The organism is Microbulbifer guangxiensis (genome assembly GCF_021729075.1).
In the GTDB taxonomy this organism is placed as follows: domain Bacteria; phylum Pseudomonadota; class Gammaproteobacteria; order Pseudomonadales; family Cellvibrionaceae; genus Microbulbifer; species Microbulbifer guangxiensis.
In genome coordinates this window covers 288,358-345,439 of the sequence record NZ_JAJSAQ010000003.1, presented here as the reverse complement: position 1 = coordinate 345,439, position 57,082 = coordinate 288,358, and the positions used below count along the sequence as shown (strand labels likewise).

At 61.8% G+C, this 57,082-nt stretch carries 54 protein-coding genes and 1 tRNA gene (2 of these 55 running past the window's edge); 27 read left to right on the top strand and 28 right to left on the bottom strand.

What is annotated here, in order from left to right; all coding sequences use genetic code 11:
• The 5 genes from miaB to lnt all read left to right on the top strand — a co-directional run.
• Positions 1–943: the 3' portion of a tRNA (N6-isopentenyl adenosine(37)-C2)-methylthiotransferase MiaB gene (gene miaB, locus LVD12_RS08550; protein WP_237067281.1), read on the top strand. Its footprint begins 437 nt before the window's first position; only the last 943 of its 1,380 coding nucleotides appear in the window; its start codon lies beyond the left edge, outside the window; its stop codon occupies positions 941–943.
• A 187-nt stretch (positions 944–1,130) separates the two neighbouring features.
• Positions 1,131–2,156 (top strand): PhoH family protein, encoded by a 1,026-nt coding sequence (locus LVD12_RS08545; protein ID WP_237067280.1) that lies wholly within the window; start codon positions 1,131–1,133, stop codon positions 2,154–2,156.
• A 24-nt stretch (positions 2,157–2,180) separates the two neighbouring features.
• Entirely contained in the window at positions 2,181–2,666 is a 486-nt protein-coding gene (gene ybeY / locus LVD12_RS08540) for an rRNA maturation RNase YbeY (protein WP_237067279.1), read from the top strand.
• A 58-nt stretch (positions 2,667–2,724) separates the two neighbouring features.
• Complete coding sequence (locus LVD12_RS08535; protein ID WP_439651338.1) at positions 2,725–3,609, top strand: CorC family transporter; 885 nt, start codon at positions 2,725–2,727, stop codon at positions 3,607–3,609.
• Between the two features lie 52 nt (positions 3,610–3,661).
• A complete protein-coding gene (gene lnt / locus LVD12_RS08530) occupies positions 3,662–5,239 on the top strand; it encodes an apolipoprotein N-acyltransferase (RefSeq protein ID WP_237067278.1) in 1,578 nt (525 codons plus the stop codon).
• Positions 5,240–5,266: 27 nt separating this feature from the next.
• On the opposite strand, the gene LVD12_RS08525 is transcribed toward lnt, so the two are convergent.
• Positions 5,267–5,698 carry an acyloxyacyl hydrolase gene (locus LVD12_RS08525; RefSeq protein ID WP_237067277.1) on the bottom strand — a complete coding sequence of 144 codons (432 nt, stop codon included), beginning with the start codon at positions 5,696–5,698 and terminating at the stop codon, positions 5,267–5,269.
• A 362-nt stretch (positions 5,699–6,060) separates the two neighbouring features.
• Here LVD12_RS08525 and LVD12_RS08520 point away from each other — a divergent pair, with 362 nt between their 5' ends.
• Positions 6,061–7,002, top strand: coding sequence for a TIGR01777 family oxidoreductase (locus LVD12_RS08520; protein ID WP_369413374.1), 942 nt, complete (start codon positions 6,061–6,063; stop codon positions 7,000–7,002).
• Between the two features lie 66 nt (positions 7,003–7,068).
• On the opposite strand, the gene LVD12_RS08515 is transcribed toward LVD12_RS08520, so the two are convergent.
• The 3 genes from LVD12_RS08515 to LVD12_RS08505 form a co-directional block, all read right to left on the bottom strand.
• Positions 7,069–7,443: a hypothetical protein gene (locus LVD12_RS08515; protein ID WP_237067275.1), complete on the bottom strand. Its 375-nt coding sequence runs from the start codon at positions 7,441–7,443 to the stop codon at positions 7,069–7,071.
• A gap of 225 nt (positions 7,444–7,668) precedes the next feature.
• The gene (locus LVD12_RS08510; RefSeq protein ID WP_237067274.1) at positions 7,669–8,448 is read right to left on the bottom strand and encodes a YdcF family protein; all 780 of its coding nucleotides are present in this window, start codon (positions 8,446–8,448) and stop codon (positions 7,669–7,671) included.
• Positions 8,448–8,897, bottom strand: a complete 450-nt coding sequence (locus LVD12_RS08505) for a zinc ribbon-containing protein (RefSeq protein ID WP_237067273.1) — start codon at positions 8,895–8,897, stop codon at positions 8,448–8,450. Before LVD12_RS08505 ends, LVD12_RS08510 begins: the two co-directional genes overlap by 1 nt.
• A gap of 91 nt (positions 8,898–8,988) precedes the next feature.
• Between LVD12_RS08505 and leuS the strand changes: the two genes are divergently transcribed.
• From leuS to LVD12_RS08475, 6 genes are all read left to right on the top strand, one after another.
• On the top strand, positions 8,989–11,586 hold the full coding sequence (gene leuS / locus LVD12_RS08500; RefSeq protein WP_237067272.1) for a leucine--tRNA ligase: 2,598 nt from the start codon (positions 8,989–8,991) through the stop codon (positions 11,584–11,586).
• A 40-nt stretch (positions 11,587–11,626) separates the two neighbouring features.
• Positions 11,627–12,106, top strand: a complete 480-nt coding sequence (locus LVD12_RS08495) for a hypothetical protein (protein ID WP_237067271.1) — start codon at positions 11,627–11,629, stop codon at positions 12,104–12,106.
• Complete coding sequence (locus LVD12_RS08490) at positions 12,103–12,627, top strand: LPS-assembly lipoprotein LptE (protein ID WP_237067270.1); 525 nt, start codon at positions 12,103–12,105, stop codon at positions 12,625–12,627. The genes LVD12_RS08495 and LVD12_RS08490 overlap by 4 nt, the downstream gene beginning before the upstream one ends.
• A 13-nt stretch (positions 12,628–12,640) precedes the next feature.
• On the top strand, positions 12,641–13,642 hold the full coding sequence (gene holA, locus LVD12_RS08485; RefSeq protein WP_237067269.1) for a DNA polymerase III subunit delta: 1,002 nt from the start codon (positions 12,641–12,643) through the stop codon (positions 13,640–13,642).
• A 188-nt stretch (positions 13,643–13,830) separates the two neighbouring features.
• Positions 13,831–15,489: an acyl-CoA dehydrogenase family protein gene (locus LVD12_RS08480; RefSeq protein ID WP_237067268.1), complete on the top strand. Its 1,659-nt coding sequence runs from the start codon at positions 13,831–13,833 to the stop codon at positions 15,487–15,489.
• Between the two features lie 52 nt (positions 15,490–15,541).
• Positions 15,542–15,985 carry a hypothetical protein gene (locus tag LVD12_RS08475; protein ID WP_237067267.1) on the top strand — a complete coding sequence of 148 codons (444 nt, stop codon included), beginning with the start codon at positions 15,542–15,544 and terminating at the stop codon, positions 15,983–15,985.
• 13 nt (positions 15,986–15,998) lie between these two features.
• Here LVD12_RS08475 and LVD12_RS08470 read toward each other — a convergent pair whose 3' ends face one another.
• From LVD12_RS08470 to LVD12_RS08440, 7 genes are all read right to left on the bottom strand, one after another.
• Entirely contained in the window at positions 15,999–16,733 is a 735-nt protein-coding gene (locus LVD12_RS08470; protein ID WP_237067266.1) for an SDR family NAD(P)-dependent oxidoreductase, read from the bottom strand.
• A gap of 10 nt (positions 16,734–16,743) precedes the next feature.
• Entirely contained in the window at positions 16,744–18,789 is a 2,046-nt protein-coding gene (locus LVD12_RS08465) for an aminotransferase class I/II-fold pyridoxal phosphate-dependent enzyme (protein WP_237067265.1), read from the bottom strand.
• Positions 18,790–18,842: 53 nt separating this feature from the next.
• A complete protein-coding gene (locus tag LVD12_RS08460) occupies positions 18,843–19,247 on the bottom strand; it encodes an NUDIX hydrolase (RefSeq protein ID WP_237067264.1) in 405 nt (134 codons plus the stop codon).
• A 49-nt stretch (positions 19,248–19,296) separates the two neighbouring features.
• A complete protein-coding gene (locus tag LVD12_RS08455; RefSeq protein WP_237067263.1) occupies positions 19,297–20,544 on the bottom strand; it encodes a phospholipase A in 1,248 nt (415 codons plus the stop codon).
• Positions 20,545–20,751: 207 nt separating this feature from the next.
• A complete protein-coding gene (locus LVD12_RS08450; protein WP_237067262.1) occupies positions 20,752–21,474 on the bottom strand; it encodes a hypothetical protein in 723 nt (240 codons plus the stop codon).
• Positions 21,475–21,622: 148 nt separating this feature from the next.
• The gene (locus tag LVD12_RS08445; RefSeq protein WP_237067261.1) at positions 21,623–22,114 is read right to left on the bottom strand and encodes a GNAT family N-acetyltransferase; all 492 of its coding nucleotides are present in this window, start codon (positions 22,112–22,114) and stop codon (positions 21,623–21,625) included.
• Positions 22,115–22,220: 106 nt separating this feature from the next.
• Positions 22,221–22,388: a hypothetical protein gene (locus LVD12_RS08440; protein ID WP_237067260.1), complete on the bottom strand. Its 168-nt coding sequence runs from the start codon at positions 22,386–22,388 to the stop codon at positions 22,221–22,223.
• 206 nt (positions 22,389–22,594) lie between these two features.
• Between LVD12_RS08440 and can the strand changes: the two genes are divergently transcribed.
• From can to LVD12_RS08400, 6 genes are all read left to right on the top strand, one after another.
• The gene (can, locus tag LVD12_RS08435; protein ID WP_237067259.1) at positions 22,595–23,251 is read left to right on the top strand and encodes a carbonate dehydratase; all 657 of its coding nucleotides are present in this window, start codon (positions 22,595–22,597) and stop codon (positions 23,249–23,251) included.
• Between the two features lie 91 nt (positions 23,252–23,342).
• Positions 23,343–25,010, top strand: a complete 1,668-nt coding sequence (locus LVD12_RS08420) for an FAD-dependent oxidoreductase (RefSeq protein WP_305080516.1) — start codon at positions 23,343–23,345, stop codon at positions 25,008–25,010.
• A gap of 137 nt (positions 25,011–25,147) precedes the next feature.
• Entirely contained in the window at positions 25,148–25,663 is a 516-nt protein-coding gene (locus tag LVD12_RS08415; RefSeq protein WP_237067258.1) for a flavin reductase family protein, read from the top strand.
• A 76-nt stretch (positions 25,664–25,739) separates the two neighbouring features.
• Positions 25,740–26,603, top strand: coding sequence for a glycerophosphodiester phosphodiesterase (locus LVD12_RS08410; RefSeq protein ID WP_237067257.1), 864 nt, complete (start codon positions 25,740–25,742; stop codon positions 26,601–26,603).
• A gap of 165 nt (positions 26,604–26,768) precedes the next feature.
• Positions 26,769–27,251 carry a hypothetical protein gene (locus LVD12_RS08405; RefSeq protein WP_237067256.1) on the top strand — a complete coding sequence of 161 codons (483 nt, stop codon included), beginning with the start codon at positions 26,769–26,771 and terminating at the stop codon, positions 27,249–27,251.
• A gap of 101 nt (positions 27,252–27,352) precedes the next feature.
• Positions 27,353–28,099: an endonuclease NucS domain-containing protein gene (locus tag LVD12_RS08400; protein ID WP_237067255.1), complete on the top strand. Its 747-nt coding sequence runs from the start codon at positions 27,353–27,355 to the stop codon at positions 28,097–28,099.
• 377 nt (positions 28,100–28,476) lie between these two features.
• On the opposite strand, the gene LVD12_RS08395 is transcribed toward LVD12_RS08400, so the two are convergent.
• Together LVD12_RS08395 and gltX are read right to left on the bottom strand one after the other, a co-directional pair.
• Positions 28,477–28,552, bottom strand: a tRNA-Ala gene (locus tag LVD12_RS08395).
• Between the two features lie 156 nt (positions 28,553–28,708).
• Complete coding sequence (gene gltX / locus LVD12_RS08390) at positions 28,709–30,184, bottom strand: glutamate--tRNA ligase (protein WP_237067254.1); 1,476 nt, start codon at positions 30,182–30,184, stop codon at positions 28,709–28,711.
• Positions 30,185–30,499: 315 nt separating this feature from the next.
• On the opposite strand from gltX, the gene LVD12_RS08385 reads away from it, so the two are divergent.
• The 3 genes from LVD12_RS08385 to LVD12_RS08375 are packed head-to-tail and all read left to right on the top strand — an operon-like array spanning position 30,500 to position 34,621.
• The gene (locus LVD12_RS08385; protein WP_237067253.1) at positions 30,500–31,042 is read left to right on the top strand and encodes a hypothetical protein; all 543 of its coding nucleotides are present in this window, start codon (positions 30,500–30,502) and stop codon (positions 31,040–31,042) included.
• A 38-nt stretch (positions 31,043–31,080) separates the two neighbouring features.
• Complete coding sequence (locus tag LVD12_RS08380) at positions 31,081–33,582, top strand: TcfC E-set like domain-containing protein (RefSeq protein WP_237067252.1); 2,502 nt, start codon at positions 31,081–31,083, stop codon at positions 33,580–33,582.
• Positions 33,569–34,621 carry a hypothetical protein gene (locus LVD12_RS08375; protein WP_237067251.1) on the top strand — a complete coding sequence of 351 codons (1,053 nt, stop codon included), beginning with the start codon at positions 33,569–33,571 and terminating at the stop codon, positions 34,619–34,621. The genes LVD12_RS08380 and LVD12_RS08375 overlap by 14 nt, the downstream gene beginning before the upstream one ends.
• Before the next feature lie 6 nt (positions 34,622–34,627).
• On the opposite strand, the gene LVD12_RS08370 is transcribed toward LVD12_RS08375, so the two are convergent.
• On the bottom strand, positions 34,628–35,338 hold the full coding sequence (locus LVD12_RS08370; protein ID WP_237067250.1) for a fimbrial biogenesis chaperone: 711 nt from the start codon (positions 35,336–35,338) through the stop codon (positions 34,628–34,630).
• Positions 35,339–35,887: 549 nt separating this feature from the next.
• On the opposite strand from LVD12_RS08370, the gene LVD12_RS08365 reads away from it, so the two are divergent.
• The 5 genes from LVD12_RS08365 (at position 35,888) to LVD12_RS08345 (ending at position 40,592) form a co-directional block, all read left to right on the top strand.
• A complete protein-coding gene (locus tag LVD12_RS08365) occupies positions 35,888–36,742 on the top strand; it encodes a glycerophosphodiester phosphodiesterase family protein (RefSeq protein WP_237067249.1) in 855 nt (284 codons plus the stop codon).
• A complete protein-coding gene (locus LVD12_RS08360; protein WP_237067248.1) occupies positions 36,726–37,931 on the top strand; it encodes a glycerol-3-phosphate dehydrogenase/oxidase in 1,206 nt (401 codons plus the stop codon). The genes LVD12_RS08365 and LVD12_RS08360 overlap by 17 nt, the downstream gene beginning before the upstream one ends.
• A 158-nt stretch (positions 37,932–38,089) precedes the next feature.
• Complete coding sequence (gene dusA, locus LVD12_RS08355) at positions 38,090–39,103, top strand: tRNA dihydrouridine(20/20a) synthase DusA (protein WP_255771693.1); 1,014 nt, start codon at positions 38,090–38,092, stop codon at positions 39,101–39,103.
• Between the two features lie 69 nt (positions 39,104–39,172).
• A complete protein-coding gene (tal, locus tag LVD12_RS08350; protein WP_237067246.1) occupies positions 39,173–40,150 on the top strand; it encodes a transaldolase in 978 nt (325 codons plus the stop codon).
• The gene (locus LVD12_RS08345; protein ID WP_237067245.1) at positions 40,131–40,592 is read left to right on the top strand and encodes a tellurite resistance TerB family protein; all 462 of its coding nucleotides are present in this window, start codon (positions 40,131–40,133) and stop codon (positions 40,590–40,592) included. Before tal ends, LVD12_RS08345 begins: the two co-directional genes overlap by 20 nt.
• Before the next feature lie 38 nt (positions 40,593–40,630).
• Here the strand turns inward: LVD12_RS08345 and LVD12_RS08340 are convergent, their stop codons facing one another.
• From LVD12_RS08340 to hrpA, 7 genes are all read right to left on the bottom strand, one after another.
• A complete protein-coding gene (locus LVD12_RS08340) occupies positions 40,631–41,149 on the bottom strand; it encodes an STAS domain-containing protein (protein WP_237067244.1) in 519 nt (172 codons plus the stop codon).
• A 204-nt stretch (positions 41,150–41,353) separates the two neighbouring features.
• The gene (locus tag LVD12_RS08335) at positions 41,354–42,535 is read right to left on the bottom strand and encodes a PP2C family protein-serine/threonine phosphatase (protein ID WP_237067243.1); all 1,182 of its coding nucleotides are present in this window, start codon (positions 42,533–42,535) and stop codon (positions 41,354–41,356) included.
• 32 nt (positions 42,536–42,567) lie between these two features.
• Entirely contained in the window at positions 42,568–43,575 is a 1,008-nt protein-coding gene (locus LVD12_RS08330) for an MlaA family lipoprotein (protein WP_237067242.1), read from the bottom strand.
• A gap of 134 nt (positions 43,576–43,709) precedes the next feature.
• Positions 43,710–44,486, bottom strand: a complete 777-nt coding sequence (locus tag LVD12_RS08325) for an HvfC family RiPP maturation protein (RefSeq protein ID WP_237067241.1) — start codon at positions 44,484–44,486, stop codon at positions 43,710–43,712.
• Positions 44,473–45,339, bottom strand: a complete 867-nt coding sequence (locus LVD12_RS08320) for an HvfB family MNIO-type RiPP peptide maturase (RefSeq protein WP_237067240.1) — start codon at positions 45,337–45,339, stop codon at positions 44,473–44,475. Before LVD12_RS08320 ends, LVD12_RS08325 begins: the two co-directional genes overlap by 14 nt.
• Before the next feature lie 107 nt (positions 45,340–45,446).
• Positions 45,447–45,770 carry an HvfA family oxazolone/thioamide-modified RiPP metallophore gene (locus tag LVD12_RS08315; RefSeq protein ID WP_237067239.1) on the bottom strand — a complete coding sequence of 108 codons (324 nt, stop codon included), beginning with the start codon at positions 45,768–45,770 and terminating at the stop codon, positions 45,447–45,449.
• Positions 45,771–46,119: 349 nt separating this feature from the next.
• On the bottom strand, positions 46,120–50,070 hold the full coding sequence (hrpA, locus tag LVD12_RS08310) for an ATP-dependent RNA helicase HrpA (protein WP_255771691.1): 3,951 nt from the start codon (positions 50,068–50,070) through the stop codon (positions 46,120–46,122).
• Between the two features lie 178 nt (positions 50,071–50,248).
• Here hrpA and LVD12_RS08305 point away from each other — a divergent pair, with 178 nt between their 5' ends.
• Complete coding sequence (locus LVD12_RS08305; RefSeq protein WP_237067238.1) at positions 50,249–51,730, top strand: peptide MFS transporter; 1,482 nt, start codon at positions 50,249–50,251, stop codon at positions 51,728–51,730.
• Between the two features lie 71 nt (positions 51,731–51,801).
• Here LVD12_RS08305 and LVD12_RS08300 read toward each other — a convergent pair whose 3' ends face one another.
• The 7 genes from LVD12_RS08300 to rnd all read right to left on the bottom strand — a co-directional run.
• Positions 51,802–52,983, bottom strand: coding sequence for a vWA domain-containing protein (locus LVD12_RS08300; protein WP_237067237.1), 1,182 nt, complete (start codon positions 52,981–52,983; stop codon positions 51,802–51,804).
• A 156-nt stretch (positions 52,984–53,139) separates the two neighbouring features.
• Positions 53,140–53,985 (bottom strand): AAA family ATPase, encoded by an 846-nt coding sequence (locus LVD12_RS08295; protein WP_237067485.1) that lies wholly within the window; start codon positions 53,983–53,985, stop codon positions 53,140–53,142.
• A gap of 179 nt (positions 53,986–54,164) precedes the next feature.
• Entirely contained in the window at positions 54,165–54,845 is a 681-nt protein-coding gene (locus LVD12_RS08290) for a YEATS-associated helix-containing protein (protein WP_237067236.1), read from the bottom strand.
• A 192-nt stretch (positions 54,846–55,037) separates the two neighbouring features.
• On the bottom strand, positions 55,038–55,400 hold the full coding sequence (locus LVD12_RS08285) for a hypothetical protein (protein WP_237067235.1): 363 nt from the start codon (positions 55,398–55,400) through the stop codon (positions 55,038–55,040).
• Positions 55,401–55,508: 108 nt separating this feature from the next.
• Complete coding sequence (locus LVD12_RS08280; protein ID WP_237067234.1) at positions 55,509–55,955, bottom strand: YcgN family cysteine cluster protein; 447 nt, start codon at positions 55,953–55,955, stop codon at positions 55,509–55,511.
• A 12-nt stretch (positions 55,956–55,967) separates the two neighbouring features.
• A complete protein-coding gene (locus tag LVD12_RS08275) occupies positions 55,968–56,255 on the bottom strand; it encodes a YcgL domain-containing protein (RefSeq protein WP_237067233.1) in 288 nt (95 codons plus the stop codon).
• Between the two features lies 1 nt (position 56,256).
• Positions 56,257–57,082, bottom strand: partial view of a ribonuclease D gene (rnd, locus tag LVD12_RS08270; RefSeq protein ID WP_237067232.1) — the 3' portion only. The gene runs 308 nt beyond the window's last position; only the last 826 of its 1,134 coding nucleotides appear in the window; its start codon lies off the right edge, out of view; the stop codon is at positions 56,257–56,259.

Below are 57,082 nucleotides of genomic sequence, written 5' to 3'. Positions count from 1 at the left end.
CCGCCTGCCGCAGCCGGAGGCGGATGGCGCCACCGCGTTCGTGTCCATCATGGAGGGCTGCTCCAAGTACTGCACCTTCTGCGTGGTGCCCTACACCCGCGGTGAGGAAGTGAGCCGCCCGGTGGCGGACGTGCTGGAGGAAGTGGCGCACCTGGCAGACCAGGGCGTGCGCGAGGTGAACCTGCTGGGCCAGAACGTGAACGCCTACCGGGCCCCCGGTGACGACGGCCAGATCGTGGATTTCGCCGAGCTGATCACCTATGTGGCCGCCATCGACGGCATCGACCGCATCCGCTACACCACCTCCCACCCGGTGGAGTTCTCCGATGCGCTGATCGACGTGTACGCCGAGGTGCCGGAGCTGGTCAACCACCTGCACCTGCCGGTGCAAAGCGGCTCCGACCGTATCCTGATGGCCATGAAACGCGGCCACACGGCGCTGGAGTACAAGTCCAAGATCCGCCGCCTGCGCAAGATCCGCCCGGATATCTGCCTGTCTTCGGACTTTATCATCGGTTTCCCCGGTGAGACCGAGAAAGACTTCGAAGACACCATGAAGCTGATTCAGGATGTGGGTTTCGATATCTCGTTCAGCTTCATCTATTCCGCGCGCCCGGGCACCCCGGCGGCGGACCTGCCGGACGAGACCCCGGAGGAAGTGAAGAAGCAGCGCCTGCAGTTGCTGCAGCACCGTATCAACCAGCAGGCGGCAGAGATCGCCCGGCGCATGGTGGGCAACACCGAGCGGGTGCTGGTGACCGGTGTCTCCAAGAAAGACCCGGGGCAGCTGCAGGGCCGGACCGAAAACAACCGCGTGGTCAACTTCCGCGCCGACGACATGGCACTGATCGGCAAGTTTGCGGATGTCCTGATCGAGGAGGCCCTGCCCAACTCCCTGCGCGGCACCCTGGTGACTTCGGAGCTGGAAGGCCCGCTGTTCTGAGAATCCTCTGAATAGCCGGCCATTCGGGGCTGGCGGCCTGCCGGTCACAGCCCCGAAACTGTAATACCCCCGTGTTATAAGCGGTTTTGTCAGTTAGAAGGTATTGGTCACACTCCGGCCTTTCCCCCACCGGGAAAATCGGTATACCCTAGCAGTGAAAGTCCCCAATACAGGTGCCGAAACCAATTTGGAAACACATACTCTCGCCCACAGCATCACCCTCGAACCCAACGACGCGCGCCGCCTCGCCAACCTCTGCGGCCAGTTTGACGAACACCTGCGTCAGATAGAACAGCGACTCGATATCGAAATCCGCAACCGCGGCAACCAGTTCGCTTTTTACGGCGAGCCCAGGAGTGCCCGCGCCGCCGGTGAGCTGCTCAGTTTCCTCTACGGGGAGACCGAGTCCCGGGACCACCTGACACCGGACGAGATCCACCTCGCCCTGCAGCAGTCCGGCGTGGAGGAACTGCTGGAGAAAAATGACTCCGACAGCAGTGGTGATGCGGACGAGGTAGTGCTGATCCGCACCAAGAAGTGTTCCGTGCGCCCGCGCGGGCTGAACCAGCGCCGGTATGTGCGCGCGGTGCAGACCAACGATATCAACTTCGGTATCGGCCCGGCCGGTACCGGCAAGACCTATCTCGCGGTCGCCTGCGCGGTCGAGTCACTGCTGAAGGACGAGGTGGAGCGCATCCTGCTGGTGCGCCCGGCGGTGGAAGCCGGTGAGAAACTGGGCTTCCTGCCCGGCGACCTGAGCCAGAAGGTCGACCCCTACCTGCGCCCACTCTACGACGCCCTGTATGAAATGCTCGGCTTCGAGACCGTGGGCAAGCTGATCGAGCGCAACGTGATCGAGGTGGCACCGCTGGCCTACATGCGCGGGCGGACCCTGAACAATGCCTTCGTGATCCTGGACGAGAGCCAGAACACCACCCGCGAGCAGATGAAGATGTTCCTGACCCGGATCGGCTTCGGCTCCACTGCGGTCATCACCGGTGACCCGAGCCAGATCGACCTGCCCCGCGGCCAGGCCTCCGGCCTGCGCCATGCCATCGAGGTACTGGGCAAGGTGAACGGCATCAGCTTTACCCATTTCGGGGCCAAGGATGTGGTGCGCCACCCGCTGGTGCAGCGCATCGTCGAAGCCTACGATGTCTACGAGGCGGCCCGCGAAGCCGCCGCCGGCAACCCGAGTGAAGACGCGGCCTGAGGCCGCGCTCTTCGCTATCCAGTGATGCCGGAGCTCCACCTGGACGTGCAGCGGGCCAGCCGTGCCACCGCACTCCCGACCGATGAACAGATCCGCCAGTGGGTGCTGGCGGCGCTGGAGGGCCACCGCGACGAGGCCGAACTCTCCATCCGCATTGTCGATGAGGCAGAGAGCCAGCAGCTGAACCGTGACTACCGGGGCAAGGACAAACCCACCAATGTATTATCCTTTCCGGCGGAACTGCCGGAGGAAGTCGATCTGCCATTGCTCGGCGATCTCGTGATCTGCGCCCCCGTGGTGGCGCGGGAAGCGGAGGAACAGCACAAGGCGAGCCCGGCGCACTGGGCACACATGGTGGTCCATGGCACACTGCACCTTCTGGGTTACGACCATATTGAGGACGCCGAGGCGGAGATAATGGAAGGCCTGGAAGTGAAGGTACTGGCCGGGCTCGGCATCGCCGATCCCTACCAGCCCGCGGATAGACCAACCGAGGCCCCCGGGGCCTGACCGCCCGCAAGGCGTTTTTGAGACACGAAGAGAGAAATCGGAGCGCATGGCCACATCCATGACCACAGACGAACCCCCAAGTAGCCAGTCTTCCGGCAAACCCCGATCGGGGGAGAAGAACTGGCTGGAAAAACTGTTCGGCGCCTTTTCCGCCGAGCCCAAGTCCCGCGACGAGCTGCTCGACATCATCAAGGATGCGGCAGACAACAAGCTGGTAGACGCCGAGGCCCTGTCCATCATCGAGGGCGCCCTGGACGTCTCGAGCCAGCAGGTGCGGGAGATCATGATTCCCCGCTCGCAGATGGTGGTGGTCAGCCTCCAGGACAAGCCGGAGGAGTTCCTGCCCAAGATCATCGAATCCGGTCACTCCCGCTTCCCGGTGATTGGCGAGAGCATCGATGACATACGCGGCATACTGCTGGCCAAAGACCTGCTGCCGCTGATCCTCAAGGGCGTCGAGGGCTTCGAGCTCGAGAGCATCATCCGCCCCGCCAACATCATTCCCGAGAGCAAGCGCCTCAACATCCTGCTGCGGGAGTTCCGCGAGAACCGCTACCACATGGCCGTGGTGATCGACGAGTACGGCGGTGTCTCCGGGGTGGTGACCATCGAGGACATCCTCGAGGAGATTGTCGGCGATATCGAAGACGAAACCGACGAGGAAGAGGCGGACAGCTTTATCCGCAAAGTCGGCGACAATGACTTCATCGTCAAGGCGCTCACCCCCATCGAGGAGTTCAACGAGTACTTCGAGAGTGAGCTCAGCGACGAGGAGTTCGACACTGTCGGCGGCCTGATCATGCAGTCATTCGGCCACCTTCCGAGCCGCGATGAAGTGACCGACCTGGCGGAATTCCGCTTCCGGGTCCTCTACGCGGACAATCGCCAGATTCACTTGTTGCGAGTCCAACGCGGGCACCGTCAGCCTCGCGAAGAAGAGTAAACAGCTTCGCCCGGCTGCCCTGCAGGCGCAGGGCGCCAGTGAGACCAGATCCATGCGCAAACTGTTTCTGCCCCTCGCCAGTGCCGCCGCCGGCGGCCTGATGACCCTGTCCTTCGCGCCCTTCGACTTCTGGCCTGCGGGCCTGCTGTCGCTGGCGCTGTTCGCCTGGCTGAACCTGCGGGCCGCCGATACCGGTCGCCTCGGCAAGAGAGCCGGTTTCTGGCTGGCGTTCTGCTTCGGTTTCGGCCTCTTTGCCAGTGGCGGTTCCTGGGTCTACGTATCGATCACCGACTTTGGCGGTTCGTCGATGCCACTGGGCCTGCTGCTGACCGGCGGCTTCGTCGCCATCCTCGCGGCAGCGCTGGCACTGCCATTCCTGGCGATCGGCCGCTTCACCGGCAACCCGCTGAGTTTCGCCCTCGCATTCCCCGCTCTGTGGTTCCTGAGCGAGTGGCTGCGCACCTGGCTGTTTACCGGTTTCCCGTGGCTGTTTGCCGGCTATGCCCACAGCTCGACCTGGCTGTCCGGCTGGGCGCCCGTGCTGAGCGTGTACGGTATCGGCCTGCTACTGGCACTGTCCGCGGCTGTCATCGCGCTTCTGGCGGCCCGCAAGCTGCCCCTGCGCCAGCAGAAAGGCAACCTGGCCCTGATTATCGCCGCGGCCATGACCTGGCCCGCCGGCGCCCTGCTGTCGCAGGTCGAGTGGACCGAGGCCGGCGGTGAGATCTCCGTGGGGCTGGTCCAGGCCAACATCCCCCAGGAAAAAAAGTGGCTGCCGGAATTCCGCGGTGAGACCATCAGCCGCTACCAGGAGGGCACCCGCCAGCTGGCCAGCCAGAACGTGGACGTGATTATCTGGCCGGAGGCCGCGCTGCCCCTGTTATACAGCCAGGCCCCCAACCTGATGCAGGCATTGCAGAGAAACGCCGAGCAGACCGGCATCGATCTGATCAGCGGCATTCTCTACGATCGCATCGAAACGCCCGAGAATGGCAACCCCCGCCGGCTGGTGCACAACTCCGCCGCCGTATTCGGCCGCAGCCCCCACGTTTACCACAAGCGCCACCTGGTGCCCTTCGGTGAGTATGTGCCGCTGGAAGACTGGCTGCGCGGCACTATCGAGTTCTTCGATTTGCCCACCTCCTTTATCCGCCCCGGTCCGGACGAGCAGCAACCACTGCTGGCAGCCGGTGCCGGGTGGGCGCCACTGATCTGCTATGAAATCGTCTATCCGGCACTGGTATCGGAGAGTGCCCTGAGCTCGGAAGTTCTCCTGACCATCAGCAACGATGCCTGGTTCGGCGCTTCCATCGGGCCCCTTCAACACATGCAGATGGCGCAGATGCGTGCCCTGGAGACTGGACGCTACCTGGTGCGAGCCACCAATACAGGGGTAACTGCCGTCGTCGACCCGCGCGGCCAGATTGTCGAGCGCCTTCCACAGTTCGAGCAGGCCACCATGACCGGCAAGGTGAGAGCGAAGAGTGGCGCTACGCCGTTTATGCTGCTGGGAATCTGGGGAATGCTGGCTCTGGCAGCGGTGATGCTCGCTGCGGCACTGCTGCTCCAACGGAAGCGCGGCGCGGCCGGGGAGCCAGTGCTTGCCAGCGAGGCGGCCGAGGGCAATTGAACCCTACCCGCCTGGCCGGAAACCTGCTCAGAAGGGAATTCGGAACTGTATAACGTCGATACCGGTATTGAGACGGGTCAGGCTGGCACTGGAGAAATGTTGATATTCCAGGGAAAAAGCCCTGAAGTCGATTCCAAAACCCGTCCTGAAATTGAAGTGGCCGACCAGTGGTGAGCCATCGACGTAGGAAACACCAACACGTCCGTAGAAGCTGCCGCGACACCACTCCCAGCCCGGGCGCAGGACACGGGTAATGGAGGCTGCGTAGCCGAGCCGTTCCTGCTCCCCCTCGGCCGTATCCCCCTGACCGAGAATCACCCCGCCGAACTCCCACCGTCGGTGCCGGTATGACAATTCTGCTGCCGTCATATCGCCGTTAAACAGTGCCTGGCCGAGGCCGACCGAAACAATGCTCTGAGGACTCTCCTCTGCCGAGACATCTGCAGCTGCAAATGACACGGCGGCAACAAGAAACCACTGAACCCCAAAAAACCTCGCTGCTACCGCCAAGGCCCTGCTCAACATCCTGTATACCTCTACTGCGCAGGTGATGGGCCACATCCGTTGGCCACTGGTCAAACGGAGTATAGCAAGGGCCCCGTTTCAGGCGCCCACGCAACATAGCCGCCCACGATCTCACGTATTGCGTTGCAAAACCCCGGCACTTCCAGACCAGCAAGCAGACAAAGCAGCAGAGAGACAAGCGGGCGCCTAAAGCCACCAGCAGATCAGGTGATTGGCTTACACTGCGCATAAATTGCCTGAAGAGTCCCAGAGCAACAGTGAATCACGCTACTGACTGCTATTATGCTGACCAATAAATGACAAAAGGCACGGATGCCAACTCTATGCATTGTTTAATCACCGGCGGAACCGGCTTGATCGGCCGGCACTTTTGCCAGCAGTGGCTTGCTCGCGGCAATACCGTGACAGTGCTGAGCAGACAACCGGATAAAGTCAGGGAACTCTGCGGCGAGACGGCCAAAGGTGTGGCCGAGCTGCATCAGGTAGAGGAACCGGTGGATGTGGTGGTCAATCTGGCCGGTGAACCCATTAACCACCGCTGGACAGAGAAGCGCCGCGAGGAAATCCGCAACTCCCGTATCGACACCACAGAAGTGCTGGTGCGCTGGTGCCTGTCACTGGCGCAACGACCGCGTTTTGTTCTATCCGGTTCCGCCGTGGGCTATTACGGAGACAGAGGTGGCGACCTCCTGAAGGAAAACAATCCGCCGGGGGGTGGCTTTTCCGCCGAGCTCTGCCGTGATTGGGAGGCGGCCACCCTGCCACTGCAACAGGCTGGGATTTGTGTGGGTATCATGCGGACGGGAATCGTCCTCTCGACCCGTGGTGGCGCACTCTCCCAGATGCTGCCTCCGTTTCGGCTCGGAGCCGGCGGACCAATGGGATCCGGCGAACAGTGGATGAGCTGGATTCACGAGGACGATATCGTCGGGCTGATGCTGCACGCCATCGACCGGCACGTGTGCCTGCCATTCAACGCCTGCGCACCCGAGGCGGTAACCAATAACAGCTTCGCCCGGCTGCTGGCCAAGCAGCTGCATCGCCCGTGCCTGGTCCGCACACCGGGATGGGCGCTGAAATTGATGTTCGGGGAAATGGCAGAGGAGCTGCTGCTGGCAAGCCAGCGCATGGAACCGCGCACAGCACTGGATACTGGTTACACCTTCCGCTTTCCCACGCTCGAAGCCGCCCTCGCGGACTTGCTGGACAACCGCCAACCCCGCAAAGCACAGGCCTGAGCCCCGGAAACCCGGAGCTTTCAGTTCTGGGCTCTTCTCTTTGTTTAGAGAGCGGCGAACAGAGGGTCAGGCCGCTTCTTCGCTGGCCTCAAGGGCCTGGGTGAGGTAGCGCCGGCCGGATTCTCCCTCCACCGCCTCTGCAGTGCACTCCATCGGCGCAGAGCCAACCCATTGCGCATGCCAGCGATACCAACGGGGTTCGCCAGCCTCGACGCGCAGCTCAATGAAATCAGCCTCCACGGGATCGATACGGAACTCCCGGACTATCTGGCCGGCAAAGGTCTCAAAGTTCTTGCGGACCAGGCCACCTGCTTCACTGCCCGCAGTGAGAAATACCAGATCACGGCCATCACGGCGCACCCGCCGGAAGCCGACATCCACCAGACGATTCAGGCGATTATGTAACTGGAGGGGAGAAAAAGACGCTGGAATTGCCATCATTTCAGCGGTACCTCTTTTATTTTTATGGTTGCTATCCACAGCCACTGCTCCATTGCTTTTCAACCAACGACCGCCACTGTGGGCTTCACATCTTAGGCCCCCTGATCGGGACCCTACAAGGCATTATCGTGACCGGAACCGCTCGCCAGATCCTGTCTTTTGACGCCAGTTTCGCGGCCTGCCCGAGCCTCTAGCCTTGAGAAGACGGACTGGGGCGTTAGTTCCTCAACATTTATGTTCTGGCGGCAAAGGCCTCCAGTAATACCACCACTGACCAAGCAGTTCGCGCCAGTACACCTGAGTACGCAGCATGGCAGAAGCCGTTGGCAGCCAGGACAGCAACCCGCCCTGTGCGCGCGGTAACAGCTCCCCGGGCGTGCCCACCGCAAGTGGCTGAACCTGCAGGCCCGCGCGGGCAAAAACCCGCGCCGCCCGCGGCATATGCCACCAGTGAGTGACCAGCACGATGCTTTCCACACCGGAGTCATGAAGCATCGCCGCACTATTGACCGCATTCTCGGCTGTGGTACGACTGCAATTCTCCTGCCAAGTCGCCGGTCGCTGCAGGCGATCTTTCATCACGACCGCCATTAATTGCGCCTCGGGATCCCGCTCACCGGCATAAACACGTCCGCCGGTGACCAGGACCGGCAGCTGGGTGGGGCCCTTGTCCACTGCCCACATCAGCCGCTCGAGAGTGGTGGCTGAAAGCCGTTCGTTACCGCTTTTCTCATCCCGGTAACGACCTGCGCCTAACACCACCACAGCCTGGGGCACAGCCTCGGCCTGCGACGGCGCCTGTCCCACCTGCTTACCGAGCCAGTAAGAAAAGACCGGTGTCGCCGAAATCCACAAGGTCGCGACAGAGAGAATAGCCAGCGGCAGTGACAGTTTTGCGAAAACCGACGAAGAGGGCAGCAACCACAACACAAGAGCCAACAACAGCCCCAGCAGCGGCGCCAATGGCGGCATCACCAGGGTGGTCAGGGCAGCATGGGATTCCATCAGCGCTCGAGACCACCGGTAATCTGGCGAAAGACGCCGTAACCACAGCGATGGCATGGGGTGATCTGGGCATTCTCCGGGGGGAGTGCACGGTAACCACACCCCAGGCACTGCAGCTCCTCTCCCGCGCCCACGGTTTCGCCGGCCAGGGCCCAGGGCTCACCGGCTTTGATACATCGCATCAGCTTGGGCCAGGCCGTCTCGGTGGGGTCGGCGGCATTCAAAAACAGCTCTCCGGCGCGCTCTTCAGTGGTTTTCAGCTCACCACCCAGACCGCGCAGGTACTCCGCCGCCCGATGCAGGTCGTCCTTCAGCCAGGCGCGCAGGAACGCCATCTTATTGGCCGTGAGCTCCTCTACGGCCAGCTCACCCTCGACCAGATTCTCCAGATCCTGGCGCAGTTCTTCCGCCAGATCCTCCTCAGGAGGCAACTTCGGTTCCTTCGTCATGGCATCCCTCATATAATTCCGCGCTTTCCAGTGTACGAATTGGACTGGAATTCCCACTACGAATTGAGTCACAGAGTATAGGTTCCCGCCGATGGAAGAGCAGTACAACCCCTCCGCAGTCGAAGCCGCCGCCCAGGAATTCTGGGAGGAACAGAAGAGCTTTGAGGTCACGGAGGACACCAGCAAGGAAAAATTCTACTGCCTGTCCATGTTCCCCTACCCCAGCGGCAAGCTGCACATGGGGCATGTGCGCAACTACACCATTACCGACGTGATCTCCCGCTTTCAGCGCATGCAGGGCAAGAATGTGCTGCATCCCATGGGCTGGGACGCCTTCGGCCTGCCGGCCGAGAACGCCGCGATCCAGAACAAGACCGCCCCGGCCAAGTGGACCTACGCCAACATCGATTACATGAAAGGCCAGCTGAAAGCACTCGGCTTCGGCTTTGACTGGTCCCGCGAGCTGGCCACCTGCCAGCCGTCCTACTACCGCTGGGAGCAGTGGTTCTTCACCCGCCTGTATGAGAAGGGGCTGGTCTACAAGAAGAACTCCGCAGTGAACTGGTGCCCACACGACGCGACCGTACTGGCCAACGAGCAAGTCGAGGACGGTGCCTGCTGGCGCTGCGGTACCACCGTGGAGCGCCGCGAACTGGCCCAGTGGTTCATCAAGATCACCGATTACGCCGAGGAACTGCTCGACGATCTGGACAAGCTGCCCGACTGGCCGGAGCAGGTGCGCACCATGCAGCGCAACTGGATCGGCAAGAGCAAGGGCGTGGAGCTGAGCTTCGCCCTGCCCCACACCATCGCCGGCGTGGACCACTTCGACGTGTACACCACCCGCCCGGACACCCTGATGGGGGTCACCTATGTCTCCATCGCCGCTGAACACCCGATCGCGCTGGAGCTGGCAGAGAACAATACCGAGCTGAAAGCCTTTATCGCCGAGTGCAAGAAGCAGTCCATGTCCGAAGCCGACATGGCCACCATGGAAAAGCGCGGCATGGACACCGGTATCAAGGCAGTACATCCGATCACCGGCGAGGAAGTCCCTGTCTGGGTCGCCAACTATGTGCTGATGGATTACGGCACCGGCTGCGTAATGGCGGTCCCGGCCCACGACCAGCGTGACTGGGAGTTTGCCCGCAAATACGACCTGCCGATCCAGCAGGTGGTGGCGCCGTCCGGTGACGAGCCCATCGATCTGGACACCGAGGCCTTCGTCGACAAGGGCGTGCTGGTGAACTCCGGCGGTTTCGACGGCCTGGATTTCGAGGCCGCCTTCAATGCCATCGCCGACGCACTGTCCGCGGCGGGCAAGGGCCGCGTGACGACCAACTACCGCCTGCGCGACTGGGGCGTGTCCCGCCAGCGCTACTGGGGCGCACCGATCCCCATGTTCAACCTGCCCGACGGCGGCGAGATTCCGGTACCGGCTGAAAAGCTGCCGATCCTGCTGCCGGAGGACGTGGAGCTGGACGGCGTCCAGTCACCGATCAAGGCAGACCCGGAGTGGCGCAAGGACGAGCTGAATGGGGAGCCGGTTGAGCGCGAGACCGATACCTTCGACACCTTCATGGAGTCCAGCTGGTACTACGCCCGCTACACCTGCCCCGACTTCGAGCAGGGCATGCTGGATCCGGACCGGGCCAATTACTGGCTGCCGGTTGACCAGTATGTGGGCGGTATCGAACACGCCATTCTGCACTTGCTGTACGCGCGCTTCTTCCACAAGCTGATGCGCGACGAGGGCCTGGTGGATAGCGACGAGCCGTTCAAGCAGCTGCTGTGCCAGGGCATGGTACTGGCAGAGTCTTTCTACAAGGAAAAGGACGGCCACAAGACCTGGATCAACCCCGCCGATGTGGACGTGGAGCGCGACGAGAAAGGCAAGGCCATTCGCGCCGTCGAACGCGCCACCGGTGAGGAAGTCATTGCCGGCGGCGTGGTCAAGATGTCCAAGTCCAAGAACAACGGTATTGACCCGCACGCCGCGGTCGAGGAGTACGGTGCCGATACCGTGCGTCTGTTCACCATGTTCGCCGCACCGCCCGAACAGACCCTGGAGTGGCACGAAGCCGGTGTGGAGGGCGCCAGCCGCTTCCTGCGCAAGCTGTGGAAGACCGTGCAAGGCCACCTGGAGACCGGCAGCACCTCTGCCGCCATCGACGCTGGCAGCCTGAGTGACAAGCAGCAACAATTGCGCCGCAAGACCCACGAGACCATCCAGAAGGTCAGCGACGACTATGGGCGCCGCCAGACTTTCAACACCGCTGTTGCCGCGGTGATGGAGCTGCTGAATGAAGTGGGCAAGCTGGCAGAGCGCGACAGCGAGCAGGGTCTCGCGGTGGAGCGCGAGGCCCTGGAAGCCGCTGTAAAACTGCTGGCACCGGTCACCCCGCATATCGGCCACCAGCTGTGGCGCGCGCTGGGTAACGAGACCGCACTGGTGGATGCCCCGTGGCCGCAGGTGGATGAAAAAGCCCTGGTGCGCTCCAGCATCACCCTGGTGGTACAGGTCAACGGCAAGGTGCGGGCCAAGCTGGAAGCTCCCGCGGATGCCGACAAGGAAACTCTGGAAAGGATGGCGCTGTCGAACGACAACGTTCAGAAGTTCATTGGCGACGCGACCGTGCGCAAGGTGATTGTGGTCCCGGGCAAGCTGGTCAACATCGTTGCCAAATAAACGGGTTACTAGGTAGCCCAGGTTTTCGGGGGTACTTGCCTTGTACAGATTGACTGCAATTGCGGTGGCCGGCCTGCTGGCCACCGGTACCGCTTACGCAAAGGGCCTGTCGGGTGAATTGGTGGGGCAGTGGCAAAGCCAGTGCAAACAAGCCTCCGGTCGCTACCTGCAAGTCAGCAGCCGCTTCACCGCAGCGGGTGAATACAGGGCCAAAAGCACGTTCTTCATTGACGCCGGCTGCAAGACTCCTATGGGGATGGAGATAGTCTCCACTGGCCGCTACCGGCTTGGCGAGATGCGCACCACCGTCGACGGTGACAGGGCGCAGGACATTGACCTGGAAGTGAATGAACTGCAAAGCGGCGGCATGACATTGCCTGGTGTCGGTGAGCGCGTGACCCAGATCATCGCCATCATTGACGGCAAGCTGGTGTTCGGTGATGCCCCCGGACTGCCGGCGGTCACCGGCGGCCAGCGCCCGACCAAACTCAACAAGAGCTTCTATTCGAATAAACAATGAAAAAAATATTAGCCCGCACACTGGGTGTCTTGATTGTGATATCGCTGACCGCCTGCGGCTGGCACCTGCGCGGTGCGCCGAAGAACTTCCCTCCGGGTAGCCAGCTCTATATCACCGCGGAGGATCCCCGCTCCGGGATTGCCGAAGAGCTCACCCGCCTGCTGCGCAGCGGTGGCATTCCCATGGCAGAGTCGCCCTCTCTTGCAGACTATGTGCTCACCATTCACAAGGAAGATGAGCGCCGCCGCACCGTGGCTGTGGATGCCAAGGGCCGTGCCGCCGAGTATGAACTGATTACCAGCGCCCTCTACAGTGTTGCCGACAGCAGCGGTCGCGTACTGCTCAACAATGCCGAGGCGGACGTCTACCGCACACTGGAGTGGGATGACAACGAAGTGGTGAGCAAGGGCGAGGAAGAGCTCCTGTTGCGCGAGGAAATGCGCCGGGAACTGATCGGCCGCATCATCGACCGCCTGCGCCGCATCGATGTGGGCGCTCCGCTCGAAGAACGCAGTTACTGAGACAAACCGAGCTATGCGCCTCAATCCCCGCCAGTTGCCACAGAGCCTCAACAAGGGTCTTGCCCCCATTTATGTCGTGTCCGGGGACGAGCCGCTGCTGGTGCAGGAATGCTGTGACAGTATCCGTGCCGCGGCAAAAAAACAGGGATTCAACGAGCGCGAGCTGCTCCATGCCGAGAACAATTTCGACTGGGGCCAGCTGATCGCCTCTGCCGGCAGCCTGTCGCTGTTTGCCGAGAAGAAACTGATCGAAGTGCGCCTGCCCAACGGCAAGCCCGGGGACAAGGGCAGCAAGGCCCTGCAGGAATTTGCCCGGATCGGCGGTGACGACCTGGTACTGCTACTGGTGCTGCCCAAGGTGGACCGCGCCCAGGTCAACAGCAAGTGGATGAAAGCCCTGGAACAGCGCGGCGCACTGATCCAGATCTGGCCGGTGGACGCCAATGAAATGCCGCGCTGGATTCACCAGCGGCTGCGTGCTGAGGGCCTCGATGCCGAGCCCGAAGCCATCCAGATCCTCGCCGAGCGGGTCGAGGGCAATCTGCTGGCGGCCAGCCAGGAAATCGAAAAGCTCAAGCTGCTGAGTAACGACAACCTGATTACCGCCGCCACCATGAACGATGCCGTGGCCAGCTCCGCCCGCTACGACGTGTTCGGGCTGATCGATCGCGCCCTGGCCGGGGATGCCGAAGCGGCCGTAAAGACCCTGCATGGCCTGCGCGCCGAGGGGGTAGAGGCACCCATCGTACTCTGGGCCCTGGCGCGGGAAATCCGCAGCCTGCTGGAGATCGGTGAGAAGCTGGACCAGGGCCAGCCGCTGAGCCGGCTGGTGCGTATCCAGAAGCGCCAGCCCCTCGTGCAGGGCGCCATCAACCGCCTGCCGCGCCGGCAACTGGAAGCACTGCTGCTGCGAGCCCGCGCGGTGGACAACGCCATCAAAGGCGGACGCGAACTCAATCCCTGGACCGGGCTGCTGGAACTGACGCTCAACCTCTCCGGCAAGCGCAGTCTCTGACCACGCCCTGAGCTCCTTCATATTTCTTCCCGGCCAGTCGCCCCCCTTCTTGTGCCCCTCTTCCCCTGTTAACAGCGATATCCCGCGCGCCCGGAAATGCCCTGAGATTTGTCAGGAAATGCATTTTGCGGATCGCCTTGTGGCGTTTACATTGAATGAGCCACACCCGGCCCATCGCGAGGAACGCAATGAGCGAGCAGCTGCCACCTTCTGCCCGGCCCGACACACATGAAGTGTTCAACCAGGCGCCATCGCTGGCGGGACACAACCTGTATGCGGGGGACCACGCGCTGCGGGATGCCGTGCGTCACTTCGGCGGGCACTGGGCTGAGGATGACCTGCAGCGCTACGGCGAGGTCTGCGGCCGCCCGGAGATGATCCAGCGCGGTTACGATGCCAACGAGTTCAAACCGATTTTTGAAAGCCACGACCGGGTCGGCAACCGTGTCGACCTGGTCCGCTACCATCCCGCCTACCACCAGTTGATGCAGCTGGCGCTGTCGGAGGGCCTGCATAGCGCACCCTGGACGGACCCGGGCCCCGGCGCCCATGTCGCCCGCGCCGCCAAGTACTACCTGCACTGCCAGCTGGAGGCCGGCCACGGTTGCCCCGTGACCATGACTTTTGCCTCGGTGCCGTCCATCCGCCTGGCACCCCGGCTGGCAGAGGAGTGGCTGCCAAAAATCACCGCCCGGAGCTACGACCCGTCCAACCGCCCCTATACCGAGAAGGCCCAGCTCACCATCGGCATGGCCATGACCGAGAAACAGGGCGGCTCCGATGTGCGCGCCAATACCACGACTGCCGCCCCGGTGGGCGACGACAGCTACGAGCTGACCGGCCACAAGTGGTTCACTTCGGCCCCCATGTGCGATGCCTTCCTGATGCTGGCGCAGTCCCCCAAAGGCCTCAGCTGTTTCCTGGTGCCCCGCTGGCGCCCGGATGGCAGCAAGAACCCGATCCAGGTGCAGCGCCTGAAAAACAAGGCTGGCAATGTCTCCAACGCCTCGTCGGAAATCGAGCTGCGCGGTGCCCTCGGCTGGCTGGTGGGTGAGGAGGGACGCGGGGTAAATGCGATCATTGAGATGGTGGCCACTACCCGCTTCGACTGCATGATCGGCTCCGCCGGTGGCCAGCGCCAGGCGGTGGTACAGGCCGTACACCATGCCGCCCACCGCAGCGCCTTCGGCAGGCCATTGATCGAGCAGCCGCTGATGCAGAACGTGCTCGCCGACCTGCAGCTGGAAGTCGAAGGCTCGGTAGCCATGACCATGCGCATGGCCCGGGCAATGGATCATCCCGACAGTGAACACGAGCGGATGCTGATGCGGCTCGGCGCCGCGGTGGGCAAATACTGGATCTGTAAACGTACGCCCCATCACGCCTACGAGGCGATGGAGTGCCTGGGCGGCAACGGTGTGATCGAGAATTTCATCACCGCCCGCCTGTACCGCGATGCCCCCATCAATGCGATCTGGGAGGGCTCCGGTAATATCCAGGCGCTGGATGTACTGCGGGCCATCGGCAAGACCCCGGCCATACTCAACCACTGGTTCGATGAATTATCGGAAAGCGCCGGTGCCGACCCATCGCTGGACAAAGCCATCAGGAGCCTGAGAAAACAGCTGACGGATCGGGACCAGATCGAGTACCGGGCCCGCCACCTGGTGGACCAGATGGCCCTGACAATGCAGGCCCACCTGCTGGTTCAGGGCGGCAACAGCGCCGTCGCCGAGGCCTTCATTGCCTCGCGCCTACTGCCTCGAAGTGCGCACAATACCGGTACCCTGCCCCGCGGTGTCGATCTCGAGCGGCTGGTCGAACGGGGGGACCCGGGGCGGGGGTGAACGCCCCGGCGAAAGCTACACTCCCTAATCCCTGTAACCCCGTGGAGGCAACATGTTGCTCGAAGTCGGCTATTGGCGCAGCGTCCCTTACCTGTGGGACTATCCCCGACCCCAATCGCTCATCGCGCCCGGCTGGCGTGCCGCGGAACGCCCGCGCATCGTCCGGTACCTGCAAAGCGGAAAAACCCATACCCGCTGGCGCGGATATTCACGGTGCAGGTTCCCCGAGTGCGGGGCCGCTCTGGGATCGCGCTGCCTGACGGACGGGCGCTGGCTCTGGCCAGAAGGGCTCGAGCACTACATCGAGCATCACGATGTGATGCTGCCACGATGGTTCATCGATGAAATGACTTTGCGCAAATGGCAGGTGCCGGAAGTCGATGAAGATGAGATTCAGCAAGAACCGATCGTCGAAGCGTTCTGGATAAACTGGGCACGCAAGACCGCGAAGAGCCTGGCACAGCGACACCAGCCACCACCCGTCCCTGCGACCTGAACAGCGTGCTGCCCTACCAGGGCAGTACTTCCCCATCCCAGAACAGCAGCTTGCCGTTGCGCTCCTGATCCAGGCCCGCCAGTACATCCACGATGCGCTCGGCACTGGTGTCTGCACTGTAGAGCTTGTCTTCCGGGATATTTTTCTGGAAAGGTTCGGAAAGTGCGGTATCGGTCGTCCCGGGGTGCACGGCCACCACACAGCAGTGGTCGAGCCGCCGGCCCCACTCGATAGAGAGGTTGCGGATGAACATGTTCAGTGCCGCCTTGCTCATGCGGTAGCTGTACCATCCACCCAGCTGGTTATCGCCGATACTGCCAACCTTCGCTGACAGCGACGCCCAAACCAGCGGGCGGCTCGGTTTCAGCACCGGTGCCAGCGCTTTGGCCAGATGCATGTGGGTAACGACGTTGACCCGCATGGATTCCAGTAACCAGTCCTCCTCGCACTGGTCCAGTGCCTTTTCCGGACCGTGCTCGCCAGTGTGCAGGATGCCACAGCAGCAGATGACCCAGTCCGGCGGACCATCGCCATCCTGGATGAACGCGCGCACGTCCTCCACTGCGGCGGGGTCGGTCAAATCGGCTTGCAGATGCCGGGCCGGAGAAATTTCCCCTGGCGCCTCCGCGCTGCGGCTGACGCTCATCAATTCTGCATCGGGAAAGCGTTTTTCCAGTTCGACACCCAGGGCGACGGCGATGCCGCCGCTGGCCCCGGCGAGCAGGATGCGTTCGGGCTGATCAAACACGGCTACCCCCTCACACGGCCTTTTTGTGGTTGACAGGCCCGCGCTCATCACCGCCCGCTGTTCGCGGTGCTATTCCGGACGGTTCCGTCGCCGGCGGAGTGCCCGCAGACGGACGCTGCGACAGCTCGCGCATGACCCGCAACATCGGCTCGTCGGAACGGAAGATAAGCCCGTGAATCTCGGTGGCGTTCTGCCCCTGCAGCAGCTGCTGCAGGTACTGGATGATCTGCGCGGAGATCTCCTGCCCCGGCACCAGTACCGGAATTCCCGGCGGGTATGGCACGATCTCGTCGGCGCTGACACGGCCGACCAGGTGCTTCTCGGCCTGCACGCCATCGTCCATCAGCGGCAGCTCTTCGGTATCAGCGAAGTAGGCATCCGCCGGCAGGCATAGCAGCCGGGTGAATTCCGGCAGCCGCCGCGGGGAAGCCGGGTGCATGCGACGGCGCGGATACTGGGCCAGCTGCTTGAAGGCATGGACCAGACGCAACAGCTTGCTCTCGGTGCTGCCCAAGGTGACCAGTACGCTGACCGTGTTGTACGTGGTCTTCTCCACCTGGATTCCATACTGATCAAACAGCCGGATCTGCATTTCCTTGCCGGTGTAGCCACTGGCGGAGATGTCGATGGTGACCTTGGTGGGATCGAGGCGGATACCGTCACTGGCCAGCGGCGCCGGGATCAGGTCTTCGCGGGTAAGCGCGCGGAACACCCCGGTCTGGTCCACCGCTCGGCGCAGGATCTCCACCATCTTCAGCGAGCGCTCGAGGCGACCGTAGCCCTCCATCGCCGCCTGCTTACGGGCAACGTCCAGGCTGGCGATCATCGCGTACTGGGGGCTGGTGGAGGCGTGCATGTTGAGGTTCTCGCGGAAGCGGAACTCGTCAAAATCCGGATCCTGCACATGGATCATACTGGCCTGGGAGAATGCCGACAGGGTCTTGTGGGTGCTCTGGGTCACATAGTCCGCCCCGCATTCCAGTGCGGTCGGGCGCAGTAACGGGTGGAAGTAACCGTGGGCATACCAGGCTTCGTCCACCAGCACCTTCACCCCCAGGGCGTGGGCCCGCTCGATAATCGGCCGCAGGTCATAGCGCAGGCCGTCGTAGGTACAGGAAGTCAGCACCAGCAACTTCGCGTCGCGGTTGGCCTCCAGTGCCCGCTCGATGTCCTCGCGCCGCACGGGGCCATAGATGCCGAAATCGGGATGCAGAGTGCATTTCAGGTAAACCGGCTGGCAGCGGTTCATAACGATCGCATGGTGGACCGATTTGTGGCAGGCCTGGTCCACGATAATTTTTCCACCGCCGCCGAGGATCTGCTGAATGACCACTTTGTTGGCGGTGGAGGTGCCGTTGGTGAGGAAGAAGGTCTGCCGCGCACCAAAAGTCTGGGCGGCGAGATCCTGCGATGCCTGGATGACCGAGTGTGGCTCCAGCAGGCTGTCCAGCACCTGCACCGATACCGACAGGTCGGTGTTGAATACATGCTCACCCATAAAGCGGTAGAAGTCCCCCACCCAGGGGCTGTTGCGCAGGCTGTCGCCACCGGAGTGCCCCGGGGTATGCCACGCATCCCGGGCGCTGAACACGTAATCCCGGAGAGTATCGGCAAAGGGGGTGGAGGCGCGCCGGGCGATAAAGGCCTGCACCAAGCGGAACATGTGATTGAAGTTGCCCTCTCGGCGGTCGAACAATTCGTCGAAGCGCTGGCGGAGGGATACAGAGATATCGCACCCGAGTGCGACCAGAAATACGTTGAGCTGGGCACGCACCAGGTGCAGGCGATCAGCCAGCTCTTCCGCGGCCGAGAGTCCGGCGGCCTCGACCCCCGCATCCACGATCAGGGCCTGCAGTTTGCCATCCTTGTGCAGCAGCCGCTCGGCGGCGCTCGGCAGCACCGCACTGAACTTCAGGCCGAAGGGATTCTCATGCTGGGCCGCCGTGTTGTTCAGGGCGTGCACCCAGTCGTGGCTCAGCTGCCGGTCGGCGCTGATCAGGGCCACATGGCACTCCAGGGGCTGCTGCCCCTCTCTCAGGTTGCCCAGGTCCGGCATGGCACTTCCCAGATTTACTGCCTTATCTGGAAAGCATAGCCGCGCGTCAGGACTCAGAACCGGGCGCTGCGGACGCGACCATCGAACTCGAGGCAGTCGACCACCCGCTGGCGCTGGACCGGCGACAGGCTGTCGAGGGGGAAGTACCCCATGTCAGAGTGCTCATCGGAAAGAATAATGGCGCCGGAATCGACAAAATGCGCCCGAAAAATGAAAACATGCGAACGGTATACCCGGTGGTAATAGATGCCACTCAGGTAATCGATGCGCACATCGCGGCCCAGCTCCTCGCGGCATTCACGCAGCAGCGCCTCGTGGACGGTCTCGCCCGGGTCGAGGGCGCCGCCGGGCAGCCCCCAGCTGCAGTCCGCGTAGGTGGCCCTGAGCTGCAGGACCTCGCCGACATCATTGGTGATCACCGCATGCGCACTGAGGCGATAGGTATCCTCAAAACTCATGGCCGCTCCCCACGATGAATTCCTGTTCACGGCAGGCGGCAACCACGACTTACTGTGCCCCCCGAGCCAGTTCAAGCCCGATACCCAGGGTGTTCACCGACTCGTCGTAGTCGATCAAGCTCTCGCCGTAGCCGGTAAAGTACTTCACATAGCCGCGCACCCGGCTGCCGAGGGGGAAGCCCCAGCGCAACTCGAAGGCGCCGCGGTTATCCGAACGCAGGTTATTGCGCAGCATCATGGACACACTGTGGTTATTCACCATGCTGTAAGTACCCGCCAGCTCGAAGTAACCGAGATAGGCCTCGATGTCGGGGTTGTCGTCGTTCTCCCGCCCCTCCGGGATACGGTACCAGGGTTTGAAGCTGATCAGCAGGTTTTCCCGCTCGAGGAAGAAATTGGCATACACCCGGTTCCAGCTGCGGGAGAGCGGTTCGCTGCGGCCGTTGGACTGGTGGTTGATGGCCAGCTGGTTGGCGACATTCTGGAAGCCGAACACGCTCCAGTCATTGAGCCAGGTCACGATCAGTTCCGGTTCATGGTTGGTCTCCCGGAACGGTGAGGAGTCGTCCGAGTTGTACGCCTGCCAGAAACTCTTGTTGGAGTAGGCCAGGCTCATGAACGAGGCCTTGCCCAGAAACCCGCGCCAGATCGGCACCTGCACCGAAAGCTGGAACTGGACCTCGATTTCATTGAGGTGGGTTTCCGTGTTTTCTTCTTCGAAGTCCTCCAGTCCGGCCTCGTTGGGCGCGGGGTTGTAGACCACCGGCAACAGGTAGTTGACCTTGTGCGAGGCCAGGGTAAACGGGTTGTTGGCCGCGTCGCGGATGGCCTGTGCCGCCTGGCTGGTGGCCACCTCGACGGTCGTTTCGGTCTCTCCGGGCAGCGGTTCGGCCACGGTACCGAAAAGCGGCTGCGGCTCACGCCGTTCGGGTGCCTCACGCACGCGCCGGGCGCAGAAGCGGCGCATTTCCTCCAGGGTGATACTGGCCGGCGCGACCAGCAACTGTTCGCGCAGGCAGTTCTCCTCCCGCTGCTGGATTGGAAGTTCCTCGGGAGAGCTGACCACCGGGATATCCAGCACCTCCTCGCTGCTTTCAACAGGGGCAGATTCTTCCAGCGCGCCCGCGGGTTGCTCCAGAACACTTGCCGGATCTTCCCGGGCAGCTGCAGGCTCTTCCCGGGTAGTTGTGGACTCCTCCTGGGCAACAGACAGTTGTGCGGCGAGCGCAAGAGAGAACAGCAGGGGCGCGGAAATTATCGATGCGGGGAAAAAGCCCGGGGCACGACCGTGTGGCAAGACAATGTCTCCTGACGTGACAGCTTGGGGGCCAAGCTTACACCGTGGCGCCGGAGAATGCTGTACGAGGAAAAAACGGGGCATGCGGCATCAAGGGGCTGCCCGCGGGATCGGGGGGGGGGATCAGTGGGTGCTGTAAGGCACAGGCGTCGACCTGGGGCGTGCAGTGCATCCCGGGCTGGTATAGCTGCGCACCCCAGGTTTGGCTCAGGCCAGCGCCTCAAGCTGTGACGACCACTCCAGGTCCCGCAGCCTGACCTGCCACATACGGCCAGTGCTCGAGGGCCAGTCATAGCCGATCAACAGGCCGCGACTGTCGAGGAAGCAGTGGGCGTCCCGCTCGGCTTCGTCACCGTGGTAGATAAAAGCAGTGATATCCGTACCCAGTTCCTGGGCGCCCTGGGTGGCTGCGTCACCGGCCATGGGGCGGGCAGAGCGGAAACTGATGCGCGGAGCCAGCAACTTGCCCCGCTGCGAGGGATCCACCACGTCCGGGCTCACCGCTTCGAGCCCATCGCGATACTCGTTCAGCTTGAGCAACAGCGGTCCCATGAAAATACGCATCAGCGGGAACAGCAGGCGGTTGCGTCCCTCCAGTTCGGCTTCCTGCGGACCATTGGGACCGCTCCATCGCGCCAGGATCGTATCCCCCATGGCCGGAGCCGAGTCGACCGCCCGCTGCAGTGAATAGTGCGCGTGGACCTCGTCCACCTCATCCCGCCAGCGAACCTCGCACTCCGTCACCAGACCCGCCTGCAGGAGCGCGCGCACCGCCATACCGTGCCCCTGCTCGCCAACCAGGCGCTGGCTTTCCAGCATACGGTTGCCGTGCTCGTCGAGGCCCAGCTGCCAGTTGTCCTGCACCGGCATGGTGCGACCATCACAGCTGTATTCGTAGCGACCCTGCGCCAGTGTGGAACTCAATCGCATTGCAAACTTCCTCCCTGTTCCGCCCGGCACATTGCACTTTGGGGGGAACGCATTGCAGGGAAAAGTATTGCACAGGGGGACTCAGGTGCGCCGCGTTTGGCGCCGCTTCACCCTCGACTTGAGCGGGAGGCTGCGGCACGAAAAGTGATCACAGATACCGCTGCCAGAATAGTGCCGCCCCCATGTTTTCATCCAGCACGTAGGGCTCGAAACCGACCTTGCGGTAGGCTCGCTGGGCGGGCAGGTTTTTCTCCAGCACTTCCATGGTGAGCTTGCAGCAGCCCCGGCGTTTTGCCTCCCGGGCAACGCTGTCCAGCATCCGCGCACACAGCCCGCGCCCGCGGGCCCCCTCGGTGACAATCACATCGTGGATATTCACCAACGGTTTGCAGGCAAAGGTCGAAAAGCCCGTGAAGCAGTTCACCAGTCCCAGAGCGCTGGTGCCATCAAAAGCGAGGACCGAAAAGGCACCGGGAAATGCGGCCAGCTTTGTCACCAACTGCTCGCGACAAGTTCCGCTCAGCGGCTCACCACCGCCGTAGGGATCGCGCGCATATTCATCCATCAACTGGATGATTGCCCTTGCATGCAGGGGGTCGGCGTAGTCGGCGATCACAATATCGACTGTGCTTTCGCTCATGGGTACTCCTGGGGTTCGACGCGATGGAGCGCGGTGGCACACCGCCATATTGATTGATGCATTGCATTGCGGGCTGCCCTGTCTCTGTCAGTGCCCGCGCAGGGGGTCAGTCGGTTTCCGGTTCAGATTCCGCGGCGGGAAACCGGCGTTTGTAATTCTGCAGCCGAATACGCTGCGCCAGCAGCCAGCGCACCCGGATCCGGTGGCGGCAGAGGGGGCTGGCGCGGTAGGGGCGCCGGCTCCGGGGCTGGGCCTTACTCTTTCTTCTTCTCATCCTTGCCTCCAGGCGCAGGGGCGTGTGGCTGGCACTACACTGGTTGGATCGGTCCCTGAGAGACCCTGACCGTGGCTGCAGATTAGCAAATTCACCCGGGCGTTTCAGCGTCACCACGGCCGGCAACTATCACAATCCTTGGTTGTTTGGCTTATCGCGGGTAAGCTCGATCGTTTAGTGAATACTTAGTCACCCTGGAATTTCCTGTGCCCCCACTCAAGCATCTGATCGAAAACAACCGGCAGTGGTCCCTGGCTACCTCGAAAGAGCGACCGGACTTCTTCCTCCAGCTGTCCAAGCAACAGTCCCCCCAGTATCTGTGGATTGGCTGTGCGGACAGCCGCGTGCCCGCCAATGAAATTGTCGGCCTGCTGCCGGGGGAGCTCTTCGTTCACCGCAATGTGGCCAATGTCGTGGTGCACACCGACCTCAACTGCCTGTCGGTCCTGCAGTACGCAGTAGAAATCCTCAAGGTGAAGCACATCATTGTCTGCGGGCACTACGGCTGTGGCGGTGTGCAGGCGGCGCTGGAGAACATGCAGCTGGGCCTGATCGACAACTGGCTGCGCCATATCCAGGATGTGCGCGACAAGCACCAGGCACTGATCAAGCTTTTCGAGGAAAAGCAACGGGTCGACCTGCTGTGCGAACTCAACGTACTCGAACAGGTGGTCAACGTCTGCCAGACCACCATCGTCCGCGATGCCTGGCAGCGCGGCCAGTCCCTGTCTGTCAACGGCTGGATCTACGGCCTGCGGGACGGGCTCGTCCACGAGCAGGGCATCTCCATCACCGGGAGCGAGGAGCTGCCGGAGATCTACCACAACGCCCTCACCAACATCGCCCAGCGCGACGCTGAATAGCAGACTTCCCCGGCGATTTTTCTTACACTCCCGCCTCGACTTTTTCGTGCCCGGCAGCAGCCGGGCACTGTAGTGCCGTTGGGGAGAGAGCATGGCCGGATACCGCGTTTGGGAATGTCAGATTTGTGGCTGGGTGTACGATGAATCCAAGGGCTGGCCCGAGGACGGCATCGCTCCCGGCACCCGCTGGGAGGACATCCCCGACGACTGGAGCTGCCCGGAGTGCGGCGCAGCCAAGGAAGACTTTGAGATGCTGCCCGTGGCGGCTGGTGCAGAGCCAACCGCCAGCCCGGACGATTCATCGAGCGCCAAGGAGGCGTCCGGCGCGGTAACAGAGGCACCGAAGCAGGCACAGAGCGGCGGCTACCGGATCTGGGAATGCATGGTCTGCGGCTGGGTCTACGACGAATCCAAGGGCTGGCCGGAAGATGGCATCGCCCCCGGCACCCGCTGGGAGGATATTCCCGACGACTGGTGCTGCCCGCAGTGCGGCGTCGGCAAGGACGAATTCGACATGGTGCTGGTGAGCGAGGAAGCCCCCCAGCCGGCCGCCACACCCGAGCCGCAGGCGCCCCGGGTCGACAGTGGCCGCGAACCGGTTGTCATCATCGGCACCGGCCTGGCCGGTTACAACCTGGCCCGCGAATTCCGCAAGCAGGACCAGCGCACGCCGCTGGTGCTGATCACCGCGGATGACGGCACCTTCTATTCCAAGCCGCTGCTGTCCGCCTCCCTGGCGCACGGCAAGACCCCGCAACAGCTGGCCAGCGCCTCAGCCGAGGAGATGGCGAAGGAGCTGGCAGCGGAGATCCTCGTCCACACCCACGTGAACGATGTGAATACCGCCACCCGCACACTCACCCTGGTACCCGAGGATGGCAGCCACCAGGCCACCCTGCGCTATGGCAAGCTGGTGTTTGCCACCGGCGCCGGTTGCCGTCCGCTGCCGCCCATGGACGGTGATGGTTTCTCGCGCCTGTTCCGTATCAACAGCCTCAGCGACTATCACCGCTTCCGCACCGCGCTGGCCAACCGCAAAAAGGTGCTGCTGGTCGGTGCGGGGCTGATCGGCTGCGAGTTTGCCAACGACCTCATCCAGGCCGGTTACGACGTCGATCTGGTCGACCCCCTCGCCTGGCCGCTGGCCACCCTGCTGCCGGAGGCCGCCGGTCGCGACCTGGAAAAGGTACTCGGCGAAGCCGGTGTCCGCTTCCACGGCGGACGCAAAGTGTCCGCCCTGCGGCACCGCGACGGCGGCATCACCGCCCAACTGGACAACGGGGAAACCCTGCAGGCGGACATCGCCCTGGCCGCCCTGGGCCTGCAGCCCAATACCGGTCTCGCCGAGGCCGCCGGGCTGGCCGTCAACCGGGGGATCGCCGTCAACCGCAGCCTGCAGAGCAGTGACCCGAACATCTACGCCCTGGGAGACTGCGCCGAAGTGGACGGCCACCTGCTCTACTTCGTCGCCCCCCTGATGCAGTGCGCCCGCGCCCTGGCCAAGACCCTGTCCGGCGACGAGACGCCGGTGAGCTATGGCGTCATGCCCGTCGCCGTAAAAACCACCCTGCGCCCGACGACCGTCTGCCCGCCCAAGCCCGGCAGTGAGGGGGAGTGGCAGGTGCAGGCGGGCAGTGGCGGCGTCAGCGCCGAGTTCCGCGGGCCCGATGGCCGCCTGCTCGGCTTTGCACTCACCGGTGATGCCATCGCCCGGCGCGACAGCCTCTCCGGTGAATGCCAGCCATTGATGACTGACTAACCACGTTAACGGCGACGCCAACAGGTCGTCATTGCCCACCGCAACAGGGATGCCCGCGCATCGCCAGGTGGGCAATGACGGCTTATTTACCGTAGAATGGCCGCCTCAGTAAAAGCGATCACTTTTTAAGCAACAGTATGACCACACAGCATTCCACGGCCCCCGCCCCCAACGCACTGCAGAGCCGCGCCCTGCGCGATACCCTGGGGCAGTTCGCCACCGGCGTGACCGTGGTCACCACCTGCGATGCCAACGGCGCGCCACTGGGGATGACGGTCAACAGCTTCAATTCGGTCTCCCTGGATCCCGCCCTGATCCTGTGGAGCATCGACCGCCAGTCGCTGGGCTACGAGGCCTTCACCAAACAGCCCTATTTCGCCGTGCATATCCTCAAAGCGGACCAGCAGCACGTTTCCAACCTGTTCGCCGGCCGCGGTGCCGACAAGTTCGGCCAGGTCCGCTGGCACCAGGGGCCGGAGCAGGTGCCGCTGCTGGAGGATTGCGCCGCCTACTTCCACTGCCGCCTGTACAACTGTGTTGAAGGTGGCGACCACACGATCATCCTTGGGGAAGTACAGGACTTTAAAGCCAACGGCGGTGAACCGCTGGTTTTCCACCGCGGTTGCTATCGCTCCCTCTCCGCCGACGACTGACCGATCGGTAAAAATTTCTCCCCCGGAGTGGCCCGGTCGTCATACCAGCGTCATACTTCAGGCGCAGACTGCCGATATGGCAGACGTACGAACGGTCAAGTTATCCGACTGGGGACGTATGCAGATTCCGGGCACCCTCTTCTGCTTCGCACATCGCGGCTACCGGGAGCGAGCCACAGAGAACACTCTGGAGGCCATCCAGCATGCCCTGGAGTTTGACGTCGATGGCATCGAGATCGATATCTGGAATATCGGCGGCCAGCTGCTGGTCAAGCATGACCGCCGCCTGGGCCGCCTGATTGCCGGCAGCGAACTCATCACCGACCTGTGCCCCGAAACCCTGCGCGAAATGCTGCTGCCCTGCGGCGGCCGCGTACCCACCCTGCGAGAAGTGCTCGAGGTGGTGGATAACCACGCCCAGCTGAACATCGAGCTGAAAGGCCCCAACTGCGCTGCACTGGTGGCCGCGGAGCTGGAATCCTACGTCCGCGACAATGGCGCCAGCTTCGAGCAGTACCTGCTCTCCTCCTTCGATCACCGCCAGCTGTATGAATCCCTGCAGCTACTGCCGGAAGTGCGCCGCGGCGTGCTGATCGACGGCATCCCCCTGGACCTGGCCGCCTGCGCCGAGCCCCTCAAGGCCTACTCCCTGCACCTGAGCCTCGACTTCGCCGACGCGGAGATGATCGCCGATGGCAAGCGCCGCGGGCTCAAGAGCTATGTATTCACCGTCAACAGCACGGAAGACCTGCACCTGATGTCAGCCATTGGCGCTGACGGCGTTTTCACTGATGAGCCGAAACTGGTCATGAACTACAACGCCTCGAAGACGGCGGAAGTGTTGATGCAGCAGCATTTGCAGCCGCCGGAGGAGATGGAGGGTGAGCCACCGGCTCAGGTGACGACTCCGGCGGTGAGTTCGCAGTCGGGGTCGGTTTAGGCCATCCTGCTCCCTTGTCTTTCAAACAGAATCTGCAGAGCAGTACTTGTGGCTCCGGCCACCTGGGGCTTTATCTCACCCGACAGCAGCCAGTATTGCGAACAGAACCCAAAACCCCCATCTTTCGAATGAAAACCTATCGACACGGTCACTCACACCAAAAAAATGATAACTGAGTCTATAAACCTTTGGTTAGTCATTGCTTTTGCAATTGGCCTTGGTGGTTACTACGTGTTTCTAGCACTACAAGAGAAACCCCAAATTAAAGAGAAACGCAAAATTACGATTGCACCAATAAAGACAGAACTGGGGGAATTCCACGGCAGGACTGCATTTTTCCTACACGATGAAGAGTATGATTCATCAAAAAATAAATTGTGTATTACTGGTGAAGTTGACGGTAACCCCGACCCAGAGGAACTTTACGGGGAACTCTTTACCTGTGAAATCGAATTCAAAGATGTATCCAAATGGTCCAAAGTCAGGATCGACGATTGGAGATGGTATGGCAATCCAAAATGCCATGAGATTTCGAGCTTCAATATAGTGATAGAAAACGGAGTCCAGACATATATATTAGAAACATACGATTGGGCCTATGAAGTCCAATGCGAGAGCTACGACATCAAATTTGTAAAAATCACATGACAAGCGCCGGCACAATCGCATACCGTCGAAGCTGAACTCACAACAACTTTCTTACTTGCCTGAGGGGGTGCTGGGCAGCATAAGGATAGGGAGAAAAACCAATGCCAGCGATGTATGACAAGCCAGTTCGAATACTGATGCAAGAGATGATCCCTGCACTTGGCATTTCCCCTGGCGATACGTTCACCAGGGAGCAAGCTGTTCAGTGGTTTGCTGAAAACTACCCAAAGATCAAACAAGGAACCGTTGCAGCGCACCTGGTCCGGCTCTCAACCAACGTGCTTTCAAGGCTCCAATATAGTGCCCGGCCTGACGGATCGGATGATCACTTCTTCAAAATTGATAGCAGCACTTTTCGACTGTACGAACCAGGGCGAGACCCCACTCCAATCTCTGAGTCCACTCCAGCCTCTGAGGAACCAAATGAATCCCCCTCCGAGGGAACGGGCGAGTTTGCCTACGAGCATGATCTTCGAAATTTCCTGGCGAGAAACCTTCAACTTATAGAGCCAGGCCTTACCTTGTATACGGATGAGGGCATTACTGGCGTGGAGTTCCCTGTCGGAGGTCGGTTCATCGATATACTGGCAGTTGATTTATCTGGCAACTACGTCGTAATCGAATTAAAGGTATCCAAGGGATATGATCGAGTAGTCGGCCAACTACTTCGCTATATGAACTGGATCAAGAAGAACCATTCTGACGAAGGCCAAAATGTTAGAGGCGTGATCGTCGCCAAGAATATTAGCGAAGATCTACGCCTTGCTTGTGATGGGCTCCCAGAGGTTGCTTTGGCTGAATATGAACTGGCTGTATCTATTAGACCAGTTAGCGGTCTGAATGCATGACTCCCACCTGTCTGTTGCAGCAGGCATTTGGCCCGCCGCGCTTTTTTGCCAGCGCAAAAAAGGTATCACCTCAATTGATTTGCAAAGATATTTCGGCGGAGCCAAGCGGGATGATTCACGGATTCGCTCGTGCGCGAGCCCGGCCATCCGGGCGCTCTGCGTCGCCGCTAGAGCGGCTCCTTGTGAACCGAAGCCATACCTCGCTCCCACAGCGGAAACCAAATACAGAAAAGGCCGCATCCTTTCGGATGCGGCCTTTTCTGTATTTGGTGGAGCTAAGGCTGCGCGCCCCGGCGGGATCAAACCGCTTTCAGCGGTTCGATCCTCGGCGCCAAACAAAAAACCCCCGCACCTTTCGGTGCGAGGGTTTCTTTGTTTGGTGGAGCTAAGCGGGATCGAACCGCTGACCTCAACACTGCCAGTGTTGCGCTCTCCCAGCTGAGCTATAGCCCCAAATTGTTCGCTTTCGGAGTGCGTTTCCCCTGAAAGCGAGGCGCATTTTAACAGTGCGCCGGCGCCTGTCAACAGAAAAAATAACTTTTTAATCAATCAGTTACGACCGGCGCGTCGCGTTTGGTTTCGGGCGGGGCTGGCCCCGCCCTCAGGGTCTTAGACCAGGCCGGCGTACTCTTTCTCCCAGCGCTTGAGCACTTTCTTGCCGGCGCCGCCGAGCACGTCGACGGCGTGGCGCAGGCGGGCACGGGTGAGATCGGGGCCCAGCAGGACCATGGCATCCATGACTGAGAAGGACGCCGTGGTCCCACTGATGGCCACGAACAGAGGCGCGTTGAAGTCCTTCAGCTTGATCTCCATGGCGGTGGCCAGGGCCTTCACGGTCTGGAAGATGCTGTCCTTGTCCCAGCTGCGCAGGGCCTCCAGGCGCCAGAGGGCGAACTGCAGGAGCTTCTTCTGATCGTCCAGATCCAGCTTGTTGTCGGCAAAGCTGGCCTCGGTCAGGGGCAGCTGGCCGGCGGCCAGGAAGGCGACCAGCGGGGCGAAGTCGCCGAAGGTCTCCATGCGCTCCTTGGCGTGGGGCAGCACCTTGAGCAGGTTGTCGCGGTTGAACATCCATTGGGTCAGCCGGTCTGCCAGCTGCTCGTTTTCCAGCTCGCGGATCCACATGCCATTTAGCCAGGAGAGCTTTTCCACGTCGAACACCGGGCCGCCCAGGGAGACGCGGTGGATGTCGAAGTGCTCCAGCATCTGGTCCAGGGTGAACTTCTCGCTCTCATCCGGCATGGACCAGCCCATGCGGCCCAGGTAGTTCAGCAGGGCCTCGGGCATAAAGCCGGCGCGCTGGTAGTACAGGATCGAGGTGGGGTTCTTGCGCTTGGACAGCTTGGTCTTGTCCGGGTTGCGCAGCAGTGGCAGGTGGCACAGCACCGGCATCTGCCAGCCGAAGTATTCGTACAGCAGCTTGTGTTTGGGGGCGGAGTTGATCCACTCCTCGCCGCGCAGCACGTGGGTGATCTCCATCAGGTGATCATCCACCACGTTGGCCAGGTGGTAAGTGGGCATGCCATCGGACTTGAGCAGGATCTGGGCGTCTACCTGGGCCCAGTCGATTTCAATCGGGCCGCGTAGCAGGTCCTCCACCACACAGGTGCCGCTCTCCGGCACATTCATACGCACCACATAGGGTTCACCGGCAGCCTTGCGCTTCTCCACTTCCTCTGCCGGCAGGGCCAGGTCACTCGGCTTCAGCGCAGTGCGGCCGGCCTCACGCAGTTGCTCGCGCAGCTGCTCCAGCTCGTCGGCGGTGCGGTAGCAGTGGAACGCGTGGCCCTTCTCGACCAGCTGCTCGCAGTACTTGCGGTAGATATCGCCGCGCTCACTCTGGCGATAGGGGCCGTGAGGCCCCTCCACATCCGGACCCTCATCCCAGTCCAGGCCCAGCCAGCGCAGGCTGTCCAGGATTGCCTTCTCCGATTCCGGGGTGCTGCGCTGCTGGTCGGTGTCCTCGATCCGCAGCACGAACTGGCCGCCCTGGGCGCGGGCGAAACACATATTGAACAGGGCGATATAGGCGGTGCCGACGTGGGGATCACCGGTGGGGGAAGGGGCAATTCGGGTTCTTACGGTCATAACAAACCTGATTGGGGATGTGGATTGGGGTCAAGTTTAGGCGCGGCATTATAAATGGGCCGGCGGCCGACCGCACAGCCCTGAGGCGCCAACCTCCATAACCTGTCAGTTGGCGCAAATTTGCACCAAAAAGAAGAAAAACCCCTCAAAATAACGTGACTGGCGTCACAAAAAGAGTAGACTTGCGCCCATAAGGTGACCTGGCTTCAGGACGTTTCGCCAGAGTCAGCGATCCGGTGCGTGAGTGCTTGCGTACCGGGAAATGGATATAACCAGAACATCATTTACAACAATGGACTTCGGGGAACACTGGAAATGAAGACCACCATTCGTGCTTTCGTTGCTACTGTCGCAGCTACCGCGGCAATAGGCGCCCACGCTGCCACGCAAGGAAATGTAGGCGCCACCAACTCTTCAGGTACCTCTCTAATCACCCTGGAAGTGGGCAGCCTTATCGTTGTTAAAGGCCTCGAGGACATCACCCTGACAACCGCAGGGACCCCCGCCGGCACCGATATCGCCACCAGCGGAACTCTTTGTGTTGGAGGCGTCGGCTTCAGCGGCTATTCCATTGAGCTCGATAGCACCAATGGCGGTGCTGACTCCGCTGTCTACCAGCTTAGCAACGGCACCGACACCATCGACTACCTGGTGGCGTTTGATGATGACGAAAACTCTGCGAGCGGTGTCTCTCCGACCGCAGATGGCAGCATTGCAGGATTTACGAATCTGGGCACACTCGGATGCACAACTGACAATGCCAAGTTGTTTGTCACTGTCGAGGCAGCTGAGTGGGAATCAATCACTGATACCACGAACCTGACGGATACATTAACCGTTACCGTTTCTGGCAACTAACCTCATTCCGGGCGGAGCCTGACTCCGCCTCCCATCGTATGAAGCGCAAAACAGCAGCATTCGGTTTTATGCTCTGCTGCTGTGCCAATAATGCTTTTGGCGCGGCAGCCAGTGCAGCTTTTGCGCTGGAAACCGGGATACCCGAGGGCTTTGCTGATCTTGTAGAGCCCCAGACCCTGGTTGCCGATATCTATTTCGGCAACCGTGAACTTGGCACTGCCCAGGTCACCGTCGATCCCGGCACGGTACGCTTTGAAAACCCGCAAATTGTGCTCCAGCTGCTCCCACAAACGCTGGACCCGGACCTGATCCAATCCCTGCTGGAACGCCCCCTTGCCCGTAATGGCGACCGGCTGTGCCGCACGGCGCAGCAACGCAATTGTGGCATTTTGAGCCCGAGCGAACTCGGGCTGATCTACGACGACAATCGCTTCCGCATCGATCTCTTTATCGCTCCCCACCTGCTGCCCCAGCGCGCAGCGATTGAAGATCCCTACCTGCCCGAATCCAGCAGTGAATTCTCCTTTGTGCAGAACCTCACCGGCAGCTGGTCCGGTGTGCAGAGCGAGACGGGCCCGGACTCCGAGGCATTCTCCCTGTACGGGCAATCGATTCTGAGTTTCGGCGAGAGCGGCCTGCACAGCCAGTGGACCGTGGGAGACAGGGACGATGGCCAGGTGTATGAGCTGCACTGGACCCGGGATTACCGGGGCCGGGCCTATTCAGTGGGGCTGATACAGCCCTTCAGCAGTTTCAGCAGCTTCAGTGCGACACCCTACCTGTACGGTGTGGAATACCGCAGCTCCAACAACAGCCGTGCCGACAACCGCTATCAGCAGGGTGCACCGCTGGAAGTAAACATGCCGGTGCGCGGGCGGGTCGAAGTCCGTCGTGAGGGGCGACTGCTGTACAGCGCGCTGCTGGAGGCCGGCAACCAGTTACTGGATACCTCCAGCCTTCCCGGCGGCGCTTACGAGCTGGAGGTACGCACCCTGGATGAGAGCGGGCGCGTGTTGGCGGAATACACGGAGTTTTTTGCCAAGGACTCGTTACTGCCCGCGCCCGGCGAGTGGCGCTGGAGCCTGCAGGCCGGGCAGCCGGCACAGCTCAGCTCGGAGGAACTGTTACCGGAGGCCACCGATGACCTGTTCCTGCAGGGCGGCGTGGCGCGTCGTGTGCTCGATAACGCCGGTCTCTTCGCCAGTGCGGCGGCAACCAACCACACGCAACTGCTGGAGCTGGGGGCGCGCTGGGTTACCCCCTATGTGGAGGTTTCCCCTAGCCTGCTGGAGACCGATTCTGGCCGCGGCGGCTACCGGCTTTACGCGGCTCTGAAGACCCCCTGGTTCCAGCTGAGCGCCAACGAGTCGCGGCTGGAGGATGAAGAGGAGCCACTGGAACCGGGCGCTTACGCCCTTCTGAATCGCGGCTTCTTCCAGCGCAATGCCACGCTCACCGCGCCGATCGGCGGCGGCCAACTGGCGCTGCGTTACAGCGAGCGCGATCGCGGCGTGTCCCTGTCCCAACCCGAGTTCACGCTGGACGACGAAACCACTGCCGCTGAACGCCTGACCACGCTGGAATACCGCCGCAACCTGTTCCGCACACGCAACTGGCTGGGTGAATTCACACTGGCCCACAGCGATGCGGACGGACAGCAGCTCACCACGGCAAGTTTCCAGATGCGCCTGCGCGGCCATCACTGGAACCACAGTGCACGCCTGCGCAGCGATCGCAGTGATACGAGCGGTGATGGAGTGCGGGCCGGCTTTGACTCTACATGGAATGATCGCGAACTGTGGGCACTGGAACTCGACCAGCAGTTCTCTGCCGAATCAGACCGGGATGGCCACTATCTGCGCAGCAACACGCGGCTCGCAGGTCACCGCGGTTTTGCCAGTTCCACCGTGCAGTATCTCGATAGTGGTCTCCAGAGGTCACTCAATTACCTGGGCAGTTTCTCCACCAACCTGATGATCAACCGCAAGGGTTTTGCCTGGGGTGGCGAGCGCCCCTACGACAGTGCGGTGATGGTCGATATCGATGGTAGCGCGGATGAGGATTTTGAAATTCTCGTCAATGGGGTACGGCGCGGTTATGCCAAAGGCGGTGGCCGGTCACTGATCAACCTGCCGGCTTTCGGCAGCTACGAGGTTGCACTGAAACCTCTGGAAGACGGCTTCTATGATTACCGTGAACAGCGGGAAACCCTGACACTGTATCCCGGCAACGTGGCCCGTGCAGAGTATGTCATCCAGCCCCTGATTCTGGCGCTGGGGCGCATCGTCAGGGACGGCTCACCGTTACCCGGGGTGAAGATCAGTATCGGTGACTTCAATGCGGTTACCGACGATATGGGGGTATTCCAGATGGAGATGCGGGGCAACCCCCGCCAGCTGAAGGTGCCTCCGGTCCGCTGGGGCAACTGTCTGGTCTCCCTGCCGGAGCAAAGCTCCGGCGATCACTGGGTCAACCTGGGCGTGATCGACCTGGCCACAGCAGAGTGCCACGAGAGCGGGAGTGAACATGCGAGTCGCTAGCGCCCTGCGCTCTTTAGGAATGCTCTGTGCTCTATTCCTCACCCCGCCGGCCTGGTCCGAGTCCACCAACGCGCGCCCGTGTGACAATGGTGCCGGCCCGCCCAATGACCCGACCGCAGCAGAATACGACGAACGCCTGATCGGTGTTTGCCAACTGGAAAACACCGACAATACTTTCGCCTTCAAGCCTTCTATTCGCGATCAGGGCACGGTGACCTTTACCCTGCGCAGCTGCTCGCCGGATGGGTTCAGTGAAACCTGTGAGTTCGCCACGCCTTACGCGGTAGCCCTGAACGGCCCTACCACGGGCAACGGCAGGAAATTTATTCTCGCCGGGGTGCAGGACAACGCGGAGGTGACGCTTACTTTCTCCAGCAGCGGTGTCTCTGAGGAACTCGCTCCGGGGCAACTCACCGGGCTCTTTCCCGGCGGCGCCAATGGGCGACAGGTGCCGGCAACGATCAACGTTTCGCTGCAAAATCTCGGCAAACTGAAAGGTAACTTCTACAGTGGTACCTTCTCACTGGGCATCGACCAGTGCGGCAATAATGATGTCGGCGGTGCGCTACCCTGCGATGGCAGCAAACCGGTTACCCGACTTGCCACCGGCGAGGAAGTGGTTTTCACCATCAGCCTGGTGGTGGACACGGAAATTCGCATCTCCGGCCTGGAAGACATGGTTCTGGCCCCAGACGGTAACGGGGCTTATGTGGACAGCCAGAGCTTCTGTGTTTACACCACTGCCCGCACCCTCTACCGCATCACTGCCGACAGCCAGGCCGGTAGCGGTGCTTTCCTGTTACAGGGGGCTGCAGAAAACCTTCAGTACGAAACGGTGGTTTCTTCGGGAGGCAGGACAGAATCACTGCGGGAAGCCGTGATTTCCTCCAACACCTGGCGTGGACACCCCCAGGTGGACTGCAACAGCTACAGCGAGGAAAACATGCGTATCGATATCCGCGTGCCGCCAGCCCGGATCGGCGCGGCGACAGAAACCAGTTACTCCGATACGCTGACGCTGACGGTCGAAGTGGAGTAAACGGGCTTATTCTGCCACCGGGATGCGGAGCTTTTCCGTGTTGCCTGCGGATCGGGCCAGCAGGGACAGGTAGCCGCCCTGCAGGTCAGCTTCAAGCGGCAGACTGGTTCCGGCGTAGACACGTCCGGTCAGTGAAATGTCGCTGCAGCGGCCTTCCCCTTCGCAATGCTGCGCACTGGCAATTTCCACATTGACGTTGCCGCTGTTGCGCAGCTGCCAGCGATCGCCCTCACGGACCAGCTGCAACTGGAATTGTCCGTCCTGCGGCTGTACGAATACCAGCGCCTGGTAGGCGACCAGGATCTTCAGGGCCGTGCGGTCGGTCTTGATATCCCCCACCACCGGTTTGAACGTCACCCGGTAGACTTTCTCGGTGTCGAGATTGCGCTCCAGCGACATGAGGCGAAAGCGCTTCTGCTCGCCCGGGCCGATCACCGCCTTGGAGGGACTGACCAGCAGCTTGAATTCCCGCGGGTCCACGACGCGCACGCGCTTCTCTTCCGGGGTACCCGGGTTGTCCACCCGATAGATTTCGGTCTGCAGGTAGAGGTTCTCTGCATCGGGGTTGGTCACCACGATATCATCGCGGGCATTCGGCGTGTCATCCAGGTAGACGATGATCTTGTCCAGCGCCATGGCAGCCGACAGCGGACCCGCGGCCGCGGTTAGGATCAGGGCAAGGAACAGGGACAGGTTTCTGGCAGCTGTTTTTTTCATCGGTCAGGGCCGCTGGTGACACAGGCCCCCATTCTAAATGGCACGGCAATGGAAACAACTACTGCGCCACAATCAATACCTCCGCCCCTGGTGTGACTGCATCCCCCTGACCTGACGTCCCGCCAGGGCCGATTGGCAGACACAGACTGCCCGGGCTACCGGCAACGCTCTGCACCAGTTCCCCCTGGCTATTGCGTACCTCGACCTGAAAGCGCTCTGCCGGTTGCCGGTGCAGGCAGAGCGTTGCCGCTGACGGGTCCTGCGGCCAATGGAGCTCGGTGCGGGGGGCAATATGCAGGGTGATGCGTGCCGATGCGGAGGCTGTCGCTCCCTCACCGAGGGCGAGTTGCCAGGGCCAACAACCCAGAACTGCGAGAAGAACCAGCGCCGGGCGAACATCCTGTCTTGTACCGCTCACAACAAACCTCTGACCGCTGATGACCACCGCGTTATGGCTGCCCCCGGATTGAGTGTAGCCTCAAGGGAATGAGCGACTGAGGGCGGTCAGACAGCCCCGGCTTTTACTGCGCTGGTGCCTTGCAAGCACGCATGCAGCGACTATTTTTCCTGTATGGCCGCGGCCAACGCACGGGCCCGCTTATGGGCACAACGCGGGGCATCGACAAGAATTCAGGTTGTTGCGATGAGCGCCTGCGCGGGCACAGCGCGCGCTCCGAAAGCACAATAACGCCCGCCGAACGGATCGACTCCATGCTGATAGCGCACCGTGGCGACACCAGCCGCCAACCGGAAAACACCATCGCCGCCTTCGAGGGCGCCCACAGCCTCGGCGCCTGCGCCATCCAGGCCCAGGTCCAGTTCAGCACCGAGGGCACTCCCTGGTGCTGCGCCCACCCCAACCTCAAATTACCCGGTGCGCGCCGGGCCAAACCCCTGCACCGGATCAGCGACCGGGACCTGCGCCAGCTGCCCATGAATACCTTTGCCCAGCTTCTGGACTGGGCCGGCCGTCACAGGCACCTGGACTGGTTTATCGAGCTGCAGGACAAGACCCTGAAGAGCGTGGGCGCCGAGCAGGCGGTCGAGGCTGTGGCCCGGCGACTGCGGCACCAGAGCGATGCGTTCGCCTTGCTCACCCGGGACTGTCGCACCCTGCGCCTGGCCCGCAGCATCGGCTGCGACCAGGTGGCCCTGAAGCTGGACAGCGTGGTCCAGTGCCTTTCGATCGAGGTGTTGACCCTGGCTCCCGACTACCTGTTGATCCGCGACAACCGCATCGACTGCGCGGAACTGCCCCCGGGCCCCTGGCAGTGGGTGGTCTATGAAGTGAATTCCGCCGAGGAGGCCGTCGAATGGCGCCGGCGTGGCGCACACCACATCCTCACCGGCAACCTGCCCCTGCTGATGCGCTCCCGGGAAGCCAGCGATGTCTACGGATTTTGATGTCCTGGTGGTCGGTGCCGGCATCCAGGGTGCCGGGGCGGCAGAGGCGCTGGCCGAGGCCGGCTACCGGGTAGCCATCCTCGAACAGATTGGCATTGCCGCAGCCACCTCGTCCCGCTCGTCGAAGCTGATTCACGGTGGGCTTCGCTACCTGGAGAGCGGCCAGTTCCACCTGGTGTATGAATGCCTGCGTGAGCGGCGCTGGCTGCTGATGAACAAGCCGCAGCTGGTGCGCATGGTGCCGTTCTACATCCCGGTCTACCGCCACAGCCGTCGCTCGCCCTGGACCGTGCGCCTGGGGCTGACCCTCTACGCCCTGCTGGCCGGAGTGATCAGCGGCCAGTCCCGATTCCGCTCGGTACCCCGCCGCGAATGGGAACAGCTCTCCGGCCTGGTCCACGAGGACCTGATTGCAGTCTATCGCTATTACGATGCGCAGACGGATGACGCCGCACTGACACGCAACGTCGTGGAGTCCGCCGTTGCCAGGGGGGCGCAGCTGATCTGCCCCGGCAGCCTCGTCGGTGCCGAGCTCACCAGCCAGGGGATGCGCGTGGACTATGTGGCCGATGGCCAGCTGAACACCCTGCGCGCCCGGGTGCTGGTGAATTGCAGCGGTCCCTGGGTCAGCAATACCAATGACCGCTGTGCACCCCAGGTGCCGCTGCCGCCGCTGGAGCTGGTGGCCGGCACCCATATCGAACTGCCCATTTCCCTGGGCGACAAGATTTTCTATGTCGAGGCAGAGGATGGCCGAGCCATCTTCGTGATGCCCTGGCAGGGCAGGACCCTGGTGGGCACCACCGAACGCAGCTACCGGGGCGATCCCCGCGACGTAGCCCCGACACTGGAAGAAGAGCAATACCTGCTGCAGACGGTGCAGCGTTATTTCCCCCAGACCCGGCAACTGCGCGGCAAAGATATCTGCGACAGCTGGGCAGGGCTGCGGGTGCTGCCACAATCAAAAGACACCCCCTTCTCGCGGCCCCGCGACACGCTGATCTGCTGCGACAACTCGCGGCGACCACGGGTTCTGGCCGTTGCCGGCGGCAAGCTGACCAGCTATCGGGCCACGGCGCGGAAAATCGTCAAGACGCTGCGTCCGACACTGGACTCCGCCGAGCCGGACCAGCCGGGCGAGTGCACCACGGCGAGCAGTCCGAACCGCTCCGAGAAGGAAAATCACTAGGGAATTGCCGGGCCAGGATGAAGGGCAGAGGGATACTGCCCGCTGAAGCGCCCGGCAAAGCCCTAAAAGCTCTCAGCGCCTTCTCCGCCGGTTACGGCCGATGAGTCCCTTCCCCTATAATGCGCGGACACACTCTGCTGTCCGAACACACTGTCTGTATGCCCGAGTCTCCCTCCCCACAATCCCCGAGTGATACTTCGAGGGCCGTTTCCCACCGGTTCTGCACCGCGCCGCTGATGGATTGGAGTGACCGTCACTGCCGCTATTTCTGGCGCCTGCTGAGCAAGCGCGCCACCCTGTATACGGAAATGGTCACCACCGGCGCCCTGCTGTTCGGGGACCGGGCGCGGCACCTGGACTTCAGTCCCGAGGAGCAGCCGGTGGCACTGCAGCTCGGCGGCAGCGACCCGAAAGACCTGGCGCAGTGCGCCCAGCTGGCCGAGCAGTGGGGCTATAGCGAAGTGAACCTGAACTGCGGCTGCCCCAGTGACCGGGTGCAATCCGGCCGCTTCGGCGCCTGCCTCATGGCCGAGCCCGCACTGGTGGCAGACTGCCTGGCGGCCATGCGCGAGGCCGTCTCCATCCCGGTGACCGTCAAGCACCGTATCGGCATCGATGACATGGAGGACTACGCCGGTCTCACCACATTCGTCGAGGCCCAGGCGGCGGTCGGGATTAACACCTTCATCGTGCACGCGCGCAAGGCGTGGCTGAACGGCCTCAGCCCGAAAGAAAACCGGGAGATACCGCCACTGAAATACGACATGGTCTACCAGCTGAAGCGGGATTTTCCCCAGCTGGAAATCGTGCTCAACGGCGGCATCAATTCGCTGGAGGAATGCGAGCAACATTTGCAGCAGCTCGATGGTGTTATGCTGGGGCGCGCCGCCTACCAGAACCCCGTGATCCTGGCGCAGGTGGACAGCCACCTGTTTGGCGACAATCCCGGCCCGTCCCCGGTCGAGGTGGTCGAGCAGATGTTGCCCTACATCGAGCAGCAAATGAGCGGCGGCGCGCGACTGAACTACATCAGCCGCCATATGCTGGGACTTTTCCAGGGGGTACCCGGCGCGAGGCGCTTCCGGCGCCACCTGAGCGAGAACGCCCACAAGCCCGGCGCAGGTCCCGAGGTGATGCGGGAGGCCCTGTCCCTCGTGACCCAGGCAGCCTGATCCCGCTACAGCGCGCGGCATTTTGCTGGTAGCGCCGATAAGTAAGATAAGTAAACGAAAGGAAGTGAGATGAACAAACTGGAGCAATTGCGGCAGCGCAGCCTGGTGGTGGCCGATACCGGCGATATCGAGGCAATCCGGCGCTATCGCCCCCACGACGCCACCACCAACCCCTCACTCCTCTACAAGGCGGCCCAGTTGCCCCAGTACCAGCCCTATCTCATCGACGCCCTGGCATGGGCAGACCGGCACAGCGGTGAGCGCGGCCGGCTGGCGGCGATGAAGCTCGCCGTGGCCATCGGTGCCGAGATCCTGGAGATAGTGCCGGGGGTGGTCTCCACCGAGGTGGACGCACGTCTCTCGTTCGATACCCGCGCCACGGTGGAATATGCACGGCAGCTGATCCACCTCTACCAGCAGGCCGGTATCGGGCGCGAGCGCGTACTGATCAAGGTCGCGTCCACCTGGGAGGGCATCACCGCTGCCGGCATCCTCGAGCGCGAGGGTATTCGCTGCAACCTGACATTGCTCTTCAGTTTCTGCCAGGCGGTCGCCTGCGCCGAGGCCGGGGTCACGCTGATTTCGCCGTTCGTGGGCCGTATCCTGGACTGGCACAAGGCCAACAGCGGCAGGGATTTCACCGCGGAAGAGGATCCCGGTGTGGCCTCGGTGCGGGGCATCTACCAGTATTACAAAGCCCGCGGCTACGAGACGGTGGTGATGGGAGCAAGCTTCCGCAATACCGGCGAGATCGAGGCCCTGGCCGGCTGCGACCGCCTCACCATCAGCCCGCAGTTGCTGCAGGCCCTGGAGGAGGATACCGGCACCCTGGCCAGCGGCCTGCCGGAGCAGGTGGCCCCGGAAGAACGCCCCACCCACGCGCTGACAGAAGCGGAGTTCCGCTACCAGCTGAACGCGGACGCCATGGCCACTGAAAAACTGGCCGAGGGCATCCGCAACTTTGTCCACGATCAGGACCAGCTGGAGCAGCTGCTCCTGCAACAGGCGAAGGAGCATACGACCCGCGATGCTGCGACAAATCCGTAAACTGTTCGATCAGATCGGCGACAGCGAGGACATCGAAAAGCGCGATGCGTCGGACCTGCGCATGATCAGCGCCGCCCTGCTGGCAGAGGTGGCTACGGTGGATCACGAGCTGGACGTGCGTGAGCGGGAGACACTGGTTTCTGTACTGCAGCAGCATTACCGGCTCGAGGCCGATGAAGCCGGCGCACTGGTGGAGGAGGCGCTCGGGCACCGTGAGGATGCCACTTCCCTGTACGAGTTCACCCAGACGGTAAACCGGGAATTCGACGACCGGGACAAATACCTGCTGGTGCGGCAAATGTGGCAGGTGGCGCTGGCCGACGGCACCATCGAGCCCTTTGAGGAACACCTGATCCGCCGGGTGGCGGATCTTGTTTACCTGCCCCACGGACTCTTCACCCGCGCGCGCGCGGAGGCCAGGGAAATGGCCAAGCTCAAATAAAACGGGACAGAGTCAGGCAGCCGGGGCCGCCTGCCACATCAATGCATGCGGGTGGAGGGACTGTCGAGGGGATCGCACTCGCGCTCGAGGGTGTGGACCAGATCGCGGAAAGTCTCCGCATTGTGCTCGTTCATGCTCATCAGCACCCGGTGCGCTTCCAGCACTTTCTCACGCGCGGCGCACTCATCCGGGGTCTTGCACTTCAGGGGTTTCGGGTCAGCGGCGTAATCCCGGTGCTCTTCACTGATCTCGATCAGGGCATCGAAACCCATGGCATCGAGCAGGTGGTGAATGCCCTGGTCGGTGGTCAGCACCAACGGCTTTTCGCAACCGCGCTCGAGGGCACGGATGGCGATCTTGGCCATCAGGCCGAGCGTTGTGCTGTCGACGCCTTTGGCGCCATGAAGATCAAACACGACATCATCGAAGTCATCGTGCTGAAACATGCTGTCGATAAAGTTATCGAACGAGGTACAGAGGTTAAGCCGCACATCGCCAACCAGCTTGATGACGTAGATACCCTCGTGGGCACCGACCATTATTTGCCCGGACTGCATAACAACCTCTGGCACCTCCGCCGTGCCGCACTCTGGCGATCACTACAGAAGTGGCGAAAGTTCACATTGCCTGTGTGCGATATCAGCCGTTACTACCGCCGAATCCCACACTTTTGACTGTAAATCGGGCGGAGCTTACTCCTGCGACCCGGGAGTGACAAGCATTTGCCCCACCCGTTGTGGACCGCTTAGTCAGCCTCTTATTCAACTCTGGCGCAGGGTGAGAATGGTCACATCGTCCGGCAGCGCGTCCGATGTATCCACCCGCAGCGCCGAACAGAGGCTGTCCAGGTCCCCGCGGCTCTTGTCGATGGCAGTCAGCAGCTGCTGCTCCCGTTCCAGCAGGTCGCCACTGAACAGCTCCAGCACACCATCGGAACAGGCCACCAGGCTCCAGGTACTCGGCAATGCAGCCTCGAGTACCTGCCAGTTGCCCTGCTCGAACAACCCCAGCGGACGCCCTTTGCCCGGCAGCCATTCCGCCCCGTGTCCGGTCACCAGCGCCGGCGTCGGCACCTGTCCGGCCACCGCGTAGTGCAACTTGCGGGCGCGACTGTCGATGGCGCCGACAAACATAGTGGCGTGCTTGTCGAGCCGTGTGGCGAGCAACTCCCGGTTGATGGTCTGCAGGATTTCCAGCAGGTCGTCGTGAAGGGTATCCAGGTGGGTAAACAGGGGGCGCTCACGCAACAGGTGCATGATGCTGTGCTTGATCAATGCGGTGACCAGTGCCGATGACACCCCATGCCCGGAAACATCGACAAGGTAGAAGGCGACAAAGCGCTCCCCGAACAGGCCGTAATCGATGAAATCGCCGCTGAGAAAGAGAGAGGGGACCAGCCGATAGGCGGCCTCGATCCCGGCCGGATACTGATAGGGGGTACGGGGCAACAGGTGCTGCTGCAACAGCCGGCCGGCCTCCTGGTCCCGTTGCAGCACTTCCACATGATCCCGCAGTTCCCGGTTGCGCCGCTCCAGCGCCTCGCGATACTCGCGGTTTTCCCGCGCCAGTTTCTGGGCTTCGGTGATGCGGGACACCGCATGTTCGATGACGGTTTCGTCTTCGATCGGCTTGAGCAGGTAATCGCTGGCCCCCAGACGCAGCGCCTGGACCACATCGTTGACCTGGCTGTTGGAGGCGAGGACCACCACGGGCGTCTCCCGACAGGCCTGCTTGATCTTGCGCAGCACTTCGAGGCCGCCCATGTCCGGCAGATGCAGGTCAGTGACCACCAGCTGGAACAGGCCCGGCGCAAACTGGCCGATTCCCTCGAGGCCGCTCTGCGCGGTAGTCACCGCGAAGCCCTGGCGCACCAGGGCCTGCCTGACAAAATCGCGGGAGGGCTGGTCGGCCTCGATCAACAGCAGTGACTGGCGCTCGCCCATAGGGTCAACCCAACCTGGTCGTTATTGTTTCTTCAGAAGGCAAAGGGGTCGTCGACTTCGCTTTCTGTTTCAGCCTCACCGGTCTCATCGCCATCACCTTCAGCGGTGTCGGCATCGTCGTCGGTGTCGGTGGAGGAAGCACCGTCATTGATCAGGAACTCGCGCCGCTGCAGGTAGGCATCCCGCAGTAGTACATAGCGGTCCCCCTGCAGCAGGGACTCGGTCTTCAGATAGCTGGCACGCGTCTGCACCAGGTCACCGAAGCGGAAAGCATACTCGGTGGGGTTGTGATCGATGTAGTAAATGGGGTTGGTATAGACATCCACCCAACCGCCGGGGACATCCCTCAGCGTATACGGGCCCAGGAACGGCAGCACCACATAGGGCCCCGCCGGTACTCCCCAGACTGCCAGGGTCTGGCCGAAATCCTCTCCATCATTGGGCTCGAGCCCCCAGTGCTGGGCCACATCGAACAGGCCCACCACACCCACGGTGCTGTTGATCAGGAAACGACCGGCATCATTGCCGGCCTGCCCCCATTTCCACTGCAGGGCACTGTTGAGGGAATTGGTGACTTCGAGCAGGTTGCCGTAGAAGTTGCTGACCCCGTGCTGCATGAAAATCGGGGTGACTTCGCGGTAGGTCACCGCGAGAGGCTTCAGGACCCAGCGATCGGCGGTGTCATTGAAGCGAAAGATGGCGCGATTGACGTCTTCCCAGGGATCCTGGGTGGCAGAATCCTCCTGGCCGCCAAACTCCGCTGCGGGATCGAAACCGTACTCATCCTCGAGGGAACCGCCGGTATCCGTCGCCGGGCTGCTGTCCGAGCTCTCGTCACCGTCATCCGGGCCATCTACCGTTGCGGCAGCATCGGCTTCGGCGCTGTCTTCATCCGTACCTGCCGGAGTCGACTGCTCCGTAGCCGGCAGATTTTCTGGCGGCACCTCGGCGAACGGGTCATCCTGACCAAAGGCAGTCAGTGGCAGTGCCAGCAGTACCGACAGTGTCAGTGAGGGCAAACCATTTGTGCGTCCCAGCAAAACCCTGCTCCTGTGACAAATCATGGAAGTGGAAAGATTTTACCGCCCGGGGCAAGCGGGAGCCACCCTTGGCAGCATAGCAGTCGGCCTGTTTTTTCGGCCAAAAGCACCCGTTTTTTCGATGCTGCGCTCTCTCAGCGCAGCCCGGCGATGATACCGGCGCTCAGCAGTTTTTCCAGCAGATCCCGCCCGAATTGCAGTAAAACTTCCGGATCCGGGTGGTTCATCTCACCGGCAAGCGCCAGCAGCAGTTCGCGACCGGTTGTCTCCTCGCCCTGCGCCAGCTGCAACAGCCGCGCCGTGACCGCATTGGTCTCCATAAAGCTGATGGCATCGCTCCGGTCGCGGTAGACCAGCAGGAAGGTGGGCGCATCCGGCGCCTCTTCGGGCTGGAAGGCGGGACCGATCTGGTGGACCGGAAAGCGGTAATTCAGGCTCCAAACCAGCGGGGATACCACCGGCACCCCGGCCAGCACATCTCCCTCCCGCTTCAGGCCCTGCGGCATTTCGGCATCACTGACATCCAGTGCCAGCTCCACCCACTCGTAATGGGCCAGCTCCAGCAGGAACGGCGGATCGCAGGGGTGCGGCTCGCGCTCGCTCTGCAGGTAGTGCAGGAACTCCTCACTGATCTGCAGGAAATAAGGGCTCTGGGAGGCATGGCGGTGAACGAAGTCACGCACCATCGCATGCCAGTCACTATCACTGTAGAGCTTGCGCAAAACCGGGAAGCCGCTGGCAATAAAAGACTCGATATTGTTGTAAATCAGGTCGCGGTAGATGGCGAGGCGACGATCCTCGATCTCGGCGGGCGGCGCGTGCTCGCGGGGATTGCGCAGGTGGGCGGCAAACTCCCGCTGCATCTGCTGGAACTGCGCGCCTTTCGCTGCTTTTCCGTCAGCGGTGCGCATATTGTGCCTTGCGTTGTATTTGGGGCTGGACGTGGGACTGGATCTCGCGGATCTGCGCCACCTCCTCGAACAGCTTTGGCAGCGGCGGGATATTGAAGTCGCGCTCCAGTAGCGTGGGCAGGGCGCCGTGCAGCCGGTAGGCCTCCTCCAGCAACGCCCACACCGGACCGATGACCGGCGCACCGTGCGTATCGACCTTGAGATCTTCCGCCTCGTCATAATGTCCGGCCACGTGAACGTAAGCGATACGTTCCCCCGGCAACCCGCGCAGAAAGTCCACGGGATCGTAACGATGATTGATACTGTTGACGTAAATGTTGTTCACATCCAGCAGCAGGTCACAATCCGCCGCCTCCAGAACCGCGGTAATGAAGTCGAGCTCGGTCATCTCCTGGCCAGGGGCTGCGTAATAGGAAACGTTCTCCATGGCGATGCGCTGACCGAGGGTATCCTGCACCCGGCGGATACGCTCCGCCACGTAACGCACCGCCTCTTCCGTGAAGGGGATCGGCAACAGGTCATACAGATGGCCGTGGTCCGAACAGTAGCTCAGGTGCTCGCTGTAACAGCGGATGTCGTGCTCACGGATAAATGCCTTGATCGAGCGTACCAAATCCATATCGAGAGGCGCGGGGGAGCCGATGGACAGAGACAGGCCGTGGGTCACAAACGGGAAACGTTCGGTCTGCTCCCGCAGCCAGCGTCCGAAGCGCCCCCCCACGCCGATCCAGTTCTCCGGGGCCACTTCGAGAAAATCGATGTGCTCCGGTGATACTTCCTCGCCCATCATGGAGCGACGCAAACCGAGGCCTGCGCCCTCGACGGGGAATGCTCTTTGGTCAGCACTACTCATGGTTGACGCTCTGGAATGTCATCGACTGGCCGCGGGCTAGATGGCACCGGAAAGAGGGTGGCAGGTACCGGGGGCATGACGCCCCCGGACAAGTGAAAGCAAACGGTTTATCCGCCGCACTTACCCTCACCGCACTTACCCTCACCACACTTACCTTCTTTCTTCTTGCCTTCTTCGCCGCACTTGCCTTCGCCGCACTTACCTTCTTTTTTCTTGCCTTCCTCGCCACACTTACCTTCGCCGCACTTGCCCTCTTTCTTCTTGTCGTCAGAGCCGTGCTCACTCATGACGGCCAGGTTGTAACCTGAGGACAGCTTCTCGGCGGCGAACGGATTGGCATCACTGGCAATACCGGCGGATACGTTCAGGGACGCGGACGCAAGGAAAGCGGCGCCAACGGCAGCGGCAAGCGGTACATTCTTCTTGTTCATAACGATTCTCCTGTTTAATACCCTAAAGTCTTATAGCCACGTGGCGGAGCTTTCCACCGCCTTCCCGGCAGTATAATGCGCCCTGCTCACAGGCAGTTACGTTCTGAGACCCGCAACGTATCAGTAAAGTTGCCTCAAATCCGGCAATTCGTTAAGCGGACTCCGGTTGAATAGTCGTTATTGAGCGGTAGTTGTTACAGCAACCGTGTTTTTGATTCGATTTCTGGTCGCAGGCGATCATTTTTCATCCAGCCCGGTACCGCCCAGCCCTGCCAGCGGCGGGCATCCTGCATGGGTGGAGTGCGAGTTGCACCGTACGACTGAAGGCCGGCTAGCAGCGACTCACTGCTCACTGGGAGAAGCGCAGACCGGCCTGCTCGATTTCCTGCCACTGCTTGCGCAGTCGTTTTACCGACACCGGCATCAGGGTCTTCAATGACTGGGCAAACAGCGAAATACGGAATTCCTCCAGCATCCAGCGGTAATCGACCAGTACCGGCTCGGCCATCAGCGCCGGATGCGAGTATTGCGCGAGCAAATCCATAAACGGCTGTGCGGCGTCCTGATACTCCGCTTGCAAGCGCCGGTCACGGTTGGGATCCAGTGCGGCCTTCTCGAGGCGCATGGAAATGCCCTTGAGGTAACGGCCATACTGGCGCAGCCACTCCATAGGCGTATCGAACAGGAAACCGCGATAGAAAAGACCTGCCAGCTGCTGCTGGATATCTCCCACCGCCATGGCAACGGCAAGGTTTTTCTGCTGCTTGATTGTCTTACGCAGCGGCACCAGATCACCGAGCGCCCTGACCAGTAACGCGGCAATTTCCTGTGCGACCTCGATGAATTTTTCCTGGCGCTCCAGTGCCGCAAGGAAGTCACGCTCGGCTCGGGGCCACTGCCCATCGGGCCAGAACAGCTCTCTCGCTGCTGCCAGCATGATATCGTCGGCCACCTCCTCGCGGCGGCCCAGGTCGGCGGCGGACAGGCCCAGCTCCTTGCCGCGTAGCAATTCCTTGCGCAGGTATTTCACTTTTTCGGGCAGGTGCAGCAGTGCCAGCCGGGAGATGCCGGCGCGGCTGGTGCGTCGTGCTTCGGCCGGGTTATCCAGCAGCCGCAGGGCCACGCTGTCCCCGCGGTCTTCCAGCGCGGGATAAGCCCGCATCTTGAGGCCACCCTGGTCCATGGTGTGGGTTTCCGGCAGGTCACCGAAATCCCACAGGGTGATGCCCTCCCGCTCGAAGTCGTCCCCGGCGGTGGCGATCTCACGCTGCACTCGGTCCCGGTAGCGCTCCTGTAATTGCGACAGGTCACGCCCCTGGTCGAGGCGCTTGCCGGACTCATCCAGCACCTGGATATTGAAACGGTAGAAATCCTCCAGGCTGCTTTCAGCCCGGGCCCAGGCTTCCTCGGGCAGCTCTTGGGCCGTCTGGCGCTTTAACTCCAGCGCCAGCGCCTGCCACAGGGGCGTGTTGTCCGGCTTCATCCTCGGCAATGCCCGGTCCACCGCGGCCGGCACCGGTACAAAATATTTGCGCCACTGTTTGGGCAACCCCTTCACCAGGGCGATGCATTTATCGCGCAGAAGTCCTGGCACCAGCCACGACAACCGGGCTTCAGGCACCTGATGCAGGGCCGCAACCGGTACGCGGATGCTTACCCCGTCCTCCGGGCTACCCGGCTCGAAGTGATAGCTGAGCGGAAACTCTATCCCGCCGGTCTGCAGGGTGTCCGGGAACTGCGCCTCGCCGATATGATCGGCGCTCTGCTGCATCAGCAGGTCCCGTGGAATCATCAGCAATTCGGGATCGCGGGATTCCGCCTGCTTGCGCCAGTGCTCGAAGCCCGCCAGGTTGACAATATCCTCCGGCAGCCGCTCATCGAAGAAGCGGAAGATCACCTCGTCGTCGACAACGATATCCCGCCGGCGTGACTTGGCCTCCAGGTCCTCCAGCTCCTCGAGCAGCGACCGGTAGTGTTTGAAGAACCGACCCTTGCCGCGATAGCGCTGCTCAACCAGTGCCTGGCGGATAAAGACCTCGCGCGCCACTTGCGGATTCAGCTTGCCGTAGTGAATGCGTTTCTTTTCAACCAGCACCAGGCCGTACAGAGTTACCTTTTCGAACGCCATCACCCGGCCGCCACGGGCATCGTAATGCGGTTCGGAGTAGCCGCGCTTGACCAGGTGCTCTGACACTGCCAGCACCCAGTCCGGCTCGATGCGGGCGACGGTATGGGCAAACAGGCGGCTGGTCTCCAGCAGCTGTGCAGCCACGACCCAGCGGGGCGGCTTCTTGAATTGGCCACTGCCGGGAAAAATGTGGAAGCGGCGGTTACGGCAGCCGAGGAACTCCTTGTTCTCGTCACGCACACCGATATTGCCAAGCAGCCCCGGCAGGATTGCCCGGTGAATGGCCTCATAGGAAGCCGGCTCGCGGTTTTCCTTCAGCTTCAGTTCACGGGTAGCCACCCGTAGCTGGTGGTGTATGTCCCGCCACTCACGCATGCGCAGCCAGGACAGGTAATTCTTCTGGCACCACTTGCGCAGCTGGTTCTGGCTCAGCTCCTGGCGCTGCTCTTCAAACGCATCCCAGAGCTGCACGAAGGAGACGAAGTCCGACTGCTCGTGCTGCCACTGGCGGTGCTTTTCATCCGCCGCCTGGCGTTTCTCTGCCGGGCGTTCGCGCGGATCCTGCACGGCCAGGGCGCTGACGATGATCAACACCTCACGCAAACTGTCGTTGTCCCCCGCTGCCATCAACATGCGGCCAAGGCGCGGATCCAGCGGCAGACGGGACAGTGCCCGGCCAAATTGGGTGACCTTGCCGCCGGCATCCACGGCCTGCAGTTCCTGCAGCAGTTTGTAACCGTCGTTGATCAGGCGCTCATCGGGTGGATCCACAAAGGGAAAATCGCGGATATCACCAATGCGCAATTGCAGCATCTGCAGGATCACCGCCGCCAGGTTTGTGCGCAATATTTCCGCATCGGTAAATTCGGGCCGCTGCTCGAAATCGCGCTCTTCATAGAGTCGCACACAGACACCGGCGCTGACCCGCCCACAGCGACCGGCGCGCTGGTTGGCGCTGGCCTGGGAGATCGCTTCGACCGGGAGCCGCTGGATCTTGCTGCGGTAGCTGTAGCGGCTCACGCGCGCGGTGCCGGGATCGATCACGTAACGGATGCCGGGTACGGTAATGGAGGTTTCCGCCACGTTGGTGGCCAGCACGATGCGCCGGCCCTTGTGCCCGTGGAAAACCCTGTTCTGCTCGGCAAGGCTCAGCCGAGCATAAAGTGGCAGCACTTCCAGTTGTGGAATCTGTGCGTCCCGCAGGGCCTTGGCACACTCGCGGATTTCCCGCTCGCCACTCATGAAGACGAGAATATCGCCCCCGCGGCGGCCGCTGCTCTTTTCCTCGTGCAGCAGCTCGTCGACCGCGGCAATCACCTGCTCGTTGAGATCGGCCTCGCTGTCCGCGGGTGGACGGTAATGGATTTCCACCGGATAGGTGCGACCGGAAACCTCGATGATCGGCGCATCGTCGAAATGCCGGGAAAACTTCTCCAGGTCGATGGTCGCCGAGGTGATGATCAGCTTCAGGTCCGGGCGCTTGGGCAGGATGGTCTTCAGATAACCGAGGAGGAAGTCGATATTGAGGCTGCGTTCGTGGGCCTCATCGATGATGAGGGTGTCGTATTTGTTCAGCAGCGGGTCGCGCTGGATTTCCGCCAGCAGGATACCGTCGGTCATCAGCTTGACGTGGGTATGCTCGTCACTGTGGTCAGTGAAGCGCACCTGGTAACCCACCGAGTGACCCAGGGGCTGGTTGAGTTCCTCGGCGATGCGGTTCGCCACCGTGCGCGCGGCGATTCGCCGCGGCTGCGTGTGACCAATCTGACCGTAGACCCCACGACCGAGCTCCAGGCAGATCTTGGGCAGCTGGGTGGTTTTGCCGGAGCCGGTTTCACCCGCGACCACCACCACCTGGTGGTCGGCGATCAGCGCGGCGATTTCCTCCCGGCGCGCAACCACCGGCAGTTCCTCCGGCCAGGTCACTGTCGGCAACTTTTCGCGGCGCGCAGAGGCCAGCGCCGCAGAGGCCTGCAAGTCACGTTGCAGCTGCTCGAGCATCCGGTCTGCCGGCTTGCCGGATTTCACCCGCCGCCGTGCATTGGCGAGCGCCTTGCGCAGGCGGTACCGGTCGCGGCCCATGCAGTGGTCCAGGCGCTGATCAAACTCGGCGCTGAGACTGTCCAGGGCCCGGCGGGCCTGGTTGACTGGGTTGGCTTCGGAGTGACTCATAATCCACAAACTGACCGCAAACCAGCCATTATACCTGCTGCGCCACTGGCGGCTAAATCCTCGCCGGGAGTTGCCGGAGCCCATTTGGCGCTGTTCTATACTCAAGGCAATTGCATCCCCCGCCAGCCCGCGAGGGAAAACTTTTTTCCCAAGCCCATTGCCTGTCAGAGGTACCGACATGCAAGACTTCAAGCCAAGACCCCCTGCAGATGCCGGCGAACTGATGGGGCATCCCAAGGGACTGTTCCTGCTGTTCGGCACCGAGATGTGGGAGCGGCTCAGTTACTACGGCATGCGCGGGATCTTCGTCTTCTATCTCACCTCGGCCGCGGCAGCAGTCGCTTTTGGCTGGGAACAGTTATCGGACGTGGAGCGCCAGTCAAAGGCACTCAGCTACCTGGGCTGGTACGCCATGCTGGTGTACCTCACCCCCATCATCGGCGGCTGGGTCGCAGACAACAAATGGGGCCAGCGACGCTGCATCATGTTTGGCGGCACCCTGATGATGCTGGGCCAGTTTGCCCTCGGCTTCCCCCACAGCTGGCTACCGGACGGTACCGAAATCTACATGCTGTGGCTGGGCCTGGCGCTGCTCATTCTCGGCAACGGCTTCTTCAAACCCAACATCTCCACCATGGTGGGCGACCTCTATGAGGAGGGGGACAAGCGTCGCGATACCGCTTTCACCATCTTCTACATGGGCATCAACCTGGGCTCGATCCTCGGCTACCTGGTGATCGGTTGGATCGGCGAAAAGGTGGACTACCAGCTCGCGTTCTTTGTCGCCGGCCTCGGCATGGCCCTGGGCCTGCTGCTGCAGCTCACCCAGGCCAACCGCTACCTCGGCGTACTCGGCACCCAGCCCTCGGCCCAGCTTGGGCTCAAACAGGACGTGGCCGACAAGCACAAGCCCCTCACCACCGAAGAACGGGACCGCATCAAGGTGATTCTGATTCTCGGTGTGTTCACGGTGATCTTCTGGGCCGGCTTTGAACAGGCGGCGGGCTCGATGAACCTGTTTGCAAAATACAACACCGACCTGAACGTTGGCGGCTTCGAAATCCCGGCCAGCTGGCTGCAGATGGTGAACCCGCTGTTCATCATCATCCTGGCGCCGGTGATCGCCAGTATCTGGGTCGGACTCGGTGACCGGGAACCGAACTCGCCCGGGAAGTTCAGCATGGGCCTGATATTCCTCGGCCTCGGCTTCGTTTCCATGGTAGGTGCCGCCCTGCAGATCGGCGATTCCGAGACTGCCAAGGCCAGCCTCTGGTGGCTGGTGCTGGCCTATATTTTCCACACCATTGGCGAGCTGTGCCTGTCGCCCATCGGCCTCTCCATGGTCACCAAGCTCTCGCCGCTACGCTACCTGTCACTGATGATGGGGCTGTGGTTTGCCTTTATCGGCATCGCCAATAAAGGGGCGGCTGAGATCGGTAAACTGGTGGGCGAATCCGGCCCGCTGGCCACCTTCGGTGGCGTGGCCATTGCGGCCATCGGAGCCGGCATCATCCTGTTCTTCATCCGCGAGAAACTGGTGGACTGGATGCATGGCGCCGAGGAATGGCACACCGAAGTGGGCCCGACCACCAAGGAAGAAATCGGTATTACCGCCGACCACGAGGGCGCACCGCGGAAACATTTCAGCGGCAACAACTGACCGTCGCATGACAAAAAAGGGCCGGCTGCTAAAACACAGCCGGCCCTTTTTATTGCAAAACCGCGGATAAATCAGCGGCCCTTCACCAGCCGCGCAATGGCCCGGTCGAGTCCCTCCAACGTCATGGGGTACATCTGCCCACCGACAAGCTGGCGGGTGATGCCGATACTGGGTGTGTACTGCCAGTATTCCTCCGCCACCGGATTGAGCCACACCACGTCCGGGTAGGTCTCCGTCACACGCTCCATCCAGGCCGCCCCCGGCTCCTCATTCATGTGCTCGACACTGCCGTAGCGGTGGGTGATTTCATAGGGTGCCATGGAGGCATCACCGACGAAGATTACCTTGTAGTCCTTGCCGTAGGTGCGCAAGACCTCGAGCAGGGGCGTGGTCTCACTGTAACGGCGCGTGTTATCCCGCCACAGATGCTCGTAAATGAAATTGTGGAAATAGTAATACTCCAGATGCTTGAACTCTGAACGGCAGGCCGAGAACAGCTCTTTACACACCTTCACATAGGGGTCCATGGACCCGCCCACATCAAAAAAAATCAGCACTTTGATGGCGTTATGCCGCTCCGGCACCATCTTGATATCCAGCAGACCGGCATTGCGGGCTGTTGAAGAGATGGTGTCATTCAGGTCCAGCTCTTCCGTCGCGCCGGTACGGGCAAATTTCCGCAACTTGCGCAGTGCCACCTGAATATTGCGGGTGCCCAGGGTGATGCTGTCGTCCAGGTTCCTGAACTGCCGCTTCTCCCACACCTTGACCGCGGAGCGGTTGCGGCTGCTGCCGCCGACACGGATGCCCTCGGGGTTGTAGCCGCTGTTACCGAAGGGGCTGGTGCCGCCGGTGCCGACCCAGCGGTTGCCGCCGCTGTGCCGCTTTTTCTGTTCCTCAAGCCGCTTCTGGAACTCCTCCAGCAATTTTTCCAGCCCGCCCAGGCTTTCGATCTTCGCCTTCTCTTCCTCGCTCAGCTGCTTGAGAAACTCCGCCCGCAGCCAGTCCTCCGGAATCATCTGCTCCAGCACGTCGTCGAGGGTTTCCAGGTCCTTGAAGTAGGCACTGAAGGCGCGGTCGAATTTGTCGAAATGCTTTTCGTCCTTGACCAGGCAGGTGCGGGCGAGGAAATAGAATTCCTCCAGGTCGGCAAACACCAGCCGCTGCTCCAGGGCCTCCAGCAGTGACAACAGTTCTGTGGTGGAAACCGGCAGCTTGTAGCGGCGGAGGTTGAGGAAAAAACCGATCAGCATATTGACCTTTAAATTTCGGGCGAAGGTGACGATGGCGGGTGGGCATCCCTGTGACCTTTCGCGGGAGGGATCCCGCGAAAGAGCCTACAGGGATGTATTCACGGCGTGTCGCACGGATGCCCACCCGCCAGCGACACCGCCAATACCCCGGGACAGCTACCGATTCTCCCGCCGCGCCATAAAGGCAAGGCGCTCGAGCATATGCACATCCTGCTCGTTCTTCAGCAGCGCACCATAGAGCGGCGGGATGGCACTGGTGCTGTCGCGGTTTTTCAGCACCTCCTCGGGAATATCGTCAGCCAGCAGCAGCTTGAGCCAGTCGATCAACTCCGACGTGGAAGGCTTTTTCTTCAGGCCGGGCACTTCCCGCAGCTGGAAAAAGATATCCATCGCCTCTGCCACCAGCTGGCCTTTGATGCCCGGATAGTGCACATCCACGATCTTGTGCATGGTCTCCCGGTCCGGGAAGCTGATGTAGTGGAAGAAGCAGCGACGCAGGAAAGCATCGGGCAGCTCCTTCTCGTTATTGGAGGTGATGATCACAATGGGGCGGTGGCGGGCTTTCACTGTCTCGCCGGTCTCGTAAACGAAGAACTCCATGCGATCCAGTTCCACCAGCAGGTCGTTGGGAAACTCGATGTCCGCCTTGTCGATCTCGTCGATGAGCAGCACTATCCGCTCATCCGCATCGAAGGCTTCCCACAGCTTGCCCCGCTTGATGTAGTTGCGGATATCGTGAACCCTGTCCACCCCCAGCTGGGAGTCCCGCAGGCGCGACACGGCATCATACTCGTACAGGCCCTGCTGGGCCTTGGTCGAAGACTTGATATGCCACTGAATCAGCTTCGCCCCGAGGCTTTTCGCCACCTCTTCGGCCAGCAGGGTCTTGCCGGTGCCGGGCTCGCCCTTGATCAGCAGCGGGCGCTGCAGGGTAACCGCCGCATTGACGGCCATCTGCAGGTCATCGGTCGCCACATAGCTGTCGGTGCCGGTAAATTTCATCGTCACTCCAGTCTCAAATACAGGCAGGTGCGCCGATGGTAAAAGATTGCCCGGCGGCTGCCAAAGACGGAATCGGTCAAAGGGAGTGACAGGTCCGGGCGCAGCGCCACTGACCAGGGGGGAAGCTCGGGGGGGAACTATCTGAAGTCGTGACTCAGGCGGCTGACTCCGGAGTTTGCTCAGGCCACTTCGGCACTGCGGCGGTGCACCACCTGGCGCCCCTTGTCAGTGATGTACCAGCGGATACCGAGGTGGCTGTGTATCTTGCCGACCATCTCCAGCACCAGCAGGCCGTTCAAGGCGCGCGCCACCGAATTGGTCTCCATACCGCCCTCATGGACCATGCCGTGCAGGGAGCGGAACACGCAGTCACCGCTATTCAGCAGCTTGAGCACGTGCAGCGCGTTCTCATCGAGCTTGCGGATCTGGTTGAAGTCCAGGCTCGGGCCCTGCTCCGGATCCCCCTCGATCTCGTGCTCCAGCAGCGGCATCATCTCCAGCTGCATGGCGCGCAGCTCCTGCTCCAGGCTTTCCACCCGTGCCCGGGCGATGCTTGCGTCGCGCAGCTGCCGGCGCGCCGCGTTAAACACGAACATGCGCGAGGCAATGGCCGCGAGCAGGCAATAGCCGGTGAAAATCAATAGTCGCGAGGGATCGCCCTGGATCTCGATCAGCAGGTCGCTCTGGGTGAATTTGAGGAAGATGGGCACCATGAGGGCGCCGCACAGGCCCATGATCAGGCACCGGGCCAGGCCTGCCGGGTCCTCTTCTGTGAACAGCATCTGGTAGTAGTTCACGAGGCCACCGAGAATCCCGGAAACCAGCATCACGGCGGCAAGTATTAGGAGATGGTCGAGCATCCGTAGCCCTCTGTCAGGCGCTGTCCCGCGCCTGCCGACTCTATTATCTGGCGGATCGATGCTGCGCCAGAGGCGCAGATCAGCCCTATAGATATAGCAGCTGCCAACCCCGGCCGTGGCGGCGAAAGTGGGATCCGGCGCCTAGTTCTCCAATCGGGTCAGTTCGTGAACAGCTGCCCGAGAGGCGTCGATTCAGGGTTCGTTGAAATAGGGGTCCTGGTCGAGCTCGCGTTGCTTCTGGCGCCGGCGACCAACGAGAAGCACCACCAGCCCCCACACCGAAACCAGCGCCAGGGCACCGACTGTGGAGAACACCAGGTTTGCAGTGACCTCCGGAGCTGCGCCCTCCTCCTCGAACACGGTCTGGTAGACGAACAGCGGCAGCACCGGCATGGGGGGCGCATCGGTCATGCCGCTGCGGACCGGCACCAGCAATGCCGCGGCGACCACCAGCAGAATTGCCCGGCGCAGCCAGCTCCAACCCCAGTTGCGCATAAACCACCAGCCTGCCGCCAGCAACACCAGGGTGCCGCCGGCGTAAATCAACCAGGCCAAACGATATTCTTCTGCCATAGGTTTATGCTCTGCTTCCTTTTTTCACTTCCGGTCTATGGCCGTAGCCACAGGGATCTTGGCGGGCCTGGATGCCCGGCCAGGGGTGGCTCAGTCGCCCACCCAGTTGACAATATGCTCTTCAAAATCGTCCGGGTGCACGAACTCTTCACTGATCACGGCACCGCGCACCGAGATACCCGCCTCGTGCACTGACTCGGCGCGGCCGGACACCAGCGGGTGCCAGTCAGCCAGTGGCCGGCCCTCGGCGAGGGTGCGATAGGCACAGGTCGACGGGAGCCAGTCATAAGCCTGTACGTCCCCGGCGCGCAACTGGATACAGTCCGGGACCAGCTGTTTGCGTTCGGGGTAGCGGCTGCACTGACAGGAATGGGTATCGAGTAACCGGCAGGCCACATTGGTGGTATACACCTCGCCGCTCTCCTCTTCCTCGAGGCGATGCAGGCAGCAGCGGCCGCAGCCGTCACAGAGTGACTCCCACTCGGAATCGCTCATTGCCTCCAGCGGCTTGCTCTCCCAGAAGGGCCGTTCGCTCAAACCTGCCCCCCCTCAGCGCTGCAGCTTGCTGTTCAGGGCTGCGATTGCGCTCATCTCACTGTCCACAACCGGGGGCATCTGCAGGTAAAAGCCGCGCTCACCGATATCTGCCAGGACTTTCGCCACATCGGCACGGGCCAGTTTTTTCTCCGCTGTCAGCAACATGGTCATGACATGCTTCGGCTGGCCAAATAGCTCCAGAAGTTTTTCCGGCACCCTCTCCAGGCCCTCGCGCTTGTCGACGTAAAGATACATCTCGTCTTCAAGGGGACTGCGATAGACATCACAAACCGTTTTCAAACTACTTGCTCTCCGATTCTTCACGGGCGGCTTCAACGCCTTCCAGCAGGACAGCGCCGACGAGGTCGCCGCGCCAGCCGCGCAAGCGCCCCTCCAGGGACGGCCGACTGGCCTGTAGTAATTCTTCCAGTTCCTTCTTACGCACCAGGATTTCCGCCGGCAGGCCCTCGCGCTCGGCGATTTCGTTCACCCGCTGGCGCAGCGCTTTCAGGCATTCCCCCTGTCGCCGGGTCAGCGGTTGCGGCAACGACGGCGGGGCATCCTGACGCTCACGGGCCCGGCTGATGATTGTCTGTAGCGTATCACCATGCTCCCGCAGGGACCGGCCCTCGAGCCCCGGCTGCGCCATGGCCGCGGGATGCTCCGGCAGCTGCTGTGCCAGCTTCAGGCAAACGGCCTCCTTGAGCAGGTGGTTGCGCGGCACATCGCGCAGGCGCGCCTCCCGCTCCCGCCAGGCACAGAGATCCTGCAGCGCCGCCAGTTGTTTGCCACGCAGGCGCCAGGCACCTTTCACTTTCTGGTAATAGAGCTCCGGCGGCTGGGGATTGCGGGCTGCGGCTACCAGCTGCTCGCAGTCCTCCTGCAGCCACGCCAGCCGGTCACTTTCCTTCAGTCGCTTCAACAGCACTGCATAGACGTGCGGCAGCCAGGCCACATCGAGCGCGGCGTAGGTCTTCTGGGCCTCGCTCAACGGCCGCTGCAGCCAGTCCGACCGGGTCTCGCTTTTCGGCAGCTCGACGTTGATCAGGGTTTTGACGGTGGCGGCATAGCCTAGGCCGGCACCGAGCCCGGTCATGGCCGCGGCGATCTGGGTATCAAAAATGGGC

What these genes read in the sequence shown, in the direction of transcription:
- ybeY (WP_237067279.1), top strand. Translation starts at nt 2,181, where the DNA reads ATGCCGGAGCTCCACCTGGACGTGCAGCGGGCCAGCCGTGCCACCGCA.
- LVD12_RS08535 (WP_439651338.1), top strand. Translation starts at nt 2,725, where the DNA reads ATGACCACAGACGAACCCCCAAGTAGCCAGTCTTCCGGCAAACCCCGA.
- lnt (WP_237067278.1), top strand. Translation starts at nt 3,662, where the DNA reads ATGCGCAAACTGTTTCTGCCCCTCGCCAGTGCCGCCGCCGGCGGCCTG.
- LVD12_RS08520 (WP_369413374.1), top strand. Translation starts at nt 6,061, where the DNA reads ATGACAAAAGGCACGGATGCCAACTCTATGCATTGTTTAATCACCGGC.
- LVD12_RS08515 (WP_237067275.1), bottom strand. Translation starts at nt 7,443, where the DNA reads ATGATGGCAATTCCAGCGTCTTTTTCTCCCCTCCAGTTACATAATCGC.
- LVD12_RS08510 (WP_237067274.1), bottom strand. Translation starts at nt 8,448, where the DNA reads ATGGAATCCCATGCTGCCCTGACCACCCTGGTGATGCCGCCATTGGCG.
- LVD12_RS08505 (WP_237067273.1), bottom strand. Translation starts at nt 8,897, where the DNA reads ATGACGAAGGAACCGAAGTTGCCTCCTGAGGAGGATCTGGCGGAAGAA.
- leuS (WP_237067272.1), top strand. Translation starts at nt 8,989, where the DNA reads ATGGAAGAGCAGTACAACCCCTCCGCAGTCGAAGCCGCCGCCCAGGAA.
- LVD12_RS08490 (WP_237067270.1), top strand. Translation starts at nt 12,103, where the DNA reads ATGAAAAAAATATTAGCCCGCACACTGGGTGTCTTGATTGTGATATCG.
- holA (WP_237067269.1), top strand. Translation starts at nt 12,641, where the DNA reads ATGCGCCTCAATCCCCGCCAGTTGCCACAGAGCCTCAACAAGGGTCTT.
- LVD12_RS08480 (WP_237067268.1), top strand. Translation starts at nt 13,831, where the DNA reads ATGAGCGAGCAGCTGCCACCTTCTGCCCGGCCCGACACACATGAAGTG.
- LVD12_RS08475 (WP_237067267.1), top strand. Translation starts at nt 15,542, where the DNA reads ATGTTGCTCGAAGTCGGCTATTGGCGCAGCGTCCCTTACCTGTGGGAC.
- LVD12_RS08465 (WP_237067265.1), bottom strand. Translation starts at nt 18,789, where the DNA reads ATGCCGGACCTGGGCAACCTGAGAGAGGGGCAGCAGCCCCTGGAGTGC.
- LVD12_RS08460 (WP_237067264.1), bottom strand. Translation starts at nt 19,247, where the DNA reads ATGAGTTTTGAGGATACCTATCGCCTCAGTGCGCATGCGGTGATCACC.
- LVD12_RS08450 (WP_237067262.1), bottom strand. Translation starts at nt 21,474, where the DNA reads ATGCGATTGAGTTCCACACTGGCGCAGGGTCGCTACGAATACAGCTGT.
- LVD12_RS08445 (WP_237067261.1), bottom strand. Translation starts at nt 22,114, where the DNA reads ATGAGCGAAAGCACAGTCGATATTGTGATCGCCGACTACGCCGACCCC.
- LVD12_RS08440 (WP_237067260.1), bottom strand. Translation starts at nt 22,388, where the DNA reads ATGAGAAGAAGAAAGAGTAAGGCCCAGCCCCGGAGCCGGCGCCCCTAC.
- LVD12_RS08420 (WP_305080516.1), top strand. Translation starts at nt 23,343, where the DNA reads ATGGCCGGATACCGCGTTTGGGAATGTCAGATTTGTGGCTGGGTGTAC.
- LVD12_RS08415 (WP_237067258.1), top strand. Translation starts at nt 25,148, where the DNA reads ATGACCACACAGCATTCCACGGCCCCCGCCCCCAACGCACTGCAGAGC.
- LVD12_RS08410 (WP_237067257.1), top strand. Translation starts at nt 25,740, where the DNA reads ATGGCAGACGTACGAACGGTCAAGTTATCCGACTGGGGACGTATGCAG.
- LVD12_RS08405 (WP_237067256.1), top strand. Translation starts at nt 26,769, where the DNA reads ATGATAACTGAGTCTATAAACCTTTGGTTAGTCATTGCTTTTGCAATT.
- LVD12_RS08400 (WP_237067255.1), top strand. Translation starts at nt 27,353, where the DNA reads ATGCCAGCGATGTATGACAAGCCAGTTCGAATACTGATGCAAGAGATG.
- gltX (WP_237067254.1), bottom strand. Translation starts at nt 30,184, where the DNA reads ATGACCGTAAGAACCCGAATTGCCCCTTCCCCCACCGGTGATCCCCAC.
- LVD12_RS08385 (WP_237067253.1), top strand. Translation starts at nt 30,500, where the DNA reads ATGAAGACCACCATTCGTGCTTTCGTTGCTACTGTCGCAGCTACCGCG.
- LVD12_RS08380 (WP_237067252.1), top strand. Translation starts at nt 31,081, where the DNA reads ATGAAGCGCAAAACAGCAGCATTCGGTTTTATGCTCTGCTGCTGTGCC.
- LVD12_RS08375 (WP_237067251.1), top strand. Translation starts at nt 33,569, where the DNA reads ATGCGAGTCGCTAGCGCCCTGCGCTCTTTAGGAATGCTCTGTGCTCTA.
- LVD12_RS08370 (WP_237067250.1), bottom strand. Translation starts at nt 35,338, where the DNA reads ATGAAAAAAACAGCTGCCAGAAACCTGTCCCTGTTCCTTGCCCTGATC.
- LVD12_RS08365 (WP_237067249.1), top strand. Translation starts at nt 35,888, where the DNA reads ATGCAGCGACTATTTTTCCTGTATGGCCGCGGCCAACGCACGGGCCCG.
- LVD12_RS08360 (WP_237067248.1), top strand. Translation starts at nt 36,726, where the DNA reads ATGTCTACGGATTTTGATGTCCTGGTGGTCGGTGCCGGCATCCAGGGT.
- dusA (WP_255771693.1), top strand. Translation starts at nt 38,090, where the DNA reads ATGCCCGAGTCTCCCTCCCCACAATCCCCGAGTGATACTTCGAGGGCC.
- tal (WP_237067246.1), top strand. Translation starts at nt 39,173, where the DNA reads ATGAACAAACTGGAGCAATTGCGGCAGCGCAGCCTGGTGGTGGCCGAT.
- LVD12_RS08345 (WP_237067245.1), top strand. Translation starts at nt 40,131, where the DNA reads ATGCTGCGACAAATCCGTAAACTGTTCGATCAGATCGGCGACAGCGAG.
- LVD12_RS08340 (WP_237067244.1), bottom strand. Translation starts at nt 41,149, where the DNA reads ATGCAGTCCGGGCAAATAATGGTCGGTGCCCACGAGGGTATCTACGTC.
- LVD12_RS08335 (WP_237067243.1), bottom strand. Translation starts at nt 42,535, where the DNA reads ATGGGCGAGCGCCAGTCACTGCTGTTGATCGAGGCCGACCAGCCCTCC.
- LVD12_RS08325 (WP_237067241.1), bottom strand. Translation starts at nt 44,486, where the DNA reads ATGCGCACCGCTGACGGAAAAGCAGCGAAAGGCGCGCAGTTCCAGCAG.
- LVD12_RS08320 (WP_237067240.1), bottom strand. Translation starts at nt 45,339, where the DNA reads ATGAGTAGTGCTGACCAAAGAGCATTCCCCGTCGAGGGCGCAGGCCTC.
- LVD12_RS08315 (WP_237067239.1), bottom strand. Translation starts at nt 45,770, where the DNA reads ATGAACAAGAAGAATGTACCGCTTGCCGCTGCCGTTGGCGCCGCTTTC.
- hrpA (WP_255771691.1), bottom strand. Translation starts at nt 50,070, where the DNA reads ATGAGTCACTCCGAAGCCAACCCAGTCAACCAGGCCCGCCGGGCCCTG.
- LVD12_RS08305 (WP_237067238.1), top strand. Translation starts at nt 50,249, where the DNA reads ATGCAAGACTTCAAGCCAAGACCCCCTGCAGATGCCGGCGAACTGATG.
- LVD12_RS08300 (WP_237067237.1), bottom strand. Translation starts at nt 52,983, where the DNA reads ATGCTGATCGGTTTTTTCCTCAACCTCCGCCGCTACAAGCTGCCGGTT.
- LVD12_RS08295 (WP_237067485.1), bottom strand. Translation starts at nt 53,985, where the DNA reads ATGAAATTTACCGGCACCGACAGCTATGTGGCGACCGATGACCTGCAG.
- LVD12_RS08290 (WP_237067236.1), bottom strand. Translation starts at nt 54,845, where the DNA reads ATGCTCGACCATCTCCTAATACTTGCCGCCGTGATGCTGGTTTCCGGG.